The 57,671-nt window shown below is 54.7% G+C and carries 50 protein-coding genes, 2 tRNA genes and 1 pseudogene (1 of these 53 running past the window's edge); 27 read left to right on the forward strand and 26 right to left on the reverse strand.

Features of this window, described 5'->3' with window-relative positions:
* The first annotated feature begins 262 nt into the window (after nucleotides 1-262).
* The 12 genes from EQV93_RS18155 (at nucleotide 263) to EQV93_RS18210 (ending at nucleotide 11,920) form a co-directional block, all read left to right on the forward strand.
* A complete protein-coding gene (locus tag EQV93_RS18155) occupies nucleotides 263-922 on the forward strand; it encodes a paraquat-inducible protein A (protein WP_122786308.1) in 660 nt (219 codons plus the stop codon).
* Nucleotides 909-1,532 carry a paraquat-inducible protein A gene (locus EQV93_RS18160; RefSeq protein ID WP_122786309.1) on the forward strand — a complete coding sequence of 208 codons (624 nt, stop codon included), beginning with the start codon at nucleotides 909-911 and terminating at the stop codon, nucleotides 1,530-1,532. Before EQV93_RS18155 ends, EQV93_RS18160 begins: the two co-directional genes overlap by 14 nt.
* Nucleotides 1,525-3,828, forward strand: coding sequence for a PqiB family protein (locus EQV93_RS18165; RefSeq protein WP_240892119.1), 2,304 nt, complete (start codon nucleotides 1,525-1,527; stop codon nucleotides 3,826-3,828). The genes EQV93_RS18160 and EQV93_RS18165 overlap by 8 nt, the downstream gene beginning before the upstream one ends.
* Before the next feature lie 433 nt (nucleotides 3,829-4,261).
* Entirely contained in the window at nucleotides 4,262-4,795 is a 534-nt protein-coding gene (locus EQV93_RS18170; RefSeq protein WP_240892120.1) for a fimbrial protein, read from the forward strand.
* 56 nt (nucleotides 4,796-4,851) lie between these two features.
* On the forward strand, nucleotides 4,852-5,412 hold the full coding sequence (locus tag EQV93_RS18175; RefSeq protein WP_233609162.1) for a fimbrial protein: 561 nt from the start codon (nucleotides 4,852-4,854) through the stop codon (nucleotides 5,410-5,412).
* A 1-nt stretch (nucleotide 5,413) separates the two neighbouring features.
* Nucleotides 5,414-7,987 (forward strand): outer membrane usher protein, encoded by a 2,574-nt coding sequence (locus tag EQV93_RS18180; RefSeq protein WP_240892121.1) that lies wholly within the window; start codon nucleotides 5,414-5,416, stop codon nucleotides 7,985-7,987.
* Nucleotides 7,984-8,745 (forward strand): fimbria/pilus periplasmic chaperone, encoded by a 762-nt coding sequence (locus EQV93_RS18185; protein ID WP_122786312.1) that lies wholly within the window; start codon nucleotides 7,984-7,986, stop codon nucleotides 8,743-8,745. Before EQV93_RS18180 ends, EQV93_RS18185 begins: the two co-directional genes overlap by 4 nt.
* A 21-nt stretch (nucleotides 8,746-8,766) precedes the next feature.
* Nucleotides 8,767-9,339 carry a fimbrial protein gene (locus EQV93_RS18190; RefSeq protein ID WP_442968916.1) on the forward strand — a complete coding sequence of 191 codons (573 nt, stop codon included), beginning with the start codon at nucleotides 8,767-8,769 and terminating at the stop codon, nucleotides 9,337-9,339.
* A gap of 10 nt (nucleotides 9,340-9,349) precedes the next feature.
* Nucleotides 9,350-9,844, forward strand: a complete 495-nt coding sequence (locus tag EQV93_RS18195) for a fimbrial protein (RefSeq protein WP_240892122.1) — start codon at nucleotides 9,350-9,352, stop codon at nucleotides 9,842-9,844.
* A 13-nt stretch (nucleotides 9,845-9,857) separates the two neighbouring features.
* The gene (locus EQV93_RS18200) at nucleotides 9,858-10,337 is read left to right on the forward strand and encodes a fimbrial protein (RefSeq protein WP_146385509.1); all 480 of its coding nucleotides are present in this window, start codon (nucleotides 9,858-9,860) and stop codon (nucleotides 10,335-10,337) included.
* A gap of 14 nt (nucleotides 10,338-10,351) precedes the next feature.
* The gene (locus EQV93_RS18205; protein WP_146385507.1) at nucleotides 10,352-10,903 is read left to right on the forward strand and encodes a fimbrial protein; all 552 of its coding nucleotides are present in this window, start codon (nucleotides 10,352-10,354) and stop codon (nucleotides 10,901-10,903) included.
* A gap of 69 nt (nucleotides 10,904-10,972) precedes the next feature.
* Nucleotides 10,973-11,920, forward strand: coding sequence for a fimbrial protein (locus tag EQV93_RS18210; RefSeq protein WP_240892123.1), 948 nt, complete (start codon nucleotides 10,973-10,975; stop codon nucleotides 11,918-11,920).
* Between the two features lie 196 nt (nucleotides 11,921-12,116).
* On the opposite strand, the gene EQV93_RS18215 is transcribed toward EQV93_RS18210, so the two are convergent.
* The 5 genes from EQV93_RS18215 to mksB form a co-directional block, all read right to left on the reverse strand.
* Nucleotides 12,117-15,605: a transporter substrate-binding domain-containing protein gene (locus EQV93_RS18215; RefSeq protein WP_240892124.1), complete on the reverse strand. Its 3,489-nt coding sequence runs from the start codon at nucleotides 15,603-15,605 to the stop codon at nucleotides 12,117-12,119.
* A 128-nt stretch (nucleotides 15,606-15,733) separates the two neighbouring features.
* Entirely contained in the window at nucleotides 15,734-16,363 is a 630-nt protein-coding gene (locus EQV93_RS18220) for a response regulator transcription factor (RefSeq protein WP_122786317.1), read from the reverse strand.
* 516 nt (nucleotides 16,364-16,879) lie between these two features.
* Nucleotides 16,880-19,720, reverse strand: coding sequence for an Mks condensin complex protein MksF (gene mksF / locus EQV93_RS18225; protein ID WP_240892125.1), 2,841 nt, complete (start codon nucleotides 19,718-19,720; stop codon nucleotides 16,880-16,882).
* On the reverse strand, nucleotides 19,717-20,373 hold the full coding sequence (gene mksE, locus EQV93_RS18230) for an Mks condensin complex protein MksE (RefSeq protein WP_122786319.1): 657 nt from the start codon (nucleotides 20,371-20,373) through the stop codon (nucleotides 19,717-19,719). The genes mksF and mksE overlap by 4 nt, the downstream gene beginning before the upstream one ends.
* On the reverse strand, nucleotides 20,363-21,640 hold the full coding sequence (gene mksB, locus EQV93_RS18235) for an Mks condensin complex protein MksB (protein ID WP_146385504.1): 1,278 nt from the start codon (nucleotides 21,638-21,640) through the stop codon (nucleotides 20,363-20,365). The genes mksE and mksB overlap by 11 nt, the downstream gene beginning before the upstream one ends.
* Nucleotides 21,641-21,818: 178 nt before the next feature.
* On the opposite strand from mksB, the gene EQV93_RS18240 reads away from it, so the two are divergent.
* Nucleotides 21,819-22,595, forward strand: coding sequence for an SPOR domain-containing protein (locus EQV93_RS18240; RefSeq protein WP_240892126.1), 777 nt, complete (start codon nucleotides 21,819-21,821; stop codon nucleotides 22,593-22,595).
* Nucleotides 22,588-23,040, forward strand: coding sequence for a ribosomal protein S18-alanine N-acetyltransferase (rimI, locus tag EQV93_RS18245; protein WP_146426806.1), 453 nt, complete (start codon nucleotides 22,588-22,590; stop codon nucleotides 23,038-23,040). The genes EQV93_RS18240 and rimI overlap by 8 nt, the downstream gene beginning before the upstream one ends.
* A gap of 83 nt (nucleotides 23,041-23,123) precedes the next feature.
* Here the strand turns inward: rimI and EQV93_RS18250 are convergent, their stop codons facing one another.
* Nucleotides 23,124-23,534, reverse strand: coding sequence for a serine kinase/phosphatase (locus EQV93_RS18250; RefSeq protein ID WP_167654265.1), 411 nt, complete (start codon nucleotides 23,532-23,534; stop codon nucleotides 23,124-23,126).
* 153 nt (nucleotides 23,535-23,687) lie between these two features.
* Here EQV93_RS18250 and can point away from each other — a divergent pair, with 153 nt between their 5' ends.
* Entirely contained in the window at nucleotides 23,688-24,332 is a 645-nt protein-coding gene (gene can / locus EQV93_RS18255) for a carbonate dehydratase (RefSeq protein ID WP_122786323.1), read from the forward strand.
* 107 nt (nucleotides 24,333-24,439) lie between these two features.
* Here can and EQV93_RS18260 read toward each other — a convergent pair whose 3' ends face one another.
* Nucleotides 24,440-25,858: a short-chain fatty acid transporter gene (locus EQV93_RS18260; protein ID WP_146385496.1), complete on the reverse strand. Its 1,419-nt coding sequence runs from the start codon at nucleotides 25,856-25,858 to the stop codon at nucleotides 24,440-24,442.
* Between the two features lie 188 nt (nucleotides 25,859-26,046).
* On the opposite strand from EQV93_RS18260, the gene EQV93_RS18265 reads away from it, so the two are divergent.
* Nucleotides 26,047-26,214, forward strand: coding sequence for a metallothionein (locus EQV93_RS18265; protein ID WP_122786325.1), 168 nt, complete (start codon nucleotides 26,047-26,049; stop codon nucleotides 26,212-26,214).
* A gap of 52 nt (nucleotides 26,215-26,266) precedes the next feature.
* On the opposite strand, the gene EQV93_RS18270 is transcribed toward EQV93_RS18265, so the two are convergent.
* Nucleotides 26,267-26,497, reverse strand: coding sequence for a DUF6555 family protein (locus EQV93_RS18270; RefSeq protein ID WP_122786326.1), 231 nt, complete (start codon nucleotides 26,495-26,497; stop codon nucleotides 26,267-26,269).
* Between the two features lie 236 nt (nucleotides 26,498-26,733).
* Between EQV93_RS18270 and EQV93_RS18275 the strand changes: the two genes are divergently transcribed.
* From EQV93_RS18275 to EQV93_RS18300, 6 genes are all read left to right on the forward strand, one after another.
* Nucleotides 26,734-28,050: a methyl-accepting chemotaxis protein gene (locus EQV93_RS18275; RefSeq protein ID WP_240892127.1), complete on the forward strand. Its 1,317-nt coding sequence runs from the start codon at nucleotides 26,734-26,736 to the stop codon at nucleotides 28,048-28,050.
* 96 nt (nucleotides 28,051-28,146) lie between these two features.
* The gene (locus EQV93_RS18280) at nucleotides 28,147-29,031 is read left to right on the forward strand and encodes a Dyp-type peroxidase (protein WP_122786328.1); all 885 of its coding nucleotides are present in this window, start codon (nucleotides 28,147-28,149) and stop codon (nucleotides 29,029-29,031) included.
* Between the two features lie 126 nt (nucleotides 29,032-29,157).
* Nucleotides 29,158-31,926, forward strand: a complete 2,769-nt coding sequence (locus EQV93_RS18285; RefSeq protein ID WP_240892128.1) for an ATP-binding protein — start codon at nucleotides 29,158-29,160, stop codon at nucleotides 31,924-31,926.
* An 11-nt stretch (nucleotides 31,927-31,937) separates the two neighbouring features.
* Complete coding sequence (locus tag EQV93_RS18290; RefSeq protein WP_122786330.1) at nucleotides 31,938-33,137, forward strand: EAL domain-containing response regulator; 1,200 nt, start codon at nucleotides 31,938-31,940, stop codon at nucleotides 33,135-33,137.
* Between the two features lie 95 nt (nucleotides 33,138-33,232).
* On the forward strand, nucleotides 33,233-33,883 hold the full coding sequence (locus EQV93_RS18295; RefSeq protein ID WP_122786331.1) for a response regulator: 651 nt from the start codon (nucleotides 33,233-33,235) through the stop codon (nucleotides 33,881-33,883).
* 72 nt (nucleotides 33,884-33,955) lie between these two features.
* The gene (locus EQV93_RS18300; RefSeq protein WP_240892129.1) at nucleotides 33,956-34,600 is read left to right on the forward strand and encodes a response regulator; all 645 of its coding nucleotides are present in this window, start codon (nucleotides 33,956-33,958) and stop codon (nucleotides 34,598-34,600) included.
* Between the two features lies 1 nt (nucleotide 34,601).
* Here the strand turns inward: EQV93_RS18300 and EQV93_RS18305 are convergent, their stop codons facing one another.
* The 7 genes from EQV93_RS18305 to EQV93_RS18335 form a co-directional block, all read right to left on the reverse strand.
* A complete protein-coding gene (locus EQV93_RS18305; RefSeq protein WP_240892130.1) occupies nucleotides 34,602-35,120 on the reverse strand; it encodes a fimbrial protein in 519 nt (172 codons plus the stop codon).
* Between the two features lie 7 nt (nucleotides 35,121-35,127).
* The gene (locus EQV93_RS18310; protein WP_146385491.1) at nucleotides 35,128-35,610 is read right to left on the reverse strand and encodes a fimbrial protein; all 483 of its coding nucleotides are present in this window, start codon (nucleotides 35,608-35,610) and stop codon (nucleotides 35,128-35,130) included.
* A 49-nt stretch (nucleotides 35,611-35,659) separates the two neighbouring features.
* Complete coding sequence (locus tag EQV93_RS18315; RefSeq protein WP_146385489.1) at nucleotides 35,660-36,154, reverse strand: fimbrial protein; 495 nt, start codon at nucleotides 36,152-36,154, stop codon at nucleotides 35,660-35,662.
* A 20-nt stretch (nucleotides 36,155-36,174) separates the two neighbouring features.
* The gene (locus tag EQV93_RS18320) at nucleotides 36,175-37,101 is read right to left on the reverse strand and encodes a fimbrial protein (RefSeq protein ID WP_122786336.1); all 927 of its coding nucleotides are present in this window, start codon (nucleotides 37,099-37,101) and stop codon (nucleotides 36,175-36,177) included.
* Nucleotides 37,094-39,724: a fimbria/pilus outer membrane usher protein gene (locus EQV93_RS18325; protein WP_240892131.1), complete on the reverse strand. Its 2,631-nt coding sequence runs from the start codon at nucleotides 39,722-39,724 to the stop codon at nucleotides 37,094-37,096. Before EQV93_RS18325 ends, EQV93_RS18320 begins: the two co-directional genes overlap by 8 nt.
* A 35-nt stretch (nucleotides 39,725-39,759) precedes the next feature.
* Complete coding sequence (locus EQV93_RS18330) at nucleotides 39,760-40,458, reverse strand: fimbrial biogenesis chaperone (RefSeq protein WP_240892132.1); 699 nt, start codon at nucleotides 40,456-40,458, stop codon at nucleotides 39,760-39,762.
* Between the two features lie 67 nt (nucleotides 40,459-40,525).
* Nucleotides 40,526-41,101, reverse strand: coding sequence for a fimbrial protein (locus EQV93_RS18335; RefSeq protein WP_122786339.1), 576 nt, complete (start codon nucleotides 41,099-41,101; stop codon nucleotides 40,526-40,528).
* Nucleotides 41,102-41,283: 182 nt separating this feature from the next.
* On the opposite strand from EQV93_RS18335, the gene EQV93_RS18340 reads away from it, so the two are divergent.
* Entirely contained in the window at nucleotides 41,284-44,508 is a 3,225-nt protein-coding gene (locus EQV93_RS18340) for a hybrid sensor histidine kinase/response regulator (protein WP_122786340.1), read from the forward strand.
* A 32-nt stretch (nucleotides 44,509-44,540) separates the two neighbouring features.
* On the opposite strand, the pseudogene EQV93_RS18345 reads toward EQV93_RS18340, so the two are convergent.
* Both EQV93_RS18345 and EQV93_RS18350 read right to left on the reverse strand, forming a co-directional pair.
* Nucleotides 44,541-44,750 (reverse strand): annotated as a pseudogene (locus tag EQV93_RS18345) (glutathionylspermidine synthase family protein); the annotation flags it as partial.
* A 344-nt stretch (nucleotides 44,751-45,094) separates the two neighbouring features.
* Nucleotides 45,095-45,171, reverse strand: a tRNA-Met gene (locus EQV93_RS18350).
* Nucleotides 45,172-45,343: 172 nt separating this feature from the next.
* Here EQV93_RS18350 and EQV93_RS18355 point away from each other — a divergent pair.
* Nucleotides 45,344-46,561 carry an MFS transporter gene (locus tag EQV93_RS18355; protein ID WP_122786341.1) on the forward strand — a complete coding sequence of 406 codons (1,218 nt, stop codon included), beginning with the start codon at nucleotides 45,344-45,346 and terminating at the stop codon, nucleotides 46,559-46,561.
* 136 nt (nucleotides 46,562-46,697) lie between these two features.
* On the opposite strand, the gene EQV93_RS18360 is transcribed toward EQV93_RS18355, so the two are convergent.
* From EQV93_RS18360 to EQV93_RS18400, 9 genes are all read right to left on the reverse strand, one after another.
* A complete protein-coding gene (locus tag EQV93_RS18360; RefSeq protein ID WP_122786342.1) occupies nucleotides 46,698-47,786 on the reverse strand; it encodes an FUSC family protein in 1,089 nt (362 codons plus the stop codon).
* Nucleotides 47,787-47,922: 136 nt separating this feature from the next.
* On the reverse strand, nucleotides 47,923-49,023 hold the full coding sequence (gene ychF / locus EQV93_RS18365; RefSeq protein WP_122786343.1) for a redox-regulated ATPase YchF: 1,101 nt from the start codon (nucleotides 49,021-49,023) through the stop codon (nucleotides 47,923-47,925).
* Nucleotides 49,024-49,046: 23 nt separating this feature from the next.
* On the reverse strand, nucleotides 49,047-49,631 hold the full coding sequence (gene pth / locus EQV93_RS18370) for an aminoacyl-tRNA hydrolase (RefSeq protein ID WP_122786344.1): 585 nt from the start codon (nucleotides 49,629-49,631) through the stop codon (nucleotides 49,047-49,049).
* Between the two features lie 166 nt (nucleotides 49,632-49,797).
* Nucleotides 49,798-50,388, reverse strand: a complete 591-nt coding sequence (locus EQV93_RS18375; protein ID WP_122786345.1) for a 50S ribosomal protein L25/general stress protein Ctc — start codon at nucleotides 50,386-50,388, stop codon at nucleotides 49,798-49,800.
* A gap of 139 nt (nucleotides 50,389-50,527) precedes the next feature.
* Nucleotides 50,528-51,469, reverse strand: coding sequence for a ribose-phosphate pyrophosphokinase (locus EQV93_RS18380; protein ID WP_003208392.1), 942 nt, complete (start codon nucleotides 51,467-51,469; stop codon nucleotides 50,528-50,530).
* A 45-nt stretch (nucleotides 51,470-51,514) separates the two neighbouring features.
* Nucleotides 51,515-51,589, reverse strand: a tRNA-Gln gene (locus tag EQV93_RS18385).
* Nucleotides 51,590-51,599: 10 nt separating this feature from the next.
* Complete coding sequence (gene ispE, locus EQV93_RS18390) at nucleotides 51,600-52,475, reverse strand: 4-(cytidine 5'-diphospho)-2-C-methyl-D-erythritol kinase (RefSeq protein WP_122786346.1); 876 nt, start codon at nucleotides 52,473-52,475, stop codon at nucleotides 51,600-51,602.
* A 1-nt stretch (nucleotide 52,476) separates the two neighbouring features.
* Entirely contained in the window at nucleotides 52,477-53,103 is a 627-nt protein-coding gene (gene lolB / locus EQV93_RS18395) for a lipoprotein insertase outer membrane protein LolB (RefSeq protein WP_122786347.1), read from the reverse strand.
* A gap of 3 nt (nucleotides 53,104-53,106) precedes the next feature.
* The gene (locus EQV93_RS18400) at nucleotides 53,107-54,855 is read right to left on the reverse strand and encodes a tetratricopeptide repeat protein (RefSeq protein ID WP_240892133.1); all 1,749 of its coding nucleotides are present in this window, start codon (nucleotides 54,853-54,855) and stop codon (nucleotides 53,107-53,109) included.
* 213 nt (nucleotides 54,856-55,068) lie between these two features.
* On the opposite strand from EQV93_RS18400, the gene hemA reads away from it, so the two are divergent.
* The 3 genes in view from hemA to prmC are tightly spaced (at most 2 nt apart) and all read left to right on the forward strand, a layout consistent with a single transcriptional unit that may run on beyond the window.
* Nucleotides 55,069-56,352 (forward strand): glutamyl-tRNA reductase, encoded by a 1,284-nt coding sequence (gene hemA / locus EQV93_RS18405; RefSeq protein WP_240892134.1) that lies wholly within the window; start codon nucleotides 55,069-55,071, stop codon nucleotides 56,350-56,352.
* Nucleotides 56,353-56,354: 2 nt separating this feature from the next.
* The gene (gene prfA, locus EQV93_RS18410) at nucleotides 56,355-57,437 is read left to right on the forward strand and encodes a peptide chain release factor 1 (RefSeq protein WP_122786350.1); all 1,083 of its coding nucleotides are present in this window, start codon (nucleotides 56,355-56,357) and stop codon (nucleotides 57,435-57,437) included.
* A protein-coding gene (prmC, locus tag EQV93_RS18415) for a peptide chain release factor N(5)-glutamine methyltransferase (protein WP_240892135.1) crosses the window boundary here: on the forward strand, nucleotides 57,438-57,671 show its start. Its footprint extends 597 nt past the window's final position; the window shows 234 of its 831 coding nt (coding positions 1-234); the start codon lies at nucleotides 57,438-57,440; its stop codon lies off the right edge, out of view.

The following is a 57,671-nucleotide window of genomic DNA, read 5'->3' on the forward strand; positions in this document are numbered from 1 at the left end:
TGGTAGTGTGGGGTTTCCCCATGTGAGAGTAGGTCATCGTCAAGATTAAATTCCAAACCCCCTGTCTGCTCACGCAGACAGGGGGTTTGTTTTTGTGCGCGAAAAAGCCCGAGCGATCGACAAGCAACACGTTTGAATATCCTCGGTATGCCCCAAGCCGTTCGCTTACAGCTTGCAGACAAAGTCCTACAAATAGGCGCAGTTATTTTGCAGTCTGCGCACTAGAATAGGCACAGTCATTTTTGAGTCCGAGACTTCATATATGCCAGATTCGGTTGACACCCGCAGGGTGTCAGATTTACCGCTGGACGAGTTAGTGGCTTGCCATGAATGTGATTTGCTGATGCGCAAACCACAGCTCGCCCTCGGTGAGAAAGCTCAATGCCCGCGTTGCGGCTATGAGCTATATGCACACCGGCATAACGTAGTCGAACGCAGCCTTGCACTGGTGATAGCCGCTCTGCTGCTATACGTGCCTGCGAACTTTCTACCCATCATGCAGCTCAATCTTTTGGGGCAGTCGTCGCAAGACACTGTCTGGAGCGGTGTGCTCGGATTGTTCAATACCGGTATGCCAGAGATCGCTGTTGTGGTGTTCCTGTGCAGCATGGCCATTCCTTTGCTGAAGCTCTTGTGCCAACTGGCAGTTTTACTCAGCATCCGTTGGAATATCGGCCGTAGCTATGGTCTGCTGATCTACCGCATTTATCACCATTTACGCGATTGGGGCATGCTGGAGGTGTACCTGATGGGTGTGCTGGTCGCGATCGTGAAACTGGCCGATTTGGCCGAGCTGAGTTTTGGCCTGGGTTTAATCTGTTTTGTCAGTTTATTACTGGTTCAAGTCTGGCTCGAAGTGGTGATGTCGCCCCATCAGATCTGGCAGGCACTATCAGGGGAGGATAGCCATGCGGGCGATTGATGCTGGTATCTTGACCTGCAACGAGTGTCACGAACTCAACAAACAAGACCCTGAAACAGATGAGCAAACATGTACCCGCTGCGGCGCGCTAGTACACGCCCGTCGACCTGACAGCCTGATGCGAACCTGGGCGCTGCTGCTGACTTCAGCCATTCTCTACATTCCGGCCAATCTTCTGCCAATCATGACCATCAACTCACTGGGTCAAGGTTCACCCAGCACGATAATGGCCGGTGTTATCGAGTTAATGCAGCACGGGATGATTCCGATTGCCGCCGTTGTGTTTGTCGCGAGTATTCTGGTGCCGACCTTTAAGCTGGTTGGTATTGCCTTACTCTTGTTCTCGGTGCAACGACACCAGCCCTTGTCGGCTCGTCAGCGCATCATCATGTACCGATTTATTGAATTCATTGGGCGCTGGTCAATGCTCGATATTTTTGTCATCGCCATTCTGGTGGCGGTGGTGAATTTCGGGCGGATAGCCAGCGTCGAGGCTAATCTCGGCGCTGTTGCCTTCGCCAGCGTAGTGGTGCTAACGATGCTTGCAGCTGTAACTTTTGATCCCCGACTGATTTGGGATAATACGGAGTCGGACGACGACCATGAGTGATTTACCTACCGCTAAAACCCGACCGGCTTCCAATTGGTCTGCTATCTGGATTCTTCCCCTCATTGCCCTGATCATCGGTGGTTGGCTGGGATGGCGTGCCTATACCCAAACGGGAATCGACATTCAGGTGCGTTTTGAAAGTGGCGAAGGCATCGTCGCCAACAAGACCGAGGTGGTCTATAAAGGCATGCCTGTGGGTAAGGTCAAAACCCTTGCCCTTGATGAGGACGGCCCTAACAAGGGCGTGATTGCCACCGTCGAAATGGACAAAGACGTTGAGCAGTACCTCAAAACCAATACTCGCTTCTGGTTGGTCAAGCCCAGCGTCTCTTTAGCGGGGATCACCGGTCTTGAAACACTGGTATCGGGCAATTACATCGCCGTCAGCCCTGCCGATGGTGAGCCCGCCCGTAAATTCAAGGCACTGTCACAAGAGCCACCCCTGTCTGATGCAAAGCCAGGTCTGCATTTAAGCCTTAAGGCTGATCGTCTGGGTTCGCTCAATCGCGGCAGCCCGGTGTTCTACAAACAAATTCAGGTGGGGCAGGTCAAAAGCTATGTGCTTTCAGAAGATCAAAGCACTGTAGAGATCAAAGTCTTTATCGAGCCGACTTACGCCAATCTTGTGCGCAAACATACGCGTTTCTGGAATGCCAGCGGGATTAGCATCGACGCGAATCTCTCGGGATTAAAACTGCGCAGCGAATCACTGGCCAGCATCGTAGCCGGCGGTATTGCGTTTGCCACCCCGGAGAATCGTCAAGACAGCCCGCCAACGGATCCCAACTTACCGTTCCGCTTGTATGAAGATTTCGACGCTGCTCAGGCGGGCATCAAGGTCAAAGTCAAACTCAGCGATTTTGAAGGCCTTCAAGCGGGTCGCACACCTGTGATGTACAAAGGTATACAGGTTGGTAGCCTCAAGACGTTGAAAGTTGATCCAGACCTGACCAGCGCCAGTGCCGAATTGGCGCTCGACCCTTTGGCTGAAGATTATCTGGTGCAAGGTACTGAGTTTTGGGTAGTCAAACCGTCCATCTCACTGGCCGGTATCACAGGGCTGGAGGCTTTGGTCAAAGGTAACTACATCGCTATCCGTCCAGGTGACAAAGGCAACACTCCCGAGCGAGAGTTTGTTGCCCGCCCCAAAGCACCGCCCCTGGACCTGAGATCGCCAGGCCTGCACATGGTGCTGTTCACCGATAACCTGGGCTCGCTGGAAGTGGGTAGCCCAATACTCTACAAACAGGTCAAAGTCGGCTCGGTTCAGAGCTACCAATTTTCGCGCACCAAAAAACAGTTGGTTATTGGTGTGCATATCGAAAAGGAATACGAAAACCTCGTTAATGCTTCGACTCGTTTCTGGAACGCCAGCGGCATCACCTTGACGGGGGGATTGACCGGTGGCATTCAGGTTAAAAGTGAATCTTTGCAAAGTCTGATGGCGGGCGGCATTGCCTTTGAAACCCCGAAAGCAACTGCGCCTTTGCAAAAGCGTATTCCACGTTTTCGCCTCTTCAGTGATCGTGATGCCGCCATGCAGCAGGGCGTACCTATCAGCATCAAAGTGGCGAGTGCTGATGGTCTTAGCAGCGGATCACCTATCCGTTTCAAAGGGCTTACGGTCGGCAAGATCGAAAGCGTTGACCTGAGTGACGACCTGAAATCTGTCCTGCTGCAAGCACGCATCACTGAAGTTCCCGATCGCATTGCGAGGGTCGGCAGCCAGTTCTGGGTGGTCAAACCTGAGCTCGGATTGATGAAGACCGCGAACCTCGAAACGTTGGTCACAGGCCAGTACATTGAAGTACAGCCGGCAGCTAAACCATTGGGCCCACAAACCCACTTCACTGCCTTGGATCAGGCTCCTGAGGCCGCTATATCGCAAGCAGGATTAAGCCTGGTATTAAGCGCAGCGCGTCGTGGGTCGCTTAAAGAGGGTGTGCCGGTCACCTATCGCGAAGTGACAGTAGGGAAGGTCACGGGTTATGAGCTGGGTGCAACCGCCGATCGAGTGCTAGTGCATATCCTCATCGAGCCTCGTTATGCGCCTCTAGTGCGCAGTGGTAGCCGCTTCTGGAACACCAGTGGCTTCGGTGTCGACTTTGGCTTGTTCAAAGGCGCAACCATTCGGACTGAATCTTTGGAAACCCTGGTGCAAGGTGGAATCGCGTTCGCCACGCCGGACAATGCAGCAATGGGGAATCAGGCACGACCTGAACAAACTTTCCCGTTATTCGACAAATTTGAAGATGAATGGCTGCAATGGTCGCCCAAAATCCCTCTGGGTAAATAAGTCGACCCAATCTCACCGTCCCAACCCTAAGCCGCGATCCCTGATCGCGGCTTTTTTTTTAACCGAGGTTGCCTGGGGCGTGCCTCGGTCGAACAATTTTGAAAACTTCAGGGAATTCCTACATGTGAATTCGCCTTGAGGGGGTAGATTACTAAAAGTTCTCTCCGGCCAGGTTTGCGTTAATAGAGGAATGGAGGATCCAGCTATTGAGTGCAACCACGGCGAAACTTTACGGGTGTTATTTATTGGTTTAAGCGGGCAGGCGATTTATAGAAGTCTATCGGTGCCTGTTTGAATGGGGGTAAGTGCTGCCTGTTTGGAGGGTGGCGTGAAAGTGTGTTTGTTGTTGATGGCAGGGAAGTTATCGGTTCTGGCGCATTCTCTCTAATAAATAATCCCGGGATTCTAATAATCTTATCTTAGGGTGATTCTAATGAGCGTTTCATTAAAAACTGCATTGGCTTCCATGATTCTGTTGGCAAGTTCCAGTTCTGCTGTTTATGCGGCAGGGGCGGGTGGTGGTACGGTTACTTTTGAGGGCGCTATTATTGAGGCTGCGTGCTCTATCGATCCGGAAAGTGTTGATCAAACTGTTGGGTTGGGGCAGGTGGCTAAATCTGAACTGACCGCAGGGGGCAGTTCGAGCCCTGAAGAGTTCAAGATTAAACTCAATGGTTGCGATATCGGCAGCCTTACAGACAGGACAGTAACCAGCACCTTCACGGGTGCCTCATCTGCAGCGGTCCCAGGGGCTTTGGGTATCGTGGGTGATGCTGGTGGGGCAGGCATCATGATGGTTGACGGTAGCGGCACGGTCATCACTCTGGGTACCGCTACTCAGCCACAAGTGTTGCAGGACGGTCCTAATACCTTGTTATTTGGTGCCTACCTGAAAGGTGCTGCAACAGGCGATATCACCCCGGGTGAGTTTACCGCTATCACCAACTTCTCTCTGGCTTATCAATAAGTAGTTGTCCTGCCACCGATAACTCGGTGGCAGGACAATAGTCAGTGGTGATTAACGTGAACGTACTTTCAACGTTGGCGGTTACTTCCTCTCTCCTTATTGGTTCAACGCTGTTCATTAGCGCCTCAGCGGCCAATCAAGGTAATGGGATAGTTACGCTAGAAGGGCAGATTGTGGACTCTGCCTGTGCCTTGGATGCTGGCAGTGCCTATCAACTTATTGAAATGGATCCTGTCCCTGTAGGGCGGCTGATTCGGGACGGGGACAGTGATCCTCATCCGTTCACATTGCGGCTGGTGGCCTGCACATTGACACGGCCCGATCCTGAAAGCCCTGGGGAATACTTGCCTGACTGGCAGCATGTAAGGGTGACCTTTGAAGGTTTAACTGACCGCGAGGGGCGCTCTTTTGCTGCACAAGGAACTTCACAGGGTGTGGCGCTGCATATCACCGACAGGCAAGGGCGCGAAAGTATGCCTGGCGTGCCCATGCCGATGATGCCTGTTACTGCGAATGATCTGGCGCTGCACTACATCATTCAATTGGTTGGCAATAATCAACCCATGGTTGTTGGAGCACATCGCGCTGCGGTGCGTTTCAGGTTGGAGTATTACTGAAATGTCTCGGCTGTTTTCCCTTATTAACGTGCCCATCCTTAAAGTGGTGCTCGCTCCCGGTATGTTGGGTGGTCTAATGTCGTTCAGTGTGGAGGCATTTGCCGGCGGGGAGGTTCAATTCAATACCGATATTCTCGACGTGAACGACCGTACGAATATCGATTTAAGCCAGTTCTCGCGCAGTGGTTTTATCTTGCCTGGCACGTATCCCATGTCGGTGCAGATCAATAACCAGTTGCTGCCAGAACAACGTGTTTCTTTTTACCCACCAGAAGATGACCCCAGAGGTAGCGCGGCCTGTGTGTCGCCCGAATTGATCGCGCAATTAGGGCTCAAACAAGACAGCGAAAAAGAACTCACCTGGTGGAAAGGCGGAGAGTGCCTTGACCTCAATAGTTTGGCCGGAATGGAAGTTGAGGGCGATTTAAGTACCTCCACGCTCTATCTTTCGGTACCTCAAGCTTACCTTCAATACAGCGCAATCAATTGGGACCCACCTTCGCGATGGGATGAAGGTGTTTCTGGGGTGATGCTCGACTACAACCTGACCGCGCAAACTATTCACCAAGGCAATGATGCTAGTCGCAATGAAGTCAGTGGCAATGGCACGGTGGGTGCCAATGTCGGGCCGTGGCGCTTGCGTGCAGACTGGCAGGGGCGCGTCGAAGGCCGCGAGCAAAGCCATCAAAAGATGGAATGGAGCCGTTTCTATGCCTATCGCGCATTACCCGCCATCCAGTCACGGCTGATGCTGGGCGAAAACTATTTGTATTCGGATTTGTTCGACAGCTTCCGGTTCACGGGTGCTGCGCTTAACTCCGATGACAGTCAGTTACCCCCCAATTTAAGAGGCTATGCGCCAGAAGTAGTGGGCGTAGCCAAAACCAATGCGAAGGTCATCATCAGCCAGCAAGGCCGAGTCTTATATGAGGCATTGGTCGCGGCTGGCCCGTTTCGTATTCAAGACTTGAATGACGCCGTTACCGGCTCGCTGGACGTTCGCATAGAAGAGCAAGACGGCAGCGTCACTACCTTCAAGGTTGAATCAGCCAGCATTCCATATCTCACCCGCCCAGGCACTGTGCGTTACAAAGTGGCCGCTGGCCGGCCTTCAGATCTCCACGAGGGGGGGCAGGGTAATACTTTTGGTACGGGTGAGTTTTCCTGGGGGATCAGTAATGGGTGGTCACTGTATGGCGGCGGCATTATTGACAACCATTACAACGCACTCTCAATGGGGGTGGGGCGAGACCTGCTCGCTTTTGGGGCTGTGTCATTCGATGCCACTCGGGCTCGAGCCACGTTGCAAGATAAGAATTACTCGGGAGCCTCCTACCGGCTGAGTTATTCGAAAACTTTTGAGGAATACGACAGCCAAGTCACCTTTGCTGGTTACCGGTTCTCGGAAAAGAACTTTCTCAGCATGAGCGAATACCTGGACGCCAGCCGTTTCGGTGGCCCCATTGGCGGTAGCAAATCGCTCTACACAGCCACATTCAACAAACAGTTCCGAGATGCCGGATTGTCCGTTTACCTGAACTACAGCAATCAATCTTATTGGGACCGTCCTGACAGTGAGCGCTGGAACCTGTCGATGGCACGTTATTTCAGTGCTGGGAACATCAAAAACATGAGCCTTTCGATGAACCTGTTTCGTAACCAGGAGCGGGATCAACGCAGCGGTGTGCAAAACAATACGACCGGGGTGTACCTATCAGTGAGTTTGCCGCTGGGCAGGTCCGGCACCCTCACAACCAGTGTCAACAGAACTCAGAACCAAAATCGTTACACCGGTCGATTCAGTGATCGACTGGATGCGCGTAACAGCTACCAACTGACGGCCAGTGACTCCTCAGTCAGTGGTTATTTTAGTCATACCGGTGCACAAGCGGATCTCGACATCAGCGCCAGTATGCAAGAAGACGATTACACCAGTCTGGGCATCTCTGCCCGTGGTGGTGGCACGCTCACGGCCCATGGCGGCGCATTGCATCGGACCAGCAGCATGGGCGGTACACGCTTACTCGTCGATACGGCGGGGGTGCCCGATGTTCCGGTGCGTGGTTATGGCGTATCGACGCGCAGCAACACGTTTGGCAAGGCCGTGATTTCGGATGTCAGCAGTTACTACCGAACAGCCGCCAGCATAGATCTTGAAAACTTGCCGTCCAACGTGGAAGCCACGCAGTCGGTCACTCAACTGACGCTCACCGAAGGTGCGATCGGTTATCGCAGTCTGGATGTGATTTCCGGCCACAAAGCCATGGCGGTACTGCGCCTTCCTGACGGGGAATACCCACCATTTGGGGCGACGGTGAAAAACCAAAAACTGCAGGACACCGGGATTGTGAATGAGGATGGAAGCGTTTACTTGAGTGGTATCAAGCCTGGGGAAACCATGAATGTGAGTTGGGGCGGACAACAACGTTGCACGCTGACCTTGCCAACTCAATTACCTGCTGACGGGCTCGCAACAGCCCTCAACTTGCCTTGCCATAAAACAGTCCCTGACGACTTGTCTGCGCCCGAATCGCTGATGGGCCAGGGCGCCAAGATGGAGAAACAAGCCTCATGACTTTCAATGTTCAGTTCACCCCATTGGCAATAGCCTTGGTGGCATTTTGCTTGATCCGTAACGCCGATGCGGCCATTGGCCTTGATCGAACCCGGGTTATTTTTGATGGCAGCAAAGACGCTGTCAGCATGAGCATTACTAACAACAACACCCAATTGCCCTATTTGGCACAGGGCTGGATTGAGGATGAACAGGGCAACAAAATTTCTACGCCACTGACCGTGCTCCCGCCTGTGCAACGTTTGGAACCGGGTAAAAACAGCCAGGTGAAAGTTCAGGCACTGCCAGCGGCAAAGTCGCTCGCGCAAGACAGGGAGACCGTTTATTACTTCAATTTGCGAGAAATTCCTCCTCGCTCTGACAAGGCCAACACCCTGCAAATAGCCCTGCAGACACGAATTAAATTGTTCTACCGCCCGGCATCAATCGTGCCCAGCCAGCAGGAACGGGCTAACCCGTGGCAGCAAAAGCTGACGTTGACCCAAGTCGCAGACCGCTATCAAGTCCACAACCCTACCCCTTATTACGTGACGCTGGTCGATGCTAAAAACAGCAAGAGTGGCAAAACAGCGGCTGGTTTCGAGCCGCTTATGGTGCCGCCCAAAGGTTCTCTGACTCTGGGGCCAACCGCTGCGGCACTGGGGGCTACGCCCTATTTGACCTACGTGAATGATTACGGCGGGCGTCCGGTCCTGGCATTCAGTTGCAGTGGCAGCGTGTGCAAGGTGGATCTCGATGCATCCCCGCGTAATGAGTAGCCCATGGCGCCGGAGAGATTCATGAATGCCAACGTAAAGACGGCTTTGGGCAGCTTTTTACTGATGCTTCCAGTGATGCAGGCCCAAGCGGATACACCTGGAATGGGCGGTTTGTTGGACATAACCGGCTCCTTGCATCATGCCCCGTGCGTGCTCGACATGACGTCGGCGTATCAGACCGTGGACTTGGGCAGCCTACCTCGCAGTCAGTTGCAGCGTCCTGGTGATCAAGGCCCGCCCGTTGCGTTTCAATTGCGCTTGCAAGAGTGCCGACGGGCTTCGGGCAGCCTGGAAGATGAGCGCAAAGGCATCTTGGTGTGGAGCGCCTATCAGCCGGTGGTGTCGGTCTCGTTTTTGGCGCCTGCGGATGCTGACGACCCGCGTCTCGTCAAGGTGCGAGGCGTTAGCGGCTTGGGTTTGCGTCTGACCGATGCCGAGGGGCGCGATGTGCAACTGGGCTCACGGGGGTATCCATTATTTGTGGCGCATGGCAGCGATACGCTGATTTGGCATGTCCATCCCACGCGCACGTCGGCGGCGCTGACTAACGGTCAGTTTTGGGCCGCTGTGGATTTCAGGCTCAACTATGAGTGAGGACACAATAATGGCCAAGTCTATAAGCACGGCGGCGTTACTCGTTTGTACGGGGGCGCTATGGGTCTTTAGCCCGCTGGTGATGGCGCAAGTCGATGTGCAAATCCGTGGCGTAATTGTGGCGCCGCCGACCTGCGTTATTAACGGTGGCAATACGCTCAACGTGCCGTTCGGTCGCGACCTGCTGACGACCCGGATCAACGGGGTTAATTACCGGCGGGCAGTGCCTTACACACTGAACTGCACAGGCCAGACCTCCAATGAGATGACCTTGAGGCTACAAGGGACGGGGGCTGCGTTTGATACCTCTTCGCTGAGGACCAGTAACAGTGATTTGGGGGTCAAGTTATACATAAATGGAGCTGCCTGGGCGCTCAATACCACCACCAAATTCACCTATCCGAACCGGCCGAGAATGGAGGCGGTGCCGGTTAAAAAGCCCGCCAGTAAGTTAAGAGCCGGTGCATTTACAGCCTCGGCAACGCTGGTTGTTGCGCTGCAATGAGAAGGAAACACAGATGAAGTTCTGCAATCAACCTGCTCTGTTTGCACTGTTCGTTCTTGGATATGGCAACAGCGCTGTGGCTAACCTCACCTTTGATGGAACGCTCAATGAGCCTCCGCCCTGCACGATTAATGGCGGTAGCGCGATAGAGATCGACTTTAAAAATGTGGGGATTAACAAGGTCGACGGTGCGAACTATCTCAAACCGGTGAATTACGTCATTACCTGCTCACCGGGCACGTTGCCTTGGGAAATGGTATTGACGATCAAGGGGGCTGCGACCTCCTTTGAGCCCTCAGCCTTGCAGTCCAGCGTCGCGGATCTGGGCATTCAGCTTCTACAAAATGGAGTGCCCTTTAATCTCAACACCTTGCTGCCCATAAACCCGTCAACGCCCCCGGTGCTGGAAGCCGTACCCGTCAAGCGCTCAGGTGCTGTGCTAGGGCCGGGTGGGTTCGCGGCGTCAGCGACGTTGCTCGCCGAATTTCAGTAAAGAGTGAGCATGACATGAACAGTGAAAGAATAAACACGGGCCAAACCCCCGTGATAGCGGCACTCATGCTGATGGCACTCATGCAGAGCCCCACGACAAAGGCTGCCGACAACTTGAGTTTCAAGGGCAATCTGATCGCTGAACCTTGCACGCTTCGTCCAGGCGACGATGCTCTATCGCTGGATATGCAAGACGTTTCAAGCCAAGAGTTGTACGCCAATACCCGCACGCCTGGCCGGTTATTCCAGATCCATCTTGAAGGTTGCGACAGCAGTATTACCGACTCGGTGACTACGACGTTTACTGGCACGCCAAACGCCGCATTACCTGGATTGCTGGCTCTGGATGGTGGCAGTGTCGCCCGAGGTATCGCGTTGGGGCTGGAAACCCCTGCGAACGTGCCGCTGCCCATTAACGTCACCAGCGATAAACAGGCCTTGAATGATGGCGACAATGTCATTGAATTCAAAGCGTATGTAAGGGCTGAGCCGCAAGCGATTGTGGATAAATCCATAAAAGCGGGAGTTTTTACCGCCACTTCAACTTTTACACTGGATTACCCCTAACGCTGTAATTCCTTTGTCCCTGACTGCGCGTTGATAAAGCGACGGCCTCTAAACAGAGAGCACACCCCGATGAAATATTTAACTGGCATTCTTTTATTGTTGCTAATGCACGCGGCCAGTGCATCCCAATGCAATATCAATGGAGGTCCCTGGCAAGAGGTGACTTATGACTCTATCTCCGTCAATGTTCCTATTCAAGCTCACTCCGGTTCAGGCCGAATTGATCTGGATGGTTACATTATGAAGTGCCGTTTTACGCCTAACGGCTTTCCGATTGTTTACAGTGATTTTTGGCACACTTGGAACAACGCTTTGATCCCTGGCCCTAAATTCAAAAACTACAAAATGGGACTGCGTATCAAAGGAGTCTATTATCCCGTCGAGGTCGGGCCCCGTATTCATCTGGCGACCATCAAGAGCAATAATCGCCAGGGCGTTGACATGAATACCTATATGTACATTCTTATACAAGGCTCCCCTGGCAATCCGATCGATATCCGTCAAGGGGATCATTTGGGGACAGTGGTGCTAAAGCAGACAAATAATAATCCGAACAATCCGGTCGAGCCTATTGTGCGGGCAGAACTGTACGCGGATAACAACTTTGTTGTTGAACCTTCAACGTGCACGATTAATAACAATCAGCCGATTGACGTGAACTTTAATCAGGTCGATCGCACTAAAATTGGCGAAAGTGTCAATAGCACTACGGTAAGGAAAAACATCCGGCTGAATTACTCATGTCCTGATCCTGGCATTACCATGCCTATCACCATTACGTTCAAAGGGATGCCGGCATCGTTCGACTCGGGAGTGCTCAACATGAGCAATTCAAATTTGGGCACGGGACTCATGCGATCGGGCGCTCAAGTGAGGCTCGAGTCCTCATTTCGAACCAATATCTACAACAGCTCTGGAGGAGACGATGTGATATTCGCACTCACCCGTCGGCCTGGCAGCGTCCCAGCCACTGGGCCATTTACCGGCAGTGCCACGCTGGTCATGGGTGTTCCTTAACCCCAGTTTTAAGGCGTACTCGATTAGGAGCGGGCGTGCTCGTGATGTGGTCGACGTGGTTTTACAGACAAACTGCGTTGATCCAATCGCAAGCAAGCCCGCTCCCGCATACATTGAGTTGTTCTACACGGCATCGGACCCAATAGGCTTGATTAAGCAATGATCTAGAGAGGGCCGTTCCTTCAGGGTTCCATGATCAAACCCGATACATCTCGATAACTTCGAGTACCTGAGCCATTGCCTCATAGAGCTCATCGACGTGCCGCGCCAACTGATTCCACTCGCACGTCAGACACGCCTCTTCAAGATTTTCACAGCACTGCACCAACTGAGTGGCCTTTACAATTCTGGCGCCACTTTTTACCCGGTGGGCCACATCACTCATGCCGGGTAAATCATGTTTGGTAAAGACTTGCAGCAATGCTGTCATATCGTCTTCAAGGCTACTGATCAACGGCTCCAGCAAATGCTTGAGTGCGTTCGCGTCGCCGTGACTCAGGCGTTCCAGACCTTCAAGGTCAATCAGCTTGTGTGTCTCGCTAGGTGTCAGTTCGTCACTCACATCAATGGGCGTCAAGTCTGCAGAGGCCAATCGAGCCTCAAGATTGTGCAGGCTGATAGGTTTGAACAGGCAGTCATTCATGCCTGCGGCCAGGCAGCGGGCGGTCTCCCCGGCTTCAGCATTGGCTGTAAAACCTACAATCAATATGGGCTGCAGGCTACGAGTGGTTTCCTCGGCACGTATGCTTTGAGTCAACTCGTAACCATTCATGAGGGGCATTGCACAGTCGGTCATGATCAGGTCAAAGCGCTGAGCCCGCCAGAGCTGGAGGGCTTGAGTACCTTCTTGAGCCTCTATCGCCGCATGCCCCAGGTACTCTAACTGTTGGGCCAGTAATCGGCGATTGGGCAGGTAGTCATCCACTACCAATATTTTTAAAGGGCGCATTTGCCGCGCCGACAGCTCTGTCGGGGCAGGGGCGGTGTTTTGTTCAAGCACGGTCACGATGTCCAGGCTCAGTTTGACCTGGGTTCCTTTGCCCACGCTGCTCGTCAGGGTGAGTGCGCCGCCCATCAGTGCACACAACTGACGACAAATCATCAGGCCCAGACCTGACCCGCCAGGTTGCTTGTGGGAGTGGTTGACCTGAGTAAACGGGCGGAAAAGGTTCAATTGATCGGCTGTGGAAATGCCGATGCCAGTGTCCTCGACCAAGACGCAGATTTTTAACCGCCCGATGTCTTCCCCCGTTTTTGCTCGAACGCTCAAACGTACCTGCCCGCGGTCGGTGAACTTGATGGCATTACTCAGCAGGTTGGATAAAACCTGTCTGAAACGCAGCGGATCAATCAGCACGTCGGTATTGATTTTAGGATCCAGATCAAAGCTCATGAGCAACCCTTTCTGTTGAGCCATGGCCTCAAACACCCGAGCCGTGGACTCCACGAGCGTCATCAAGTGAGTGCGCTGCTGATTGATCGACATATGCCCGGACTCAATCTGTGCCACATCCAGAATGTCGCCGATTAACTCAAGCAGGCCGTGTGCAGCATGCGAGGCCAGACCAATCGACGCCGCATCTGCCATGCCCTGTTCGGCTTTTTTTGTGGCCAGTTCGAGCATCCCAACAATTGCGTTCAAGGGCGTGCGTATCTCGTGACTCATGGTGGTCAGAAAGTCGCTTTTTGCCGAATTGGCTTGGTCGGCATTGGTTTTTGCTTCTTGCAGTTGTTCCAGCAACTGTTGGCGTTCACTGATATCAATCCAGCCGCCAATAATTCCGACCACCGTTTCATCGCTGGCGCGGTATGGCAGGATCCAGTGGTAGATCGTCAATTCGCTGCCGTTTTTCATGACCAGGGTACGGTCACGCATTAATGGGCGGCCTTCGCGCATGACCTTCTGATAATCAGCATGAAAGCTGTCATGTTGTTGCCTGGGATTGAAGGGCAGTTCCAGCAAGGTTTTACCGATCAAGGTTTCACGCGCTAAACCCACTGTTTGCAGATAGCCCTCATTGCATATCAACAGGCGTCCTTCTCGATCGCGCACATAAATCGGGTGCGGGGTGCCATCGATTAACGCTCGCATAAAAGCGAGTTGATCGCTGAGTGCGCGTTCAGCACGGCTTCGTCTGCGAATAAGCTGGCGCAGATACACAATCCACACAATCGCAACGAACAGCACGCCCCCCGCGGTGGCCGTAATCCTCAACAGTGAAGCAAGGTGCGATTTTGCCAGGTAGTTATCCAGCACCACGGCACTGCGCCAACGATGCGTCATATCGTCCATGTCTTCAGGGGAAATACGTGCCAGCGCCTTGCTGAGTATTGAGTACAAACTGTGAGCGCTCTTATCCATAGCCAATGAAAATTGCGCCGGTGTCTTGCCCACAGTACTGCTGATCTGCAATTGGTCAGCGTATTGCTGCCTGATCAGATAACGAGCACTGATCAGGGCATTGATCGCACCTTCCACTTTGCCTTGGGCTAGCATCGTCAAGGCTTGTGCCGAGTTGTTGGCAGGGATGATTTCTACCTCGGGATGAAACTCGTGCAGGTAAGTGGCCAGGCTGCTGTCCGGTATTACCGCGACACGCTTGCCCTTGAGTTGATCCAGGGTAACGGGGCCCTGCAATTGAAGGCGAGTAATCAAAACATAGGGCGTTGAAAGGTATGGCTTTGTAAAACGCAAGTCATTCAAGCGGCTGCTGCTGGGGGTCATGGCGGCAATCAAATCGGCATCGCCGTCTTTTACCGAGTCCGTCATGACACTCACAGAGGAGCTGCTCATGACATCGAACTCCAAGCCGGTGCTGACGCTTATACGATTTAAAATATCCGCGGCCAACCCACTAAACTGGCCATGGTCATCAAAAAAAGTAAACGGTAAAAAGTCATCGGTAACCACCACGTTCAAGCGAGGGTTTTGCTCAATCCATTGTTGCTCTGCCGCTGTAAATTTCAGGGGTTGTGCTTGCGTATCCGCCATGATGCTAACGCCCCAACGGCTGAGAATGGCATTGGACTCGCTGGGTGGGATCAGCGCCAGTGAAGCATTGATCAACTTCAATAAAAGCGGATTATCCTCATGAACTGCAAACCCAAAACCCTGCGTTTCAAGGCGCGCCAATTCTTTGAGGTAGACCGTATTCAAATAATTTTTATTGATCAGATTATGGGTGCTGATCACGTCTCCCAAATAGGCGTCAGCCTGACCAAACGTAACTGCACTGAGGGCCCCTAATGTGGACTCATATAATTGCAGCTCAGCCTCGGGGTACACCTTCCTCACCCTGTCCGGCGGTTGATAATGATCAAGCATGGCGAGGCGCAGGGCGGTGCTCGCACTGGCTTTGGGTCGATCAATACGTGTAATCAGCAAGGGTGTATCGACCGCATAGGTCGTGCTGAACATTAATTCAGGTTCTTGTTGTTCAAAGGCATTAGCGGTCGCAAGCAGATCAATTTCACCTTTTTTAAGGGCTGTAATCGCCTCGGCGCGCGAGGTATAGCGGTACACACTCAACTCGATTTTCAGGAGCTGGCTCAGTAACCCGGCATAGTCTGCACTGATCCCTTCATAGAAATCGCTACCCGTAGAAATATCAAAGGGTGCGTAGTCAGGAGCGGAAGTGCCCAACACCAATTTTTTTTTGGAAGTGAGCCATTGTGTCTCACGCACACTGGGGGCCAGGTGATATTGGCCCACTTGCGAACGACCCAGTAAATGCAGGCTAACCGGCTCCGCCTGAACCGTAGAGGGGAGGCAAAGCAATAACAAGGTCACTAAGTGAGGCAGTGACGTTCTATTCATTCGATCAAGTTATTTCGTTTGGCAAATTCGGCCAGATACACCACCGACTTGATATTGAGCTTAGTCATAACGCGTGTTTTATAAGTGCTGACGGTCTTTTCACTGAGCAGCATGATTTCAGATATTTTTTTATTCGACATGCCCGCCACCAGATAGAGAAGGGTGTGCATCTCACGATCGGATAACGTTTTAATCAACTCAATGTCATTGAGGTCTTCATTTTCTACAGACGGAAGGTTGACATCCGTATTGCTCAAATAGGTCTGGCCACTCATCACAATATTGATCGCCTTGGTTAAGGCGTCGACATCCTCGGTTTTTTCTATAAACCCAATGGCTCCCGCTCTGATACAGCGATCCGCGTAGTAAGAGGCTCCTTTAGAGGTGAGTACCAGCACCTTGATGGGCAGTCCAAGAATATGCAGCCGTTTTAATACCTCAAGCCCATCCAGTTTGGGCATGGATAGATCCAGGACCATCAAATGAGGAATGTGGGCACGCGCCAAATCCAATGCAGTCGCACCGTTATCAGTTTCAGCAGCTATTTGAAAGTTTGACTGTTCCAGTACCGAACGAACGATCCGACGAATAAAAGGGTGGTCGTCGACAATCAGGGCTTTCCGCATGATTATTCCTACAACTATATGGGTTAATTTTGTAGGTCTTGGTAATCCTTTAAGAGCACTGTCTAAATAAAGTTTTGGTCTTGATTGTAAGTTGATGTATCCCTATAAGCTGCTCTATTTGGCAATAAGTCAACATATTGGCTTTGTTGAATGAAGTGGCTTTTTCTGAGTGGGCGTCAATTAACATGTGAGTAAGTTTTTAATAAAGGGTGAATCCGTTAACACCTTCATAACACGTAGCAATCTTGCTGCCTGGAAGGATTTTATGGCGGTCAAAATCTCTTGCTGAACCGTGTCAAGAGCCGCTTAGTGACAAGAATGCCGTGTTCTAGCATTTTCTTAGGTAAGAATTTTATGATAATTGGAAAATTTAACGGCTCATGACTGGAGGCCTGATGAATTGGCCCATTGCTCCATATGGGTTTGCTGTGAGGGGGGACTTTGCGACTTGAATGACGAGCGCCTGGGCATAAAAAAACCGCGAGCTATGTCGCGGTTTTTTTAGGGTGCGCTTTTTTAGACTGGAATCAGCTCCGTTTGCTCGACCGCCAATGGCGCGGGAGATTTGACCTCATCGTGGCGGCGAATATATTTCCAGTCATCCTCATCAATGTAGATCCCGTTGGGGCCACTGCCGCCTTCTAGGTCGATCGCGACATGGGCGCAAACCTGTGGCTTTACACTGGCCAGAATAGGCACAAAGCCCAACTGCAAACTGGTTTCGAGCAAGGCGGTCTGGTTTTTTTCGTCAATGTCGGCAGCTTCGTCCAGGTAGTAGGGTAAGCGGATACGGCCTGCCTGTTCGCGATCCATCAAGTGCAGCAACAAATACATGTTGGTCAGCGCTTTAATGGTCATGGTCGTGCCGTTGGACGCTGCGCCATCGATATCGGTATGGATCACGGGCTGGCCGTTGACCTTGGTGATCTCGAACGCCAGCTCAAACAAGTCCTTAAGGCCCAACTGGTTGTGATTGGCGGCCACCAGACGTGCGAGATACTCCTTGGCTTCTTCGTTTTTGTTGTCCTGCTCTGCGCTCTGGCTGAGGTCGAACACCGAGAGTGTTTCTCCTTCTTCGTACTGGCCGGCACTGTGGATAATTTGATCGATGTGCTTGAGCGCCTCTTTGTTGGGCGCCAGTACGATGCGGAAACTTTGCAAGTTGGACACTTGCCGCTTGTTGATTTCGCGGTTGAACAACGCCAACTGGTGCTCAAGGCTGTCGTAGTCACTGCGAATGTTGCGCAGGGTACGAGCGATATCCGTGACGGCCGCGCGTCGGGCTTTGCCCAATGTCAGTGCTTCTTCGGTGCGGTGGGCATACGCGTTGATCAGCAGTTGCAGACGGCGCTCCATGTCGTCTTCACTGTCGAACTTGGCCACACCCTTTAAGCGCACCTGCGCATACAAGGCCTCAATCTGGCCGTCGCTGCGCAGCAAGCCTTGCCAGCTGTCCTGATAGTCATTGAGCAGCGCCAGCAGGTTGTCCATGGAGTCGTCGACCGGATCCATGAATGGCGTGCCAAACGGCAGATCGGCGGGCAGCAGTTGGCGACGGCGCAAGCTGTCATCCAGCGTGCGTTGCTTGGCTTCCATGTCGCCGATCTGGCGGCCGACCAATTGCAATTTGGCCGACAATTGCTGAACGCGCTCGGTGAAGGCATCGCTGGAGCGTTTCAATTCATCTTGCGCCGCTTCGGCCTGAGCCAGTTGCTCGAGTTTTTCGCCTTCTTCAGCGCTTAGCGTCTGACTGCGGCGGAAGTCTTCCAGTGCTTTTTGTGCATCGAGCACCTGCTGATACAGCGACTCGGCTTCACTTTTACTGGCCGCACGATCAGACGTCACCGCCTGCTGGGTTTTAAGTTGTTTGAGTTCTTTGTCCAGACGCTCTTTCTGTTCGCGCAACGCGGCGCGGTCAGCGAGGGCTTGCAGCGCAGGTGGTTCGATGTGGCTGAGATCGATAGACAACCCCGGCGCTTCGAAGCGCTCGCCCTTAAAACCGTCGAGGATGCTTTCCAGCGACTTTACCCACGTGTCGCTGTCGTCCAGGGCAATTCCGTGCTCACCCAACGGCAAGCTGAACAGGGCGCTGTTGAACAGGCGCATCAGGCGCTCAACATCCTGCTGCGAAAATTCCTCGCGCAAACGGGCGTAGCTGTTGTTGTCGGCATGATCAAGTTGCTGCTTCACCGACTTCAGGCGTTTCTCCAGATCACGCACCCGCTCGTCGAGGTCTTCGGCGCTGAACTGGCGCGACTGCGCCAGCGCTCCAGCCAGTTCGTCGTGGGCGTCTTTGGCTGCGAGCAATTGCTGCTCCAGTACTTTTACATCGTCGACCAGCGCGAAACGGTGCTTAAGCACCGACAACTCGCCCAGCCAGCGCTGGATGCCCGCGATTTCCCGCTCAAGGCGCATCAGCTCCTGAGTACTGCTGCGCTGATCGTTTTGCAGGGCATCTTGCTCATTGCGGTAATGCTCGGATTGAATCAGCAGCTCTTCCTTGCGCGCGCCGGCGTAATCCTGCCAAGTGCCCAGTAACGAATCCAGCAATGGAGACAGGCGATGCAGCTTGCCGCGCAGCACATCACGCTGGCGCACGCCGGCGGCCAAGGCTTCAACCAAGGGGCCGGCGCCCACCAGCGCGTTGTAGTCTTGCTCCATGCGTCGTACATCGCGGAAGGCTTCTTCGCACGCGGCGATGTAGTCCACACTGCCGGAGCGCAAGCTGTGTTCAAACGCATCCAGGAACAATTGCTTAAGCTTGGCCGCGGTGATTTCGCGCATGTGCAGCAGGTTGATAAACAACGCGCGGAACGTCTTCAAGCTTTGCTCGCTGGTGGAGCGCAGAGGAATCAGGGTCAGGTCGAGCGGGATCGAGGTGTGCCCGCCGACCAGCAAGCGCCGCAGCTCGTCGGGTTTCAGCTCGTAAGCTTTCAGGCCGTTACGCTCAAGGTTGGTGAACAGCTCTTTCTGGCGCAGGCACGTGTCATCTTTCTGGTAATGGGCTAAATCAAGTTTGCCTGCGTAGGCGAAAAACTGGTGCCCAAAGCCACCGCCGGGGCCACGCCCGACCACGCCGATCACATGTGGACCGTGGGGCAGGGATACCTCGACGAGGATGTAACTGGTGTCGGAGGCGAAGTAAAAGCGCCGTGACTGTTCCAGGGTGTATTTACCGAAGCTCATGTCTGACATGCGCGCCAGAATCGGGAACTGCAGGGCGTTAATGGAGGCTGATTTACCCAGGTTATTGGCGCCGTATACCGACAACGGGTGTTCCAGCGGGAATAGACCCAAGCTGTAACCGGCGGTGTTCAATAAGGCAAAGCGGCGAATGCCGTAGCGTTCCTGACTCATGCGTCCATCTCCTCTTGCTCGGCTGCGATGGCGCGGGCCAATGCGGCTTCTTCGTCTTCATCGGCGGCGTCATCATCGATCAACACCGGCGTCGGTAGCGGCAAAATGCTGTGCAGGCTGGCGGCCAGATCACGGTCTTGCTGCACCGACAGGCACACATCGAGAAAGCGGTGCATCGGCGGCAGAAAGCGGTAGATGCCGTTTTCTTCGTTTGCGAAGCCGAGTTGGGTCATGCGGCGCATGATCTTTTCTTCCAGCTCGTCCTGAGTGGTGACTTCAGCCTGCACGAACAGGTCCCGGTATTTTTCCAGCAGCGCGGGCAGTTCGTCACGGCCCAGGCTCCCGCCATCGAGCACGGCAATCGGGTCGCGGCCCTGATCGGCCAGATGCTCGACGATGATGAAGGTGAACAGCGCCAGACGTTGCGCGGTCTTGTTGACCTGCGCGGTGGCGGTGTCAGGCACGAAGTAATAGAAGCCGCGGGTATCACAGACCAACTCAAAACCCAGTGCCTTGAACAAGGCTCGGTATTGATCCTGGAAATTCGACAATTGTGCGTACAGCTCCGGGTCGCGACGGCTGACGTGGTAACCCTTGAACAACTCACGAAAAATCGGCGCCAGATGGGACAGTTCAGAAAGATCAAGATGCATGGACAGGGCTCGCAGAAGGTTCGGTCGCGTCTTCGCTGCGTGAAAGCAGGGCGAAGGAGCGCAGGCTGACCCGATGTTCGTGGGTGTGATAGTCGCGACGCTCAAGGCGTTCGCGCACGAAGCGTTTTTCTCGCGACAGGCGCGAGAACCAATAGAGCAATTCGTCGGTATCGCCGTCGGGTTCCTGAGTCAGCAACCAGCCCATCAAGTCCGGCATGGGCAGGGCATCGCTGCAACGATCGAGCATTTCCTTGACCGTGCGCGGGGCCTTGGGCGCTTCGCCTTTCTGCGTTTTGTGGGCCTTGGGAAAGCGTGCCGGCTTGGGCTCGAAGCGCGCCAGCGCGTACACATAGGCTTCGACCTGGCTGGCGCTGCCCAAAAAAGTGCTTTGCGGGCGCGTAAACATCGGCATGGCGGCTTGGGGCACGGCGTCCAGGCCTTTGCGCCGAATCGCCGCCAGCGCCAGTGCTGCGCCGCGTGTGACGGCGTTGTGTCGGCGCGCTTCTTCGCGCAACGGCAGCAGCAGTTCTCGGGCATGGCGCAAGGTCAATTGGGCGCTGGTTTGCATTTCGAGAATGCGTGCGTGGGTGCGCAACAGCATGTCATCGTCCACCAGATGGCCCAGACGTTGCTGCTCGCTGAGCATGCGCAACAGCACGTTTTCAACCTTGCGCACGCCTTGTTCGAAGGCGCCGTCGGCATTGACCAACTGGATCATCGGTTCGACGTATTCGTCCCACGTGGCCAACACTTCGGCATAGCGCTGGCGCAAAGGGATCTGCCGGTCGCTGGTTTTGGCCCGTTCAGCCACGGCGACCAGTGCTTGCTCATCGTTAGCGAGTTTCTTTAAAACATCGCGTACGCGCATATCCAACAAACGCAGCTGGCGCGCCAGGTCGTTGCCGTCACGGATATCGAACGCGTCCTGGATATAACCGGCCAAGCGCTCCAGATGGCGCAGGTAGGCTTCAATTTCAAGGCACAGACCCAGACGGTGTTCACGGCGCAGATAGGCCAGAAAGTCATGAATTTGCGCATTCAGCTCGAAGCGGTTCGGGCTTTTCGCGACCGGCACCAGAATGTCCAGGCGGATCCAGCTGTCGAGTACATGGGTGATGTCTTGCGGTGTGCTGTCCAGCTGATGTGCCGCCAGTTGCAGGCGCAGCTCGCTGAGGCTCAGCGTGCCTTGGTCGAAGTGTTCGCACAGAGGCTCAAGAAGGGCCCAGTGTTCGGCAAGGGCACGTAAAACGCGCTTGGGTTCGATCATGGGAAGGCCGGTCGATTGGCAATGAAAGGCAGCGATTGTACTGCAACGCAGGGTTGAGTCATCCCTTGGTGATCAGAGGCGTGAGCAGTCAATTAGCCGTTTGGCCATCAACTGCGGGCGAGAAGGGCAGAAGGGCGGTAGAATCGCGGCTCTTTACTTATCCACAGATGGCCGACCCTTGTTGAACGAGTCCCGCCGCCGCGCCTACTTGACTGCCATGCAAGTGGTCAGTTGGTTACCGCGCACTGAATTGCCGTTCGCCGCGCCGTCGCGGCCTGAACTGCTGGTGCTCCCTGAAGAGCCTGCCGCGCCAGTGGTTGCTGAGCCTGTGGTCAGGCCAGTGATTGCGCAGGCCAAACCCGCCGAGCGCCCTAAAATTGAAGTGCCCAGGCCATCGGTTATGCCACGCACGGCGAGCAAGCCTGTGATTGAGGGTGAGTCGACGCCTGCGGTGGCCAAGGTGGTGCAAGTGCCGGCGCCACGTTTTGCCTTGCAACTTCTGCGTGCCGGACGCTGCTTTATCCTGGTGGAGTTACCCACAGGGAGCGCCTTCCAGAGCCGCGACCCGGCCTACTTGTTATTGAAAGACATGTTGCGTGCTGCGGGCTTGCCCGACAGCCCGCAGATCATTGGCGAGCCGATACGCTGGCCATTACTGCGACGTGGCAACGTTGATCAGGGGCCGGACGCGGCACGCGAGTTTGTGCAGGGCTTTTTAATGGCGCGTCTGGAAGAAGCTGAGTGCGCCTGTGTCTGGCTGATCGGCTTGCCTGCCGTGCGCTTTGCTGGCCAAGAGAATGCTGAAGCGTTCAATCGCGAGCTTGAAATCGAAGGGCTGGGTTGCGCATGGGCGCTGCCGGGTCTGGAATTGTTAATGGAGGAGCCACACCGCAAAGCCGATGTGTGGCAAGCCATGCGCCGGCTGATGGCGCGCTGGAAACCAAGCAATGAGTGATGCTGTAACTTTTCGTCCGATGACTGAAGCGGATCTCGATGCCGTTTTGAAAATTGAATACGCGGCTTTCAGTCATCCCTGGACACGCGGGATTTTTCTAGACGGCCTGGGCAAGTATCAGATCTGGTTGATGTTTGAGGGTGAACAGCAAGTGGGTCATGGGGTGGTGCAAATCATTCTGGATGAAGCTCACTTGCTGAACATCACGGTCAAGCCGGAAAGTCAGGGCCGTGGCCTGGGGCTGAAGTTACTTGAGCACTTGATGTCGATTGCTTACAAACGTGAGGCCCGAGAGTGCTTCCTCGAACTGCGCGACAGCAATACCGCCGCGTTCAAGTTGTATGAGCGTTATGGTTTCAATGAAATCGGCCGTCGCCGCGATTACTACCCGGCGGTGGGTGGGCGTGAAGACGCGGTGGTGATGGCGTGTACGTTGGTGGATTGATATTCGCCGCTGCCCTCACCCCAGCCCTCTCCCTGAGGGAGAGGGGGCTTGATTGATGGCGTAAGGAAAATCTGCTTTTGCTTCTAGCGCTTGCGCCCCACTGGATCAATTTCCGCCAATTCCGCTTCATCCAGCCCTTTACCAGCGCCTATGTCATCTTCATCCACCACGCTCAGCTCCCAGTCGGCGGCTTCATCGTCGCCTTCAGCCGCCTCTTTGGCATCACGGGCGCCGTCTTCGCGGATTAACATTTCCGGCTCAAGGTCATCGTCGTTGAGGTCGTCACCCGGCAAAGCAGCACCGCTCAGGCCTGCCCTGCGCGAGGGCTGGCCGGCCATATGACGATTGCGCTCTTCATCGGTGAACAAGTCGCTGATGGGCTCGTGGGTCTCTTCATCATCAAAGTCGAGTGGCTCTACCGAGCCCATTTCATCTTCAATATCATCAATGGGTGCTGGTTGCGGTGCTCCGAACGGGCGACGTGAAACAGTCATGTCAAATGCTCCTGAAGTGAAATCTCAATAGGATGGACTATAGCTACGCTTCAAAATTCCACCCGGCGGATTACCCGATTAACCCTGTGCCTGCGTGACCCCAATCGCCGGTAAGCTGTCCAAACTGCGCATCAACTCTTGAGACCTGACCCGATGAATGAACTACAAGATCTGATCGATAACAACGAGCGCTGGGCCGATGCAATCAAGCAGGAAGATCCCGACTTCTTCGCCAAACTGGCACGCCAGCAAACCCCGGAGTATCTCTGGATTGGTTGCTCGGATGCCCGTGTACCCGCCAATGAGATCGTGGGCATGTTGCCCGGCGACCTGTTTGTGCACCGCAATGTAGCGAACGTGGTGCTGCACACCGACCTCAACTGCCTGTCTGTGATCCAGTACGCAGTAGATGTTTTGAAGGTTAAACATATTCTGGTCACCGGCCACTACGGCTGCGGTGGGGTGCGGGCATCGATGACAGACCAGCAGATGGGCCTGATTGACGGCTGGCTGCGCTCAATTCGCGATCTGTATTACGAAAACCGCGAGGTGCTGGCGCTGTTACCGACAGAAGAAGAGCGTGTCGATCGCTTGTGTGAACTCAATGTGATCCAGCAAGTGGCTAATGTCGGTCATACCAACATTGTGCAAAACGCCTGGCATCGAGGGCAGAGCCTGTCGGTACATGGCTGTATATACGGCATCAAGGACGGTCGCTGGAAAAGCCTGAATACGACCATCAGTGGTTTGGATCAGTTGCCCCCGCAGTACCGTTTGCGTCCGGCAGGGGCTGTTTAGCAGCTCACCCTCACCCAGAGGGAGAGGGGGCAAATTACGGTGTAGCGCAGATCTGCATTGGCTTTTAGTCCTCTCTCCCTCCGGGAGAGGGCTAGGGTGAGGGGCTTTTACGGCATCACCGGCGGCACATAAGCCAGTGTCGTGCCCAGCGCCCACAGCAAAAACAGCACCAGCGGCGTGTGCACCAGCAACTGCACAAACGAAAAGCCGATCAAATCTCGGGCCTTCAGCCCCAGCACGCCCAGCAGCGGCAGCATGTAAAAAGGGTTGATCAGATTCGGCAACGCCTCGGCGGCGTTGTAAATCTGCACAGCCCAGCCCAAGTGGTATTTCAGATCATTGGCCACTTGCATGACGTACGGGGCTTCAATAATCCATTTGCCGCCACCCGACGGGATGAAAAACCCCAGAATCGCCGAATACACACCCATCAACAGCGCGTAGGTATCGTGGGATGCAATCTGCACAAAGAATGTCGAGATGTGATGCGCCAGGGTTTGCCCTTCCGAGCCTTTGACCACGGTCATCAACGCTGCAATTGAACCGTAGAGCGGGAACTGGATCATCACTCCGGTGGTGGTCGGAACGGCGCTGGCGACGGCATTCAGAAAACTGCGCGGGCGCCAGTGAAGCAGTGCGCCCAGCATCAAAAATAAAAAGTTGTAGGTGTTGAGCCCCGAAATGGCGCTGATGGCCGGTTTGGTCGAAAACTCATGAAACAACCAACCAGCGGCCAGCAGCACCAGCAAAATTGTCAGCAAGGGGCTGTATTCCAACCACTCCCCTGGGCGCGTGCGGGGCGGCAGTTTTGGCAGGCTGAAACTGGGGTCAATGCCGCAAGCCGCTGCATCACGGGCTGATTCCGGGCCAGGCGCCGTTGCATAGGCGACGATCAGTGAAACCACTACCAAGGCCGCCAGTAATACGCCGGACTGCCAGAGAAAGATGGTTTCAGTGAATGGGATCACGCCGGTAATCGCCAGAATCGACGGCGGCAGGCTGGCCGGGTTAGCTTGCAATTGCGCCGCAGAAGACGATAAGCCCAAGGCCCAAACCGCTCCCAGCCCTAAATAAGCCGCTGCTCCGGCGGCGCGATAGTCCATGCGCAGATTCGTGCGCCGGGCCAGCGCCCGCACCAGCAAACCGCCAAACACCAGCGAAAGCCCCCAGTTGAGTAATGAGGCGACCATTGAAATCAGTGCTACCCAACACACTGCCTGTCGCCCGTTTTTCGGCACGCGCGCCAGCCTGTCGATCAGTTTGACAGCGGGTGGCGAACTGGCGACTACATAGCCGCCGATGACCACAAAGGCCATTTGCATGGTGAAGGGGATCAGGCTCCAGAAGCCGTCGCCGAACGCCATGGCGGCATCGGTCGGTTTAGCGCCCATTGCCAGCGTAGCCAGCGCAACCATGATCACGGCGACTGCAGCGAAAACCCATGAGTCGGGAAACCAGCGCTCGGCCCAGTTCGAGCAGCGCAGTGCAAATCGGGCAGAACGGCTGTCTGCTATTTCAGCGGCCATGACGAAACCTCTTTTTATGATTATGGGTGGGCCAGTGTCAGCGAATGCACAGGCTGGCGATCACGTTAAATCAATTCGCAGAGATTTCCGATGGGTAGACCGTTTGAACCCATCTGAGGCAGCTAAAGTCATTGCCTATAAGCGACACGCCTGTCGCTTTGTGACGACCTGACAACAAGGAGTTCATCATGAAAGAACATACCTGTGATTGCCCTGACTGTAACTGCAGCGTGGGCACCAACGGCGTGGAGCGCGAAGGCAAACATTATTGCTGTGAGGCCTGCGCCGATCATCACTCCAAGGGGCAGGGCTGTGCGATGTCGAGCAGTTGCAAATGCGGTGATAAAAAACACTGACCTCAATGCACATTCGCGCAGTCATTGACTGCGCGATGTACCTCGCTGGCCTTCATTTTCCGGCGGCGCGCCAAGTGACGTTGGCAATCGCCTTTTTTTCCAGCTCGGCCGGGTTGATCAGTTTCGCCGGATCACGATCTGTGCGGCCGATGCGTATCACGCCGGCGTCGCACCCGGCCCAGTACCAGGCAGTGGCAGTATCCAGGCGGGGCAGGCGAATGATGAATGACTTGGGTTGGCCATGCAGTGTGTAGTCAATAACGAAAAGTTTTGCCGTGTTCATGATTCAGACCTGTCTCCTGTGAGCCCCTGTTATGTCCATGATGTTCAGTCGTTAGCTCTAAAATTTGGCAAAGAGTTGCTGCAAAATCAATGACTATTTCATTGATTTTAGTGTGGTTATTCAGGATGTATTCAGATGAGTGTTTTTTAGGGCGTAATGTCGGTTATTTGCCTTCAGAATCTATCCATTTGGCCGATGTGAACTGAGGCTTATTTTTTTATCGGCAGTGGAATCCTATGTTCAACACACGCTTGAAGCGGGAGCTGTTCGCTCTTCGCGAAGAATTATCCAGCCTGCAACAAGTTAAAGTGAGTCTGGACAACGAAATGCTGATGCTCTCCCTGAGCGCTGATGGGCGTATCGAAACGGCCAATTCGAATTTTTGTCAGGTGATGCAGTACACGGAAGTTTCCCTTCAGGGGCGCCATCTTGCTGAGCTGGTACCGGCGTATTTGCACAGTAATGAGCATTACCAACGCCTGCAAAGCGCTATGGCCCGTAAGGAACACTTTTGTGGCACGGTACGTTTGCTGCGCGGCAATGGTCAGGAAGCCTGGCTGCGCTCGATCATGCAGCCGATTCTTGATTCCAGCGGGCGGGTGCAGAGGATTTCAATCATTTCCAGTGATTTGACCCGTACGATTGAAACGTCTCGCGATCACGAAAACCTGATGAGTGCATTGCTGCGGTCCACGGCTGTGATCGAATTCAATCTCAAAGGTGAAGTGCTAACTGCCAATGAGCGTTTTCTCAACGGCATGGGCTATACGCTGGCGCAGGTACAGGGCAAACATCACCGTATGTTTTGCACCCAGCAAGAACAGCACAGTGCTGAATATCAGGCGTTTTGGCAGCGCTTGAATGCGGGCGAGTTTGTGGCTGCGCGTTTTCAGCGAGTGGACAGTCATGGCCGGGATGTATGGCTGGAAGCGAGCTATAACCCAGTGCGGGACGCTAATGGTGCCTTGTACAAAGTAGTCAAATTCGCCACGGTAATTACCGATCAGATCCGGCGCGAGCAAGCCGTTTCAGACGCAGCTGGTATCGCCTACACCACCTCCTTGCAAACTGACACCACCGCCCAGCGCGGCACTAAAGTCGTGACTCAGGCGGTGGATGTAATGCGCGATCTGGCCCGCCACATGCAGCAGGCGGGTGACGGTATAGAGGCCTTGAGCGATCAGTCGCAGGTGATTGGCAGTATCGTCAAAACCATCAGCTCGATTGCTGAGCAAACCAATTTGCTGGCGCTCAATGCGGCCATTGAAGCGGCCCGTGCCGGAGAGCAAGGCCGTGGCTTTGCCGTGGTTGCAGACGAAGTGCGGCAGTTGGCTTCGCGTACGAGCAAGGCCACTGAGGAAATCATCAGCGTGGTTCGTCAAAATCAGGACATGGCCCGTGATGCAGTTGTCTTGATGAGTGATGGCAAGTTGCAGGCCGAACAAGGGCTGGCGCTGGCAGCTGAAGCGGGCACCGTGATCGTCGAGATTCAAGGCGGGGCGCAAAAAGTAGTGGATGCCGTGGGGCAGTTTGCCAATCAGCTGTCGTCTTAAGGACGGCGGTGCCGGGTAGGGATTAAGAAAAATCCTCAGTCAGTGACTGAAAAAGTACGGGTAGGAGTAAACTCTGCGCTTTCCAAAGGAGTTTCTATGAGTCCCTACCAGTCGAGCATTCTTGCCCAACCGATACCTTCGCAAGCGCGTTACATGTTTTTCTCCCTCAAGTCAGTAGAGGCATTGCCGGCTGCACTCGATACCTTGTCGCAGTGGGTGGATGGCAAAAGCGTTGTGGCGGGTCTGGGCGCGCCGCTGGTAATGGCATTGGGGGCAAAGGTTCAAGGTTTGCGGGTATTCCCGGCGCTCAACGCGATGGTGGAGAATCCGTCTACTCAACACGCTTTGTGGCTGTGGTTGCTGGGCGATGATCGCGGTGAGCTGTTGTTGCGCAGTCAGACCATTGAGAAGGCACTGGCGCCCGCTTTCAATGTGCTGCATGTGACTGAAGGCTTCCGCTACGGCAGCGATCGCGACCTGACTGGCTATGAAGACGGCACTGAGAACCCGGTCGATCAGGCGGCTATCGACGCCGCCATCGTGGCTAACGCCGGACCGGGACTGGACGGTGGCAGCTTTGTGGCTATTCAGCAGTGGCAGCATGACTTGAATGGTTTTGCCGCACTGCCGTCCGAGGAGCAGGACAACATCATGGGCCGTCGCATGAGCGACAACGAAGAACTGGACGATGCGCCTGAATCGGCACACGTTAAGCGCACAGCCCAAGAAAGTTTCTCGCCTGAGGCTTTTATCGTGCGCCGCTCCATGCCGTGGACTGAAAACGGTAAGTCGGGGCTGATGTTCGTTGCCTTCGGCCGCACCCTGAATGCGTTTGAAGTGCAACTGCGCCGTATGAGCGGCATGGAAGACGGCATTATTGATGGCTTGTATCGCTACAGCCGTCCGCTCAATGGTGGCTACTACTGGTGCCCGCCACTTAAAGACGGTCGTCTGGATTTCAGCGCGGTTCAGCAAGGCTGATGCTTCGCCGGTGAAATGAATGCATACACGGGAGTCGGGCGCAATGCCCACTCCCGTTGCACTGACACGTAGTGTTTCAGGAATTGTCTTATTAAATTTTCGTCGCCCAGGCCTCAGGCTTGAGCAATGAAATCCACACCCAATGCTGCTCGAAAAATTCTCCACCTATTTGCTGTTGGCCTGATTGTCGCGGCCTTGGCGGGTTCGTTCGTTTATTTGCGCGCGGTCTTCAATGAAGAAGTGTCGCTTCGTCGCAGCTACATGAATGAGGCGGTATTTCACGCGCAGGATTTTTTCGTCAGTCGCCAGACCTTGCTGACCAGTCTGGTACTGGCCAGCGTACCCACTCCCCCTGGGGCGCAAGCCTTTGTCAGTGTGAACCCTGAAGAGGAGATGAACATCAGCTTGGGCAGCGATGAGGGCCATTGGAGCCTCTGGTTGACCGGGCGGATGATGGATTATTTTCGCCGTCACAAAATTAATCTGCTGTACGTGCCGCAGATCGACGCGCCCAAGGTGGTAAGGCTGTTTGATACCTCGTCGCACTTGCCGCAACTGCCGACAGTTGTGCTACAGCGCTTGGCCGATCTGGGCAAGCCGTCACACAGTTCCGTTGATGAACTGTGGCTTACCGATGATCAAGTGCTGGACTCACCGTTCTACCTGTTCAAACGCCTGGATAAGCGCAGGCCGGATTCTGGCTGGCTCGGCATTGAGGTTGAAGTGCCGGCGCTGGTTGAGGCGCTGGGCAGTGAGAGTGCCGGTGATTTCTTGTTGCTGGACGATCAAGGTCGCATCCTCTTCAGTAACGCGGTGCAATCCTCGCTGGTCAGCTCGTTGCACACCTTTAATGCGCAACAATCCTTCGGGTTTATCGGCGGCGGCTGGTTTCCTGACCGGTTGGCGATCAGAAAACAGTTGGGGTTTTCCGGCTGGCAGATTGTCTACGCCGTTGATATTGACAGCCTGCTGCCTGTTTTGGCCTGGCCGCTGGTGGGCTGCATCTCGCTGTTGCTGGTGGTTTGCATCGGCCTGCGCTGGTTGATCATGCGTATCGAACGGCGCCTTATCACCCCGGGTGAAAATCGCATACAGGCGCTCATTGAAAGCGAGGCCTTCAGCAGCGCGGTGTTGCAAGTGGCGCCCGTAGCACTCTGTGTGATTCGCCGCACCGACGGCACGGTGGTGTTGGAAAACTCGCTGTCGCAGCAATGGTTGGGCAGCAGTGGTGAGCGCGGCACCTTATGTCATGGCTGGATTCGTCAGGCTTTTGATGAACTCGACGCTCCTAACAGCGATGAAGTTGAAATGGAGGATGGCCGCCTTCTTTATCTGGCTTTCGCCCCCACACGCTACAAGCGTGAAGACGTACTGATTTGTGCTTTTAGCGACATCAGTGAGCGCAAACAAATTGAAGTCACTTTGGAACGCGCCAGGCAACTGGCTGATCGCGCCAATGAAGCCAAAACCCTCTTTTTGGCGACCATGAGCCATGAAATCAGAACACCACTGTATGGCGTGCTGGGTACGCTTGAGCTGCTGGCGCGTACCGAGTTGAACGAGCAGCAGAATAACTACTTAAAGGCCATCGAGCGTTCTTCGGGAAACCTGCTGCAACTGATTTGCGATGTGCTGGATGTGTCGCGGATTGAAGCGGGGCAGCTGCAGCTTGAACTCAATACCTTCAGCCCTATGGAACTCATCGAAGAAGTGATCCAGGGCTATTGCGCCGCAGCCCACGCCAAAGGCTTGCAGCTGTTTGCCCTGATTGATGCATCCGTGCCGGAGTGGTTGCTGGGTGATGTCACGCGTATTCGTCAGATCCTCAACAACCTGATCAATAACGCAGTGAAATTTACCGACAACGGAAAAATTGTCCTGCGCCTGAAAATGGACAGCCGTGATGATGAGTGCGTCATGTTGCACTGGCAGGTCTCAGACACCGGTAAGGGGATCGCGGATGAAGATCAGGTCCATCTGTTCGAGCCTTTCTATCAAGTGGAATCCGCGAAAAATGTGGTCGCGGGCACGGGGCTTGGCCTGTCCATTTGCAAGCGGCTGATGCACCTGATGAACGGCACCATGCGGCTGGTCAGCGAACCGGGTCTGGGTAGCAGCTTCACTCTGCATTTGCCTTTGGTGCAGGTGCGAGACCCACAGCGCCTGAGTCGCTTTTGTGAGCTGGCACCCTCGGCGGTGTATGTAGTGTCGCCTTTACGCGAGTTGGCCCAGTGTTATTGCGATTGGCTGCGACGCTGGGGCGTGCGTGCCCAACTGGGCGCTCCCAAGGCGGGTGATAAAGGCCACGACGCCGTGTTGCTGGAGTTGCACCCCGGTGCGGCCCGGCAGCGGCTGGAGCCTGAATGGCAGGGGCCTGCCGTTGTCGCAGCCAGTGACCTGTCCACACCACTTGATCCTCAGCAGGCGTGTTGGCAAGCCGACCTTAACAGCCTGCAAGACGTGCATCGGGCGTTGCGCAAGGCGCAGGGCACCCGTGTTGATTCGCCGCTTGATACGGCCACAGAAAAACGTGAGTTCCAGCTCAAGTTGCGGGTGCTGGTGGCGGAAGACAATGTCATCAATCAACTGATTTTGCGTGACCAGCTCAAAGAATTGGGCTGCACGGTGGCACTGGTCAGCAATGGTCAGGAAGCCCTGAGACGCTGGCAAGAGGAGCCGTTCGATCTGGTGCTCACCGACGTCAACATGCCGAAAATGAATGGTTATGAGTTGGCCACCCAGTTACGGGCCCTGAACGTCACGCAGCCGATCATTGGCGCCACCGCCAGTGCGATGCGCGACGAAGAAGAGCGGTGCCTGAGTGCGGGCATGAACCAGTGTCTGATCAAGCCTTTTACGCTGCACACCTTGTACAACTGTCTCCAGCACTTCTAAAGGAGGGTCCAGTGAAGCCCTATCGTGTACTGGTCGTTGAGGATCATCCTTTTCAACATGAATATTTGCTGAATGTCTTCAATGGGGTGGGAGGCTTTAAAGTTGACACCGTATGGGATGGCGACGGGGCGTTGGAATGCCTGTCGCGTCATGACTATGACTTGATTCTGAGCGACTTGCTGATGCCCGTCATGGATGGTGTGCAGTTGATTCAGAAAATTTCAGCCTTGAAAAAACCTCCTGCACTGGCGTTGATGAGCGCCTCATCACGCCGCATGTTGATCAGTGCGGGGCTGGCGGCGAAAAACCTGGGTATTTCAGTCGTGGGTTTGATATCCAAACCGGTTGAAGCCAATGCCGTTATGCGCTTGAAAGAGCGCATGGCGATATTTCGCAACAGTGGTGAAATGCAGCACCCGGCGCTGGCCATACAGATTGATCCGCAAAGCATCGAACAGGCCATGAAAAACGGTCAGATTCAGGCGTGGTTCCAGCCCAAGAAATCGTTGCGTAACGGCACGATTCTCAGTGCTGAAGCATTGGTTCGCTGGACACATCCTGAGGTCGGGTTGCTGTTGCCTAAAGACTTTCTGCCCACCTTGATCAGCATGGGCCTTGAAGAACGACTGCTGTGGCTGATGCTTGAGCAAACTTTGCAGGCCCAACGAAAGTGGCGCCAGCAGGGTTGGGATATTCCCGTGTCAATCAACCTGCCCACGCATTTGTTGGATAACCATGATTTGGCAGATCGGTTGCGTGACTACGTGGCCGCTGATGGCGCGGAGCCGCGCAGTATTGTGTTTGAGCTGATGGAAAGCTCAACCACCGAGGAAATGAGTAATTACTTTGCGGGGGCTTGCCGCTTGCGCATGATGGGCTTTGGGCTGGCACAGGATGATTTCGGCAAGGGTTTCAGTTCATATTTCAACCTGGTGTCGACCCCTTTTAGCGAGCTCAAGATTGATCGTTCGTTGGTACATGGCTGTGTCGAAAATGAAAATCTGGCATCGGCCCTGCGCAGCCTCGTTGAATTAAGCCGCAAACTGGGCCTGACGGTGGTTGCTGAAGGGGTTGAAACACAGGAGGAGCTAGCATTCCTGCGGGGTATTGAGTGTGACCAAGCCCAAGGCTTTTTGATTTGCGGCGCGGTTTCCTGCACAGACTTTGAAACTCTTTTACTCGAAGATAGCTCTAAGCCATCATGGGGGTAGCCCCGCTTATTACTGAATGTCATGGCCTCCTTTAGGCGCGATCACACGCGGGTCTACAGAGGGTCACGTTTGACCTTCTTGGCTGGAGCCAGGCAATGCGCGAATTAAAGGTAGTGATTGCCGACGATCATCCGGTGGTCTTGGTGGGGCTTCGGGAAGTCATTCAGCGCGATGAGTACTTCAATCTGGTCGGCGAGGCGTTGACCTCGTCGCAATTGATTGAGCAACTGACGTTACATCAACCTGCGCTGGTAATTACCGATTTCAACATGCCCGGCGATGATACTTATGGCGACGGGCTGCGGCTGATTGAATACATTGCCGAGCAGTTTCCCCGCGTAAAAATTCTGGTGCTGACCATGGTGAGCAATCATTTGATTATTTCACGCCTGCTGGAATTGGGCGTGGCGGGGGTTATTGCGAAAAGCCATATCCATCAGGAAATCGGTAAGGCCCTGAAAGCATTGGCCAATGACCGGTCATATATAGCGCCTGCCGAGCAAGCCAGCTCCGTTATCACCAATCTCACCGTGATTGATGAGCGCTTCTCTACGCTGTCGCCTCGTGAAGTTGAAGTGCTACGCCTCTTTGTGGCGGGCAGCAGCATAGGCGACATTGCCCGCCAGCTCGATCGCAGTGTCAAAACCGTCAGTACACAAAAAGTGTCGGCCATGCGCAAGCTGGAAGTGCTGACCGACCATGCCTTACTCACTTACTGCATCAAGGCTGCTCTTTTCGAGTCTTGAAAACCTCCGGGGCTGTGGTCGCTGACGAGGCATAACACGCACACTGTTTTCAGGGCAGGAGTCAGGTACGCCATGGTGCAAATGAATGTTTTGTTGGCCGACGATCATCCGATTGTGTTGATGGGCGTGCGCGAAATCATTGAGCGCGACCCGCGATTTAAAGTCGTGGGCGAAGCACTGAACTCTTCCGAACTCATCAGTAAGGTGGCGCTGTTGCGTCCCGACGTCATCATCACTGACTACAACATGCCGGGTGACGAACAGTACGGCGACGGTACGCGCCTGGTGGAATACCTGCGGCGTCATTTTCCTGAGCCGCGGGTGTTGATTCTGACGGCGCTCTCCAATCCCCAAGTGCTGGCCTGGTTGTACGATTTGGGAATCAGCGCAGTCATTTCAAAAAGTGCCGGGTTGGAACAAATACTGGTGGCGCTGGATGCCTTTTACCGTGAAGGCCATTACCAGCAGCACACACTGGCTGAGGTGCCGAGTGCAGACGCACATGGCTTCGAGCAACGGTTGAGCCTGCTAACGGTCAAGGAGTTTGAAGTGTTGCGCCTGTTCGCCTCAGGCAGAAGCGTGAGTGATATTGCGCTGTCACTGAACCGCAGTATTAAAACCATCAGCACCCTGAAAATATCAGGGATGCGCAAACTCGACGTCGACAGTGATCAGGCACTATTGATTCTGTGCATCAAGGCCAATTTATTTGCCTGACTTACAGGTAAATGATTTCCATCAATAACGTTGAACTGTAACTGCCGATAGCGGGCAGTTCATCGGCCGTCTTCACTGGTCTGACCGACAGCTTAAGTTTGAGCAGCGTGTCTTCAACAGAAAAGCTCAACGGCTCGCCGAACTTTACGTCCAGCAATTTGGCGACGCTGGTCATGTCAGTAAGGCGTGTTTTCAAGCCCAGCGTGTCGAGGGTCGTGCGCAAAGTATTGCTGTCATAGGCGCCGTTGCCCGCGCTGAACTTCAGGAGCACCTGGCTGCCTTTGATGCACTGAAAATCAAGGGCGACATCGGTCCATTCGGTCATGTCCGACCGCAGCGAATTAAGGTTCACCTTGGGGATTTCCACGCTCTGCGAGGCCGGGAAACTGGCCGTGCAGGGCGGCTTTATCAGCGTACCCTTGATATCCAGTGAAGGAGCGTCTGCTGCGCAGCCTGTGGAGCTAAAGCTCAGGAATAGTGCAGCCAACAGTGAAAGCCACAGGCTTATTCGGGCGATCATGTTCATATCACAAGTAGTCGATATTAATAACGGCGGAGGCCGAGAAATCGCCTTCGGACAATGCGCCCTGGGCCACCAGTTTTGCCTTCATGCTCAGGTCAACCGCCCCATTGAGGTTGGTCAGGTTTCGCTTTGTTCCCTTAATGTTGATCAGCGAGCTGTCACTTTTCCACAGCAGTGAATACCCAAGGTTTGCTCTGCCGGCAGAGGCCACCGTGTCCGACAGCGCAGAGGACGCCGTGACGCTGATATTGAGCACCGAGTTGGCTGGGCAGGTCAGGGTCACCGGAACATCGATCTGCGCAGCCGTGTCTACCTGATCATAGCGAAGGCTGCCAAAGTCCGCGGTCAGCACTTTATTGCTGGTCAGTGTGCAGGGCGGTCGAATCAGCGTGCCTTTGACGGTGAGTGTGCTGCTGTCGCTGGCCGCGAGCGTGGTACCGGACGCAAGCAGGCCCAGCAATGAGAGCGCTATCAGTTGTTTATTCATGTTCTGTTCCTATGGCAGACGGCGAGGCAGGATCGGCAAGTGAAAGCGGTCACAAGTACTCAATGCTGATGACGGCCGAGGCGCTGAATGATCCCTCTGTAGCTCCAGAGCCCAGAGCCGTCAGTTTGGCTTTCATGCTTAGATCGACGTTGCCACTCTGGTTGGTCAGACTGCGTTTTACGCCTGTGACGTTGACGGCTGAGTTATCGCTGTTCCAGTACATCAAGTAAGCCAAGTTGTTCTTCCCTGCATAAGCCTGAGTCGTTGATCCCTGAAACACAGCGGAGGCCATGACGCTGATACTCAGCGCCGAGTTGGCCGGGCAAGTCATAGTGACCGGAACATCGACCATCGGCGCCGCCGCAATTTGGTCATAGCGCATCGTCCCGAAATTGACGGTCAGTGTTTTACTGCTGGTCAAGGTACAAGGCGGCCGTGTGAGCGTACCGCTGACATTCACGGTCACGGTGTCGGTAACGGCGTTGGCTGAGGTGCAAGCCATGCCAGCAATAAGTGCTGCGGCCAGCGATACGCATAATTTCATGGTCGAGCTCCTTTGCCTGATCAGGGGTAGGTAATGTTGAGGGTGTATTGACTGGTGAAGTTACCGGTCGGCGATACGCTGGTATTCAATCGCGGCCGAAAGCCCACACCTATTGTGTTGGCGCCTGTTGACAGCGTTAACGTACGCGGGCTGTTGAAGGTGACTGCTGTGCCGGTGTCGGCCCAGGTGGCGGCCATCGACAGCCCGGCCAGCGTGGTCGCTGAAACACCCGTGCTACCACTGATTGCCGCTTGGGTTGGCACCAGAGAGGCCGTGACTTGAGTGCCTCTGGTGCAGTTCATCGTGACATTTGCCACTTGCTGGGTAGTGGCAAAATCGTTGCTGTTGAGCGTGCCGAAAGACAGGTTCATTGTTTTAGCCGAACCCAGGGCGCAGGCGGGTTGGACAACCCGGTAACTGAGAATAACGGTCTGGAGGTAGTCGCCATAAGCCTCATAACCCCGAATAGAGGTGTCCGTCAGCGATACGCTGACCATGTAATTGCCCGGTGTGGTTGAGGCTGTTCCATACAGCAGTACGTTGTAAGAAAAGGTGTTGCCCACAAACAACTGAACACAGCTTGACGGCATGCAAACGGTGCTGGCGGTGCCGATAGACTGTTCAGGAACCATCAAGCCCGAGTTGGTATGAAACACCTGAATCTTGCTGCCTTTACCCACGTTATAGAACTGGGTGTGCTGCAGCGACGAACCATAGGGGTACCAGCGAGTGACTCGGCAATTGGCCGTCATGTTGGCGGTATACGTTTGTCCGGGTGTCAGATCGCCTAGATCAATAAGGCCCGTGGTGCCCGTTGCCGTGCAGCTAAGGTTGTTTTCAATCAAGGCAAACGCATGCTGGCTGGCAGACATGAGGAGCATCGTCAGCAGGAACAAAAACCCTTTTACCCAGCGTGGGCGAAGAGGTTGGACTATCGGGTTATTCATCGGAGCTACCTTGAGGTGCTACTGGCGTTACCAGCTTGGCATCGCAACGGATGTGCAGTTGTCCGATGCCCGTTTCTGAAAGGTCATAGGTACTTAGATCCAAAGCCTTGGAGCACCACGGCTGACCGTTGACGTTGATTAACAGTCGCGCTTTGTCTGGCACACCTGTCATAAATACCCGGCCTTTGTCCGCCACCATGGCCGTGCTCAGCAAGCCGCCCTTCAGGTCAAACAGCTGAGATTCGGCGGCAAAAGGGGCTGGCTTGCCATCGCTGGAACTCACGCTAATCAACAGGCGACGGCCGTTATGGGTTTCAAAATTGGCCAGCACAAACGCACCGCGATTAGGCGTGACTTCCTGAACCAGATTCGCGATGTCGGTGTTGTCCGATAACGAGTCGGTATTCAGTGACACCTTGTTTTTACGGTAAGGCTGGGCGGATGGAATAACCGTGTAGCCGCTGCTGTTGGTTTTGATCCCGCTTTTGGTCAGTACGCCGACGTTTGCAGCACCCGGTGTGGCGACAATAATGTTGGTTTCGCCTAATGGCTGGGTAAACATCACCGTGTCGCGAGTGGCTACGACTGCGCCTTCCACGCCGTAATCCGACTGGCGAGTGCTTTGATCCCTGTTGTAAGAGCCATGCCAAATGGCATTCGCCGCGTTGTAACGGGCAGCAATCGAGCTGCCGAGCACGCGATCGTCGTCAGAGATCTGTTGATTGATCCCCACGTTGTAAGACAGCGAGTCATCCTGGAATTGAGAGCCGCTGAAGGTAGCGTTACGGCTGGCATTGCCGGCTGAGTCCTGGTTTGTACTCAGCCCCACACGGCTGGTACTGCCGGGATTGCCGAACGGAATACTGACACTCACCGACAGGCTGCGAACGTCATCGCCGGTACCGCTGTTTTGTGCCAGACCTACGTTGTACGAAGCCCGGCCGACACTGAAGCTGTAGCCCACTTGAATCGAGGTATTGCTTTGGGCGCGGTTCCAATAATCGGTTTTGGTCAGGTTGGCGTACATGCCGCCATAAGTCCCCAACTGTTGCGAAACGTTAGCGGTAAAGCTGCTTTTCATATGGCCACCTAAATAAGGCGAGAAAGCACCGCTGTTGATCAAGGTTTCATCGACATAGGGCGTCAGCGTGTTATTGGCGCGCGCATCGATGGCTTCATTAAAGCTGTAGTAACCGCTGGTGGAGTAGCGGTAGCCCACCAGACTGAAACTGGTGTCCGTGAGGTCGATGGACTTGGAATAGCGAAAGCGATACGACTGGCCCGACAGCGTTTTGGGATCCGTGCCGATGTCATCGCTGATGGCGTGGGTCACGTCCAGCGAGATGGCACCGAAACCGGCAAAGTCATGAGCGAAGCCTATGAGCGCTGATTTGTACTGCTGACTCACGATGCTGCCGCCGAACAGCGTGGTGCCCTCAGTTAAACCGCGGCGGTAAGTGCCTTGGAAAAAGCTCGGTTTCTCCGAATGTAACGTCCCGTCGGCGGGGCGAAACTGGCCCGCTGTCACGCTGTAGCTTTGCTGACCTTCGCGCAGCATGTACGGCACCGACGAGAACGACTGGATGTACACCTGGCGCTCGCCATTGGGGCCCTCGACGGTGACTTCGATATCACCGTTGCTGGAAGTCGAGTACAGGCCTTTAAGTGCAAAGGGCCCAGAGGGCACCCACTGTTCGCTGATGACGTAACCGCGCTGGCGCAACGTGACCAATGAGCGGCCGTTGGCCACACCGCGGATAACCGGTGCAAAATTACGGGCATCATCGGGCAGCATATCCAGGTCGGACGCCACGCTGGCGCCGCGGTAGGAGATCGTGTCAAACAGATCGCTGTCGGTAGAACTCTCACCGAGCGTGGCAATGGCCATCATGTTGCCCAGATCACGCTGGACATAGGTGTCCACCGATTTCCAGTTACCGTCGACGTTGGTGCTTTTTTGCCACGTCGAGAAGTTGCGAAATCGCCAGGCGCCGCTGTTAATCCCGCTGTGGACGCTGCCGAACTGGGACTGCCGGCTACCGGTCTGGTTGTTGTAGTTGCTCCCGGAAAAACTGTAATTGGCAAACGCTACCTGCTCGCCGTCATTCCAGTTTTTACGACGGATCTCGAAGGGCACATCGCCAATGAATGCCTGCGGCACCTGCAGATTCAACTGCTGCTTATTGAAGTCATAGTCGTAGGTGACGCCGGTCAGTTCGCGGTTGAAGTAAACGCACTTGTCGCTACTGATCTCGGCGTCTTTCAAACGCGCGGGGTCAATACCCAGCTCCGACAGGGCCTGAAGGCTGAAGCAGGGGAACAGGCCATTCGGGGTCGAGACCTGGCTGGCTGTTTCTCGAATGAAGTTCATGTCCCGCTGTTCGATCAGGCGGTCATCCACTGACAGATCGATGCGGTAGATCCCGGGCAGTTGGCCCTGGCTCATGGCTTTAACTTGTTCGGCCACTTCGGCTGAAGCGTTGCCGCCGCCAATTTCCAGAAATGAGGAGTCGAAGCTGTAATCGGCATTTACGGCGGTTGCAGTCAGACCGACAGCACTCAAGCTAACACTGCTCCAGCTTTTTACTCGGCGCGCGAAGGCGCACATGCGCTCTCGCAACATGAGAAGGTCCTTCTATTCGACTAGTCATTCAGGAATCAATGAAGGGTGATGGGCGCTGCCTTGACGGTGCTGCCGTATTCGTTGATGTAGGTGAGCGCCAGCGTGTCGCTGTTTTTCAGCGGTATCGCCGTGGTCACCGTACTGCCGGGCTTGATCACCTCGGGCATGCCTTTGCTGGTGGTGTTGTTAATCAGAAAATCACTGACAACCACGTTGAAACCCGATGGGTTTTGTACGGTCAATTTTCCGCCTTCAGCACGCCATTGCAGATTTTTCACCGCCTCTTCAAGAGAACCTTGCAGGCCTGCAGGGCGGTAAAACAGTTTGATGGTGGTTTTGAGTGCAATCTGCAAAACGTTCTGATTGCTTTGCTCGGCGCTCTTGGCCGGGATCGCTTTGACGTTCAGCAAAAACAAGCTTTCTTTATCGGAAGGCAGGTTTTGCGCATTGGTCGCGATGATGCGCAGGATGTTCTGGCCTTTGGCGTCCAGACGGAACAAGGGCGGGGTGATGATAAATTCATCCGCACTGTCGTCTCGGTTGTCGTAAGGGCTGACCCATGACTGCACCAGGTACGGCACGCCGTCTTCACCAGAGTTGGAAAGTGAAAGGTTGGCTTCCTTTTCCTTGCTTTGGTAAATGACCCGGGTGGCGCCCACATTGACGCCCGCCTGGACTTGCGGCAGCCAAAAGCCTGCCGCCAAAGCCAAAAAGGCTGCAACTTTTAAACGCATTTAAATGTCCTCTGTTCAACGCCAGAGCCCGTGTAAGACCACGAGCTCTTGCATTAAAAAACACGCGTTACTTGTAGGTAACGTCGAAGGTAGCCAGCGCGTTGACGGTACCTGTACCGATACCGCGGGTATCAGGAGCGCCATCAGCACCTGGGGTGTCAGCAACAAGACGTACGTAGGACGCCGTGAAGTCGAAGGTGTTGGATTGAGGGCGCAGCACGTAGTCGGTGCTGGCGGTGTTCAAAGGCAGTTTGTCACCGGTACGTGCGTCGGCGATCTGGATACCCAGGCCTTTGACTTGGTTAGCACCGACCATACCCAGTACGGTGGCATCTGTTGCAGCTTGTTGGCCGCTGAATTTGATCGAAGCGTTCTTCAGCGTTGAACCGCTGCAGTTCTCCAGAGAAATCGAGAACGGCGTTTCACCGGCAGTGGCGCCAACAGTGTTAGCGAAGTCAGCGATACGAACCTGGCCCATATCAACGGATTTTTTTACGCTTTCACTGTTAATGGTGCAGGCGTTATCGTTGATGACACCGGTGAACTCAACTTGACCGTCAGCTGCTTGTGCAGTCGCTGCAGCCATTGCGATCAGCAGGGTTGAACCGCACAGAGCAGTGTATTTGCCGATTGTTTGAAACATGAGAGATACCCTCTACAAAAGTTATGTGTCATATCCATTTTTAACAGTCCCCCCTGTTCACGGCTGGCCGCAGCAGGTGTTGCATAGGATGCAATGAGCCGGGTGCAACCCCCATCAGACGATTCCTGTTTTAGGACGCTTAACTTTTTTTGGGCTGCAATGCCCCTGATAGGCTCTCTCTCATGAAGCAAGCAAAAGTACGTCTTGGTGCGCTGGCACTGAGCTCTCTGAGACTCAATAAGCTGTTGATGTTGCTGACCGGGCTGGCCTTGTTGCTGGTGAGCATGAGTTATTGGGCAATTAACCGGGTGTTGAAGGAGGAGGGCGAAAAAACCGACTTTCATTTCGCGCGCTTGATGGAAAGCATTCATGAGCACGAAGCTTTTTTGCGCAGCGCTGCCGAGAGCTACGGTCAGGGCAGCGGCAACCTGTTGATGGACAGCAAACCGCACTCCCACGTTGAGTTGATACGTCAGGGCGATGAGCGTTTGTTCCAGAACCGCGACACCGCCAAGTCGATGCCATTTACCGTGAGCCAGCGCGATCAGTTCAGTGCGGCAGACATGCAGGGTGTTTACTCGTTCGGCGTTCAATTGACTGATCTGTTCGCCGCCTACTGGTCTGACTCTTACTATGTGGCACCGCAGGTGTTTGTGTTTTCCCCCACGGACCAATTCACCATCGCCGTGCCCGGCATTGATGGCGTACGCCAATTTCCCCTGCTACGCAGCAGCAACTTTTTCGAGGTGACCAAGCGTCTGTATGACGACCTGATTCCGCGCCAGCCCGCGCTGGCTAATAAGCAATTGCTGTGGATGAGAGCACCACCCGGGCTAGTGGAAAAACGTAAATACATCGTCGGGGCGATCGGCATCGACTTGGCTCGCAACTTTTTACCGTCCAAAGATGATCAAGGTGTGGTTGTTCTGACGGCGTTGCTGGATGTCAGTGACATTGGCGATCTTGAGCGGTTGCTGATGAGGACCAGCAACAGTCACCTCACCCTGATCTCGCCGACCGGAGATGTGTTGCTCGGTGACGTCAAGGACGTGGAAGAGCTGGCGCCAGGATTGAGTTTTACCCGCGACGGGTTGCGTTTCAAACTGACCTCGGCAGGCCCGGATCGGTGGACTGGCCTGTATTCCATCAGCTATCAAAACTTCTTTGGCTATGCGAAATGGCCGTTATTGGCTGCTGTGGGTCTGCTGTTGCTGTTTGTGTTGATTGGCTGGCGCGTTAACCGCTGGTATCGCGAGCGGATTATCGAGCCTGCTCAACGCTCCAGCCAGTCGCTGGCCGAGAGTGAAGAGTTCAACCGCGTCATGCTCGACAGCGCCCCTGTCGGGTTATGTGTCGTACAACGTGGCACCGGTGTGGTCCTGCTGGAAAACCAGCGTGCGCAGCAATGGCAGGGCACTGCTGAGCTGATTGCGTTGTTGAAGCGTGATTATGGTGAGCATGAGCTAGGTGAAGTTCAGCTGGAAGTGGCGGGGCGCTACTTACAGGCCTGTTTCGCGTTCACCCGTTACAAGGGCAAGGACGTGGTGCTGTGCGGCTTCAACGACATTACCCGGCACGTGGATGACGCCAACCTGATGGAGCAGGCACGTCGCTCGGCCGATGAGGCGAGCAAGGCCAAAACCCTCTTTCTGGCTACCATGAGCCACGAGATCCGCACGCCGCTCTATGGTGTGCTGGGCAATATCGAGTTACTGGAGCTCACGCCGCTCGATAAGCGACAACGCGAGTACCTGTCCACCATTCAACGCTCCTCTTCGGTGTTGTTTCAGTTGATCAGCGATGTGCTGGATGTGTCCAAGATCGAGTCCGGGCAAATGGCGGTAGAAGCCAAAGACTTCTGCCCTCTGGACGTCTTTGAAGACGCTGTACGCAGCTATGCCGCGTCGGCCACCAACAAAGGTCTGAGTATATTCGCCTGTGCCGATGCCACCCTGCCGGCTCTGGTGCGTGGGGATGCGGTCAGGATCCGGCAGATTATTAACAACCTGCTGAGCAATGCCATCAAGTTCACCGATTCAGGGCGCGTTGTGTTGCGCCTCAAAGTCACTGAGTTGGAGCAGGGGCAGGTGTCTTTGCAATGGCAAGTGTCGGATACCGGTGTCGGTATCAGCGAGCAACAGCTGGCGCACTTGTTCAAACCCTTTTCCCAGGTAGGTGGCAGCGAGCGTGCCGGCGGTGCGGGTCTGGGTTTATCCATTTGCGCGCGCTTGAGTGAAATGATGGGCGCTAATTTGCGCGTGGTCAGCGAGCCGGGGCTGGGCAGTAGCTTTTCCTTGCAAACACGTTTGCCGGTTGTGGCTGGTTCATTGGCCCGCAGTACGGATATTGATCTTCAAGGCATCAGTGTGTCTGTACGGGCGCCACTTAAGGACCTTGCCCTGAGCTTGATTGACTGGTTAACGGGGTGGGGCGCGCGTGCGCATGTGTTTGCCGCAGCCGACACTGGCGATAGCAAGGCCATTTTGCTGGAGGTCGCACCTGACCCCTTGCAGCCCGTGCAATGGGCGGGCGAGCGCGTCATTGCCACCGAATCGGGGCCGGGTCAGGCACAGCGAACGGCCGCGGGTTGGGAGGTCAACGGTTTTGACATTCGCGGCATTGCCAACGCCTTGATGCTCGTCGCCCATGGCACTGCTCCTCCACTGACGGTGCGAACGGTAGAACCTGCTTCGCATCTGGCGCTGAGGGTGCTGGTTGCGGAAGACAACCCCATTAACCGGGAAATCCTCAAAGAACAACTGCAAGCGCTGGGCGTGCAGGTGACATTGGCCGAAGACGGTGAGCAAGCCGTGCTGTGCTGGCAGCAGGGGACGTTCGACGTGATTATCACCGACGTCAATATGCCCAAACTCGATGGCTACCAATTAACCCGGCACATCCGCCAGTTCGATCCGTCCATTGCGATTATTGGTGTGACTGCCAACGCCATGCGTGAAGAGGGCGAGCAATGCCTGGCTGCGGGGATGAGCGCATGGCTGGTCAAACCTTTGAGCCTGATGACATTGCGTCATACGTTATCGGTTTACGGTTCGGCCTCTGTGCAGGAGGCCCCGCAGCCAGTGACGGTGGCGGTTCCTGCGGATGACCTGGACGGCTGGATCAACTTGTCGCCAGCGATGCATAGGCTGTTCATCTCCACCCTGCAGGAAGACCTAGAACACGCAGGGCAAGCCCTTATTGCGGGCAATACCACCACGTTGATCAATCATGTACACCGTATGAATGGTGCATTGGCCTCAGTGCGCGCGGTTAGTCTGGCGGCGGCCTGCAATGAATGCGAACTGGCTTTATTGCAGGAACCTTTGAATACGGCCTCCATCGCACAGTTAAACGCGTTGTTGCAGCGTTTGCGTGAGGTGGTGCAGAGAATGGAAGACAGGGTGTAATTATTGCCCTCGCAGGCGATCTGAGGCTGTAATCAGTCGAGCACTATATGGGGTATAAACCGACTTGTATTCTTTGTGATCAATGTGTCGTCCTCGCGAATACCAATGCCTGACGGCACATCTCCAATGACCCAGGAACCTATCAACGTAAAGCTGTCGCCGAATTTGGGCAGAGGCTCAAACTTCTGCAGAACAAAGGGGCCTTCGGTATAAGGACCTTCTTGAAAGACGCGCTCTCCGTTCGTGGTTCGAAGCTTTTAATGCGCTGGGAAAACACTCTCTGAACAGAGGGCTGAAACGTGAGGGTTTAAGTATTGGATCAGCGTGTGCAAGGTTTGAAGCGCAGGGGGTAGAGTTTTGTCGCTCGCTCAAAGAAGTCGTTATCGAGATCTATTCATAAGGAGAGACTGGCGAAAGGTTTGCCGTAGCGATGTGATCTGACCTTTCAGAATGTGTGAGGGCTTTAGAGAGGGGAGGCGTGAGGAGGTAGTGAGTCGGTATGAATGTACCAGACACAAAAAAGCCCGCACTAGGCGGGCTTTCTCGTTGGTTTCATTTCATCTTGCGATGTTGTGAAACCGGTGTTTGGTGGCTACACAGGGACTTGAACCCCGGACCCCAGCATTATGAATGCTATGCTCTAACCAACTGAGCTATGTAGCCAATGGCGCGCATTATTCCCTCGTAATGGACATGTGTCAAGCAAATATCTGAAACTTTTCTCTGTTCTATCAAATGCTTAAGGTTTTAAGGCATTCGGATGGTAATGCCTTGTAAAAAAATGGCACATTGACGCACCTGCATGCGTGCATTCAACCGCTGTCCGGAAACTCCCATGGCCCTTAGCAACGTACCTACAAAAACAACAACTGCCACACCAGCCCCTCAATCCAGCCCACTGGTCATGCGCATTATTGGCGCAGTGGCCTTGGCACACTTGATCAACGATCTGATTCAGGCGGTACTGCCGTCGATCTATCCCTTGCTCAAAGCCAAATATGATTTGACCTTCACCCAGATCGGTCTGATCACCCTGACCTTTCAGTTAACCGCCTCTCTGTTGCAACCGTGGGTGGGTTATTACACGGACCGCCATCCCAACCCGCTGCTGTTGCCTGCGGGCATGGTCTGCACGTTAGTGGGCATCTTGATGCTTTCAGCTGTGGGCAGCTTTCCGCTGATCTTGCTTGCCGCCGCGCTGGTCGGGGTTGGCTCTTCAACCTTTCACCCTGAAGCGTCCCGGGTGGCACGTCTGGCATCGGGCGGCCGCTACGGCTTGGCGCAATCGACCTTTCAGGTGGGCGGCAACGCCGGTTCGGCGTTCGGGCCCTTGCTGGCGGCGGCGATCATCATTCCGTTTGGTCAGGGCAATGTGGCCTGGTTCGGCTTGTTTGCATTGTTCGCCATCGGACTGCTGTATGTGATCAGTCGCTGGTACCGCAATCATTTGAACCTGTTCAAACTCAAGGCCGGTCAGAAAGCGACTCACGGCCTGTCAAAACAGCGCGTGCTCGGTGCGCTGGTGGTACTGGGGTTACTGGTGTTCTCCAAGTATTTCTACATGGCCAGCCTGACCAGCTATTACACCTTCTTCCTGATTGAAAAATTCGATGTGTCGATTGCCAGCTCGCAGTTGTACTTGTTCCTGTTTCTGGGTGCAGTAGCTGCCGGCACCTTCTTTGGCGGCCCTATAGGCGACCGTATCGGCCGTAAAGCAGTGATCTGGTTCTCGATACTGGGTGTGGCGCCGTTCACGCTGCTGCTGCCTTATGCCGACCTGTTCTGGACCAGTGTGCTCAGCGTGATCATCGGCTTTATTCTGGCCTCCGCGTTCTCGGCGATTGTGGTGTATGCGCAAGAATTGGTGCCGGGCAATGTGGGGATGATTGCGGGGATCTTCTTCGGCTTGATGTTTGGCTTTGGCGGTATTGGCGCTGCGTTGTTGGGCCATTTGGCTGATATTCATGGCATCGAATACGTCTACCGCCTGTGTTCGTACTTGCCATTGCTGGGTGTGCTGGCCATTCTTTTGCCGCGCAGCAAGAAGGTTTGACAGGTCAAAAGGGTGAGTGAGATCTCTTGGCAGCTGCAGAGTTCTGCGAGGCCGCGTTCGACGATGCAATCGTCGCAAGTGTGGGTTTTTACGACGGCTTTGCCGCCGATCGCAGCCTCGCAGCGCTCGTCAGCTCCTACACGGATTTTAATCCGCTAGATGGATCTGCGGTTTTATTGGCGTCGTTCTGGGTGGTAAAGCCGAACGTCACCAAAGCACTTTCAACCGTGCTCATGTGTTGCAGGCACAGCTGCCAGGGCGCGGACACGGCATCCTCGATCTGGCTGGGTTCCACGGGCAGCAGCATCGGTTTCTCGTTGTCATTGGCAATGGCGGCGCACCCTCCGGCGACATTGGCGATTCGCTCATGCAATGACGCCGGGGGCGAGCCTTGTTTCTTGCGCAATGCATCGGCAAACGCCTCAGAGAAGAGCAGGGAGCTGGCGTATAAACGCACCGCATGGCGTTCATAACGGTTGGCGATGTCTTTGACCTCTCTGGATGCAAACCGCCCGCGCAGCGTCCAGCGCGCGGTATTGCGGGCATTGCTGATACCGTTTTCCAGCGTAATCAGGCTGTCATGGGCGGTAGAGAACAACAGCACTGCATTTTTGGCTTTGTCGGAGTCGTTTTCTTCAAGGGCTTGCTGGCATTTACTGAAACCGCGCGCGAGCTTTTCAAGCAGCTCCTTGGCTGAAGTGTCAATAATCCCGATAGGGTTAGGCGTGAGCAGTACTTGGCTGAACACCAACCCAACGCCTGCACCGACCAATACGTCGAGCATCCGCACCACGCCAGCGGTCTCCGGGCCCACGGCCAGCATCAACACTGCTGAAACCCCTGCCTGAATAGGTACTACCGCGCCCAGGCCATAGAGGGCAGCGATGGAGATGGCAGAAAAGGTGGCAAAGCCTATTCGCAGCAGCGGGTAGCCGTCTGGCAGCAACAAGGCCGCCTCACCCACGAGAATCCCTGTGGCGACACCCACCATCAACCCAACGGCTTGTTTGCCGTGACTGGGCAGGCCCGGTGCCAGGCACACCACGGCGCTGATGGCGGCAAACACAGGGTGTGCATGTCCGAAGAAGTGGTACGCGAGAATCCATGCCAGCGCCGCAGCGATGGCGCTGGCCAGCGCGTCCCGCCAGCCTGAAGACCAGCGGGTCAAGATTTTCTCAGTCAGGGAATCGACATGGCGACGCAAGAAACTGGCGCGGGGGATCATTCAAACTCCCGATCTTATGTGGAGATGCTAGTAACCATAGACCTTGCTGAAGCTTCAGAGTGCGCTTGCGCAGGCACATCAAATCAAAGACCAAAAAAAACCGCGCCTGAGCGCGGTTTTTTTTACGTGTGGTGTTTTACACGTTGAAGCGGAAGTGCAGAACGTCACCGTCTTTAACGATGTAGTCTTTGCCTTCCAAACGCCATTTGCCCGCTTCTTTCGCGCCAGCTTCACCGTTGTACTTGATGAAGTCGTCGTAGCCGATCACTTCGGCGCGGATAAAGCCTTTTTCGAAGTCGGTGTGGATCACGCCGGCCGCTTGTGGCGCTGTCGCCCCTACTTTCACGGTCCAGGCGCGAACTTCTTGTACGCCAGCGGTGAAGTAGGTTTGCAGGTCGAGCATTTCGTAACCGGCACGAATCACACGGTTCAGACCCGGCTCTTCAAGACCCAGGGCCTCAAGGAACATGTCTTTTTCTTCGCCGTCATCAAGCTCGGCGATTTCCGCTTCGATCTTGTTGCACACCGGCACCACGATGGCGCCTTCTTCTTCAGCAATGGCCATCACGACATCAAGCAGCGGGTTGTTCTCGAAACCGTCTTCGGCCACGTTGGCGATGTACATCACCGGCTTGGTGGTCAACAAATGGAAGCCTTTGATGATTTGTTTTTCATCGGCGTCCATGTTCTTGATCAAGCTGCGTGCCGGCTTGCCCAGGGTGAAGTGGGCAATCAGCTGTTCCAGCAGCGCCTTTTGCGCGACGGCTTCTTTGTCACCGCCTTTGGCGTTACGCGCAACCTTTTGCAGTTGCTTTTCGCAGCTGTCGAGGTCGGCGAAGATCAGCTCAAGGTCGATAATTTCGATGTCGCGCTTCGGGTCAACGCTGTTGGAAACGTGAATCACGTTTTCATCTTCAAAGCAGCGAACCACGTGAGCGATGGCGTCGGTTTCGCGGATGTTGGCCAGGAACTTGTTGCCCAGACCTTCGCCTTTCGACGCGCCGGCCACCAGGCCTGCAATGTCGACGAACTCCATGGTGGTCGGCAACACGCGTTGAGGCTTCACAATGGCAGCCAGCGCGTCCAGACGTGGATCGGGCATCGGCACGATACCGGTGTTCGGTTCGATCGTGCAGAAGGGGAAGTTCTCAGCCGCAATACCGGATTTGGTCAGGGCGTTGAACAGGGTGGACTTGCCGACGTTAGGCAGGCCGACGATGCCGCAATTGAATCCCATGGTGTTTTCCCCGAGGAGTAGAGTCAGGCCTTCTGGCTGTGCAGGTTTTTCATCGCACGGTTCCATTCCCCGGCGAGGATATCCGGCAGCACGCCGAGGGCAAAATCGATGCTGGCGTCCAGTTTTTCCTGCTCGGCGCGAGGCGCACGACCCAGAACAAAGTTGGACACCATGCTGGCGACGCCTGGGTGGCCAATGCCGAGCCGCAGACGGTAGAAATTATTGTTGTTTCCCAGTTGCGCGATGATGTCGCGCAATCCGTTATGACCGCCATGGCCGCCGCCCAGCTTGAGCTTGGCAACACCCGGTGGCAGGTCGAGTTCGTCGTGGGCCACCAATATGGATTCCGGTGCAATGCGGTAGAAACCGGCAAGCGCCGCAACGGCTTGGCCGCTTCGGTTCATATAGGTGGTGGGAATCAACAGACGAACATCCTGACCCTGGTGACTGAAACGCCCGGTCAGGCCAAAATATTTACGGTCGGCAACGAGGTTTACCCCATTGGCTGCCGCGAGACGCTCAACAAAAAGGGCCCCTGCGTTATGCCGGGTCTGTTCGTATTCGGTGCCTGGATTTCCCAGGCCAACGATCAGTTTTATGGCGGTCACGACAAGGGCCCTTCTATGGAGTTGTGGATAACATCGCCACTAGCGGTTAGCGGCGAAAACGGACAAAAAAACGGGTTTACATGAGTAAACTTCGCGATCTTGTCCGCTTTACTCGCTGCGTGTTAGCTCGCGATGTTTCTCAAGACTCCAAAGACAGAGTAATGAATTACTCAGCTTCTGCTTCTGGTGCAACACGTGGAGCGTGAACGTTGGCTACTGCCAGGTCGTTACCGTGTGCCAGAGCTACGAACTCAACGCCTTTAGGAGCGGTGATGTCCGACAGGTGAATGATCGAGCCGACTTCGGCGTTAGCCAGGTCAACTTCGATGAATTCAGGCAGGTCTTTTGGCAGGCAGGAAACTTCGATTTCCGCAACAACGTGCGAGATCTCGCCGCCTTTCTTGATCGGAGCCGCTTCACCGATGAAGTGAACCGGTACGATTGCAGTCAGCTTTTGACCAGCAACAACGCGTACGAAGTCAGCGTGCATCACGTGGCCTTTAGCCGGGTGACGTTGCAGAGCTTTGATGATCACGTTTTGCTTAACGCCGCCAACGGTCAGTTCGATAACGTGGCTGTAAGCAGCTTCGTTTTCGAGCAGTTTGGCAACTTCTTTAGCCAGCATGCTGATGGATTCAGGGGCTTTGTCGCCACCGTAAACTACAGCTGGAACCAGGCTTGCGAGACGACGCAGGCGGCGGCTCGCACCTTTCCCCAGGTCGGAACGCACTTCAGCATTCAGAGTAAAATCGTTCATGTTGTATCTCCAAAATATCCACATCCGCCCTAGCGTTTGCGACCAGCGCTATGGACGGCATGGGCAAAAAAGCCCCGCCCCAACAGGCTGTTGGGGCGGGGCACTTTTCGTCAACGGATGTCAGAGAAGGGCAGGGCCCTTATCGGAACATCGCGCTGATCGATTCTTCGTTGCTGATGCGGCGAACCGCTTCAGCCACAACCGGTGCGATATCCAGTTGACGGATACGCGAACAGGCTTGTGCGGCTGCGGACAGCGGAATGGTGTTAGTCACCACCAGCTCATCCAGCATGGAATTTTCGATATTCTCGATTGCCCGACCCGACAGCACAGGGTGTGTGCAGTAGGCGAACACTTTGGCAGCGCCATGCTCTTTCAAGGCTTTAGCCGCGTGGCACAAGGTGCCGGCGGTATCGACCATGTCATCAACCAGAATGCAGGTACGCCCTTCGACATCACCGATGATATGCATCACTTCAGAGTGATTGGCTTTCTCACGGCGTTTGTCGATGATACCCAGATCAACGCCCAAGGATTTGGCAACAGCACGTGCACGCACGACGCCGCCGATATCCGGGGACACAATCATTAGGTTCTCAAAGCGCTGATCTTCGATGTCATCCACCAAAACTGGGGAGCCATAGATGTTATCTACAGGAATATCGAAGAAACCCTGAATTTGGTCAGCATGCAAATCAACCGTGAGAACACGGTCGATGCCGACTACGGTAAGCATGTCAGCAACAACTTTTGCGCTGATAGCCACACGTGCGGAACGCGGACGGCGATCCTGACGGGCATAACCAAAGTAAGGAATAACAGCAGTAATACGAGTCGCTGAGGAGCGGCGGAAGGCATCAGCCATCACGACGAGTTCCATCAGGTTATCGTTAGTCGGAGCACAAGTCGGCTGAATGATGAAAACGTCTTTACCGCGGACATTTTCATTAATCTCAGCGGTAATCTCGCCGTCGGAAAACTTACCGACAGAAATGTCACCGAGTGGGATATGCAGCTGACGTACGACACGCCGAGCTAGATCGGGGTTAGCGTTCCCCGTAAAGACCATCATCTTGGACACGCGCAGTACCTGAAGGCTGAGGGTAACCTGGATGAGTATAAGAAATGGCAGGGGCGGCTGGATTCGAACCAACGCATGGCAGGATCAAAACCTGCTGCCTTACCGCTTGGCGACGCCCCTGTATCTGTTGCTACGAGTACCGTGTACCCGTTTCCTTTGACAGATTCTGTAGTGTTCGGTGCAACATCGAAATGTTACTGCCTTTAGCTACAAACCCTGTAAGGGGCTCTGTTAGAAGGTGCAGCACTTTATCAGCACTTGCTTCGTTTGGGAAGGCCCCAAATATACAACTTCCAGTTCCAGTTAATTTTGCTTCGGTATATTTACCTAACAAATTCAAAGCCTTACGTACATCTGGGTAAAGCTCCGTTACCACTGCTTCGCAGTCGTTTCGGCTGTTTCCCTTGGGAACGGGGCGCACTTTAATGGGCAAAGTGTTACGTGTCAACAACGGATGTGAAAAAATTTCTGCTGTGCTTACAGAGACTTGCGGCTTGAGCACAACGTACCAAGGCTCTTCGGGGTATTCCGGCGAAAGGATGTCGCCCACGCCTTCGGCGAAGGCGGCGCGGCCCCGCACGAAAACCGGTACGTCAGCCCCCAGCGTCAAACCCAGTGCGGCGAGGCGGTCTTCATCCCAATTCAATTGCCACAAGTGATTGAGGCCCAGCAAAGTTGTCGCAGCATTGGAGCTGCCACCGCCGATGCCGCCGCCCATTGGCAGCACTTTTTTGATCCAGATATCGATACCCAGAGAGCAACCTGATTGCTCTTGCAGTTTTTTTGCGGCTTTCACAATCAGGTTTTGATCGTGAGGCACGCCCTCAAACGGGGTATGCAGGCAGATTTTGCCGTCGTCGCGCACGGCAAAGGTCATTTCATCGCCGTAATCAAGAAACTGAAACACGGTTTCCAACTGGTGGTAACCGTCTTCGCGACGACCGAGGATGTGCAGCATCAAGTTCAGTTTTGCCGGGGAGGGCAGCACCAGTGCATCTTTTTGCATGTCATTGTCCCAACTGACGGGGTTGCCAATCTTTTACGACAAGGGTTACGTCCAGATCCGGGCCATGCAATTTGACCCGCTCTGGCAGCCAGTAGCCGTTTTGCTCGACATAGCTTAAATATTCAACTTTCCAGCCGTCCTGTTCCAGGTTGGCCAGGCGGCTGTCGGTATTGAGTGTGACCCGGCTTTTGCTGTCAGGTGCCGGCAAGCCTCGTACCCACCAGACCAAATGTGAAACGGGCAGGCTCCAGCCCAGTTGCTCACCGAGCAATTCTTCGGGGCTTGCCGCCACAAAGCGACCTTGACCGGCCACTTCAAGGCTGGCATTTCCTGGGCGGCCGGTTAAACGTGCTGCCCCTCGGCCGAGCGGGCCAGACAGGCGGATGTCGTAATACGACTGGCGTTGAAGCCAGAACAAGGTGGCGCTGCCCGAGTCTTTGGGAGCGCGAATACCGACCTTGCCATTGATTTGCCAACCGTCCAGCTGCGTCAGTTGCTGTTTATGCTGTGACCATAACGCCTGATTCCCGTGGCCTTCAACCGACTCATGGGAACCCAGGCTCATACAGCCAGCAAGTGTAGCGAGGAGGCTAAAAGCGATGATGTGGCGAACATGACGAAAAAACATGATTTAAAGAGTCTCTGATCCGGTCAGGCGCAACACGGTTTTGCGCAGAATAGGGCTGTCAGGATTTTCTTTAAGAAAAGTGCCCCAGATTTTTTTGGCTTCACGTTGTTTGCCGCTGGCCCACAACACTTCACCCAGGTGAGCTGCCACTTCCTGATCGGGAAAGCGTTCAAAAGCCTGGCGCAACAGGCGTTCTGCTTCAGGCAAATTACCCAGACGGAAATTCACCCAGCCAAGGCTGTCGAGCACGGCCGGGTCGTCCGGGTTCAGGTCATAAGCTTGCTGAATCAGCGCTTTGGCTTCGTCATACCGGGTGGTTCGGTCCGAAAGCGTATAGCCCAGCGCGTTTAATGCCATCGCGTTGTCCGGTTCGCGCTGGAGGATGGCGCGCAAATCGCGTTCCATTTGCGCAATATCATTGCGTTTCTCGGCCAGCATGGCGCGTGAGTACAGCAGGCTCAGGTCGTCAGGGTTTTGCTTGATGGCTTGTTGCAGAACTGACCAGGCGCGATCGGTCTGATTATGGGCGGCCATGGTTTCTGCTTCGATCAGATACAACTGGCTGGCATATTCAGGTTGAGTGTCACGGGCGGCCGCCAGCTTTTTGGTGGCTTCGGCACCGCGGCCGCTGCTGATCAAGATATCGGCCTGGCGTAATTGCGCAGGTAAATAGTCATTGCCGGGGCCAACCTGCGCGTATTCGATCAATGCACCTTGCGGATCATTGCGTTCTTCTGCAATGCGGCCAAGGTTCAAGTGGGCTGAATCGACATGGCTGTCGCGTGCTATCAAGTCTTCCAGATAGCCTTCGGCTTCGTCCCAGTTCTTACCTTCCAGGCTAAGCAGTGCGAGTGAAAAACGCAGTTCGTCGTCTTCCGGGTACTGCTGCAACAGGCTGGCAAACTGCACTTTTGCATCGGCAAATTGATTTTGTTCAATCAGCGTGCGGGCATAAGTGAGCCCTAATCGTTTGTCATCAGGGTATTGGCGAACGGTTTTTTTCAGCAGGGGCAGTGCTTCATTGCCTCGGTTCAGACTTTGCAACAAGCGTGCGCGCAACAAAATCGGAGCGATTTCGCCGTCCTGCGGAGGGTTTTTTTCCAGCAAGGTCAATGCGCCGTCAGCGTCGCCATCCTGCTGCATCAGCAGGGCCTTGCCAAAAATCAACTGGCTGTTGTCGGGATACTTGAGTAGCAGGCGATCAAAATTCTTTTGCAGGCCTGCACGGGTTTGCGCATCAGTTTCTGCCGCTGACAAGGCGAGGAAGTCGAAGTGGGTGTCGCCTTTGCCTTGCAGCACTTTTTCCATGTACACCATGGAGTCGTCATAACGACCATTGCGCGCCAACTGAATAGCTGCGGCACGCTGTGCTTCAAGATCGTCCGGTGCGCTCCTGGCCCAGATCAGCGAGGTATCGAGTGCGGCCTGGTCCGCGCCCAGGTACTCGGCAATACGGAATGCCCGTTCGGACACGCCCGGATCCTGGGTGTTGATCGCCTGTGTCACGTAGTTGTCCAGTGCAAGATCCAGACGATTACGTTGACCTGCCAGTTCTGCGCTCAGCAGGCTGTACAACGTATCTTCGCTGAATGAGCCGTAGACCACAGGTTTTTCCGGAGTGGAGGCAACGTCTTTTTCCGGAGTGGAGGCAACGTCTTCAGCCGGTGACGAGTCATCCGGGGACGTGGGGGCCAAAGCCTGGCAGCCACTGAGAAGCACGAGGGCGAGAAACAACACGGAGGATCTATTCATATAAGAGATGGGCGACTTACCTGCGGTCTGGGCATCATGACACATGCGATGGCGCAAACCCTAGGGTGTGCGACTATCGATATGGGGGTCTGACGATGTTAGTTCAGAGAGGTTCAACAGACATTAACTATAGAGACAATAGTCAGCAATGGTTGTTCTCACTCGGGCGAAGTAGGACAATTGCCGGCTTCTCGTCATCATCAGCGATCTTGAATGGCCTTCCTCGCACTCGGTATTAACCACAAGACTGCTTCAGTAGATGTCCGCGAGCGCGTGGCTTTTACGCCAGAACAGTTGGTTGAGGCCTTGCAGCAGCTCTGCCGTCACACCGACAGTCGCGAAGCTGCGATCCTCTCCACCTGCAATCGCAGTGAACTTTACGTCGAACAGGATCACCTTGACGCCGATGCCGTGCTCAAGTGGCTGGCTGACTACCATAATCTGAGCCTTGAAGAACTGCGGGCCTGTGCCTATATCCATGAGGATGATGCTGCCGTTCGTCACATGATGCGGGTGGCGTCGGGGCTGGATTCGCTGGTGTTGGGTGAGCCGCAAATTCTCGGCCAGATGAAGTCCGCTTACGCCGTGGCGCGTGAAGCCGGCACGGTCGGGCCTTTGTTGGGGCGTTTGTTTCAAGCCACCTTCAACTCGGCCAAACAAGTACGCACTGACACGGCCATTGGTGAAAACCCGGTGTCGGTGGCTTTTGCTGCCGTCAGCCTGGCCAAGCAGATTTTCAGCGATCTGCAGCGCAGTCAGGCACTGCTGATTGGCGCAGGCGAGACCATCACGTTGGTCGCCCGCCACCTCCATGACCTGGGCGTCAAACGCATTGTGGTGGCTAACCGTACCCTGGAGCGCGCGAGCATTCTGGCTGAAGAGTTCGGTGCCCACGCGGTGCTGCTGTCCGATATTCCTCAAGAGTTGGTGCACAGCGATATTGTGATCAGCTCCACTGCCAGCCAGTTGCCGATTCTGGGTAAGGGGGCGGTTGAAAGCGCCCTCAAGTTGCGCAGGCACAAACCTATTTTTATGGTCGATATTGCCGTTCCACGGGATATCGAACCTGAAGTCGGTGAACTGGACGACGTTTATCTTTATACCGTCGATGATTTGCATGAGGTGGTTGCCGAAAACCTCAAAAGTCGCCAGGGCGCAGCCCAGGCGGCGGAAGAACTGGTCAGCATTGGTGCTGACGACTTTATGGTGCGCTTGCGTGAACTGGCGGCGGTGGACGTGCTCAAGGCCTATCGTCAGCAAAGTGAACGCCTGCGTGATGAAGAGCTGCAAAAGGCCCAGCGGCTGCTCGCCAACGGTGCCAACCCGGAAGACGTACTGGCACAACTGGCACGTGGCCTGACCAATAAATTGCTGCACGCTCCCAGCGTGCAGTTGAAAAAGCTTTCCGCCGAAGGCCGCCTCGATGCGCTGGCCATGGCCCAAGAACTTTTTGCCCTCGGTGAGGGCTCATCGGATAGCTCTGCGGATAAAAAATAGTAATGAAAGCGTCACTGCTTAATAAACTGGACATCCTCCAGGACCGTTTTGAAGAACTGACCGCCTTGCTTGGCGATGGCGAAGTTATTTCGGATCAGACCAAATTCCGCGCCTATTCCAAGGAATACGCCGAAGTTGAGCCTATTGCTGCAACGTATGCGATGTGGCTCAAGGTGCAGGCAGACCTTGAAGGTGCGCAAGCCTTGCTCAAGGACAACGACCCTGACATGCGGGAAATGGCCGTTGAGGAAGTGCGCGAAGCCAAAGAGCGACTGGTCGAGCTGGAAAAAGACCTTCAGCGCATGCTGCTGCCTAAAGACCCGAATGACGGTCGCAACGTCTTCCTCGAAATCCGCGCAGGCACCGGCGGTGATGAGGCGGCGATTTTTGCCGGTGATCTGTTTCGCATGTATTCGCGCTACGCTGAGCGACGTGGCTGGAGACTCGAAATCCTGTCGGAAAACCCGGGTGAACATGGTGGCTACAAAGAAGTCATTGCTCGGGTTGAAGGTGAGAATGTATACGGCAAGTTGAAGTTCGAATCCGGCGTGCACCGCGTGCAGCGTGTACCCGCGACCGAATCCCAGGGCCGTATTCACACGTCTGCCTGTACCGTGGCCGTGCTGCCAGAACCGGACGAGCAAGAGGTTATCGAGATCAACCCGTCAGACTTGCGCGTCGATACCTACCGCTCCTCAGGCGCAGGCGGCCAGCACGTTAACAAGACCGATTCGGCGATTCGTATCACTCACTTGCCTTCAGGCATTGTGGTCGAGTGCCAGGAAGAGCGTTCCCAGCATAAAAACCGGGCACGGGCGATGTCCTGGCTTTCGGCTAAATTGAACGATCAGCAAACCAGCGCCGCGGCCAGTGCCATTGCCAGTGAGCGTAAGTTGCTGGTGGGCTCTGGAGACCGCTCCGAGCGCATCCGCACGTACAACTTTGCACAAGGACGCGTGACAGACCATCGAGTCAACCTGACCTTGTATTCTCTGGATGACGTTCTGGCTGGCGGTGTGGATGCCGTTATTGAGCCGTTGCTAGCGGAATTCCAGGCGGACCAACTGACAGCGCTGGGTGAATAAATGACCATTATTGCCAGTTTGTTACGTGCCGCAGAGCTGCCGGACTCGCCGACAGCCCGTCTTGACGCGGAGCTGTTACTGGCGGCCGCGTTGGGCAAGTCGCGCAGTTATCTGCACACATGGCCTGAAAAAATTGTCAGCAGCGAAGCAGCGTTGACCTTTGCCGAGTACCTGATGCGTCGACGTGCGGGTGAGCCGGTGGCCTACATTCTGGGGCAGCAGGGTTTCTGGAAC

Origin of the sequence: Pseudomonas sp. TMW22091 (genome assembly GCF_022496705.1) — a bacterium.
Classification (GTDB): domain Bacteria; phylum Pseudomonadota; class Gammaproteobacteria; order Pseudomonadales; family Pseudomonadaceae; genus Aquipseudomonas; species Aquipseudomonas saxonica.

Bases quoted from the DNA above. Each gene is read 5' to 3' on its own strand.
- EQV93_RS18155 (WP_122786308.1), top strand. From the start codon at position 263: ATGCCAGATTCGGTTGACACCCGCAGGGTGTCAGATTTACCGCTGGAC.
- EQV93_RS18160 (WP_122786309.1), top strand. From the start codon at position 909: ATGCGGGCGATTGATGCTGGTATCTTGACCTGCAACGAGTGTCACGAA.
- EQV93_RS18165 (WP_240892119.1), top strand. From the start codon at position 1,525: ATGAGTGATTTACCTACCGCTAAAACCCGACCGGCTTCCAATTGGTCT.
- EQV93_RS18170 (WP_240892120.1), top strand. From the start codon at position 4,262: ATGAGCGTTTCATTAAAAACTGCATTGGCTTCCATGATTCTGTTGGCA.
- EQV93_RS18180 (WP_240892121.1), top strand. From the start codon at position 5,414: ATGTCTCGGCTGTTTTCCCTTATTAACGTGCCCATCCTTAAAGTGGTG.
- EQV93_RS18185 (WP_122786312.1), top strand. From the start codon at position 7,984: ATGACTTTCAATGTTCAGTTCACCCCATTGGCAATAGCCTTGGTGGCA.
- EQV93_RS18190 (WP_442968916.1), top strand. From the start codon at position 8,767: ATGAATGCCAACGTAAAGACGGCTTTGGGCAGCTTTTTACTGATGCTT.
- EQV93_RS18195 (WP_240892122.1), top strand. From the start codon at position 9,350: ATGGCCAAGTCTATAAGCACGGCGGCGTTACTCGTTTGTACGGGGGCG.
- EQV93_RS18200 (WP_146385509.1), top strand. From the start codon at position 9,858: ATGAAGTTCTGCAATCAACCTGCTCTGTTTGCACTGTTCGTTCTTGGA.
- EQV93_RS18205 (WP_146385507.1), top strand. From the start codon at position 10,352: ATGAACAGTGAAAGAATAAACACGGGCCAAACCCCCGTGATAGCGGCA.
- EQV93_RS18210 (WP_240892123.1), top strand. From the start codon at position 10,973: ATGAAATATTTAACTGGCATTCTTTTATTGTTGCTAATGCACGCGGCC.
- EQV93_RS18220 (WP_122786317.1), bottom strand. From the start codon at position 16,363: ATGCGGAAAGCCCTGATTGTCGACGACCACCCTTTTATTCGTCGGATC.
- mksF (WP_240892125.1), bottom strand. From the start codon at position 19,720: ATGAGTCAGGAACGCTACGGCATTCGCCGCTTTGCCTTATTGAACACC.
- mksE (WP_122786319.1), bottom strand. From the start codon at position 20,373: ATGCATCTTGATCTTTCTGAACTGTCCCATCTGGCGCCGATTTTTCGT.
- mksB (WP_146385504.1), bottom strand. From the start codon at position 21,640: ATGATCGAACCCAAGCGCGTTTTACGTGCCCTTGCCGAACACTGGGCC.
- rimI (WP_146426806.1), top strand. From the start codon at position 22,588: ATGAGTGATGCTGTAACTTTTCGTCCGATGACTGAAGCGGATCTCGAT.
- EQV93_RS18250 (WP_167654265.1), bottom strand. From the start codon at position 23,534: ATGACTGTTTCACGTCGCCCGTTCGGAGCACCGCAACCAGCACCCATT.
- can (WP_122786323.1), top strand. From the start codon at position 23,688: ATGAATGAACTACAAGATCTGATCGATAACAACGAGCGCTGGGCCGAT.
- EQV93_RS18260 (WP_146385496.1), bottom strand. From the start codon at position 25,858: ATGGCCGCTGAAATAGCAGACAGCCGTTCTGCCCGATTTGCACTGCGC.
- EQV93_RS18265 (WP_122786325.1), top strand. From the start codon at position 26,047: ATGAAAGAACATACCTGTGATTGCCCTGACTGTAACTGCAGCGTGGGC.
- EQV93_RS18270 (WP_122786326.1), bottom strand. From the start codon at position 26,497: ATGAACACGGCAAAACTTTTCGTTATTGACTACACACTGCATGGCCAA.
- EQV93_RS18275 (WP_240892127.1), top strand. From the start codon at position 26,734: ATGTTCAACACACGCTTGAAGCGGGAGCTGTTCGCTCTTCGCGAAGAA.
- EQV93_RS18280 (WP_122786328.1), top strand. From the start codon at position 28,147: ATGAGTCCCTACCAGTCGAGCATTCTTGCCCAACCGATACCTTCGCAA.
- EQV93_RS18285 (WP_240892128.1), top strand. From the start codon at position 29,158: ATGAAATCCACACCCAATGCTGCTCGAAAAATTCTCCACCTATTTGCT.
- EQV93_RS18295 (WP_122786331.1), top strand. From the start codon at position 33,233: ATGCGCGAATTAAAGGTAGTGATTGCCGACGATCATCCGGTGGTCTTG.
- EQV93_RS18300 (WP_240892129.1), top strand. From the start codon at position 33,956: ATGGTGCAAATGAATGTTTTGTTGGCCGACGATCATCCGATTGTGTTG.
- EQV93_RS18305 (WP_240892130.1), bottom strand. From the start codon at position 35,120: ATGATCGCCCGAATAAGCCTGTGGCTTTCACTGTTGGCTGCACTATTC.
- EQV93_RS18310 (WP_146385491.1), bottom strand. From the start codon at position 35,610: ATGAATAAACAACTGATAGCGCTCTCATTGCTGGGCCTGCTTGCGTCC.
- EQV93_RS18315 (WP_146385489.1), bottom strand. From the start codon at position 36,154: ATGAAATTATGCGTATCGCTGGCCGCAGCACTTATTGCTGGCATGGCT.
- EQV93_RS18320 (WP_122786336.1), bottom strand. From the start codon at position 37,101: ATGAATAACCCGATAGTCCAACCTCTTCGCCCACGCTGGGTAAAAGGG.
- EQV93_RS18325 (WP_240892131.1), bottom strand. From the start codon at position 39,724: ATGTTGCGAGAGCGCATGTGCGCCTTCGCGCGCCGAGTAAAAAGCTGG.
- EQV93_RS18330 (WP_240892132.1), bottom strand. From the start codon at position 40,458: ATGCGTTTAAAAGTTGCAGCCTTTTTGGCTTTGGCGGCAGGCTTTTGG.
- EQV93_RS18335 (WP_122786339.1), bottom strand. From the start codon at position 41,101: ATGTTTCAAACAATCGGCAAATACACTGCTCTGTGCGGTTCAACCCTG.
- EQV93_RS18340 (WP_122786340.1), top strand. From the start codon at position 41,284: ATGAAGCAAGCAAAAGTACGTCTTGGTGCGCTGGCACTGAGCTCTCTG.
- EQV93_RS18355 (WP_122786341.1), top strand. From the start codon at position 45,344: ATGGCCCTTAGCAACGTACCTACAAAAACAACAACTGCCACACCAGCC.
- EQV93_RS18360 (WP_122786342.1), bottom strand. From the start codon at position 47,786: ATGATCCCCCGCGCCAGTTTCTTGCGTCGCCATGTCGATTCCCTGACT.
- ychF (WP_122786343.1), bottom strand. From the start codon at position 49,023: ATGGGATTCAATTGCGGCATCGTCGGCCTGCCTAACGTCGGCAAGTCC.
- EQV93_RS18375 (WP_122786345.1), bottom strand. From the start codon at position 50,388: ATGAACGATTTTACTCTGAATGCTGAAGTGCGTTCCGACCTGGGGAAA.
- ispE (WP_122786346.1), bottom strand. From the start codon at position 52,475: ATGCAAAAAGATGCACTGGTGCTGCCCTCCCCGGCAAAACTGAACTTG.
- lolB (WP_122786347.1), bottom strand. From the start codon at position 53,103: ATGTTTTTTCGTCATGTTCGCCACATCATCGCTTTTAGCCTCCTCGCT.
- EQV93_RS18400 (WP_240892133.1), bottom strand. From the start codon at position 54,855: ATGAATAGATCCTCCGTGTTGTTTCTCGCCCTCGTGCTTCTCAGTGGC.
- hemA (WP_240892134.1), top strand. From the start codon at position 55,069: ATGGCCTTCCTCGCACTCGGTATTAACCACAAGACTGCTTCAGTAGAT.
- prfA (WP_122786350.1), top strand. From the start codon at position 56,355: ATGAAAGCGTCACTGCTTAATAAACTGGACATCCTCCAGGACCGTTTT.